Genomic DNA, 57,671 nt, shown 5'->3' with positions numbered 1-57,671 from the left:
CGTGGTGGCCTCGACCTGCGCCATGGCTCTTCCTCCAGCACTCGTGACATCCGGGGGGTGCGCCCGGATTCGGGGTGGGCAAAGCCAATCACCTCGGGTGCGGGCCCCCAAAATCGGGGTTGCCACGATCATGGGAACAGGTGTTCTATTCTGAGGTCAGTGCTACGGACGAGGCCCGAGGAGGCGTGTATGCGCTGGGACAATCTGGCCGAGAACGATCCGGTGCCACCGGGCGCGGGCCGCGCGGCCGCGCTGTTCGACGCGGACGCGGTGGTCACCCGTACCGTCGACACCCCCGAGTTCCGCGGGGTCACCTTTCACGAGGTCCGCGCGCGTTCGATCGTCAACCGGGTGCCCGGGGTGTCCCGGATGCCGTTCGAGTGGACCGTCAACCCCTACCGGGGCTGCACCCACGCGTGCGTGTACTGCTTCGCCCGCAAGACGCACAGCTATCTCGACCTCGACACCGGGCTCGGCTTCGACTCGCAGATCGTCGTCAAGGTCAACGCGCCCGAGCTGCTGCGCCGCCATCTCGCCTCCGGCCGGTGGCAGGGCGCGCACATCGCCATGGGCACCAACGTCGACTGCTACCAGCGCGCCGAGGGCCGCTACCGGCTGATGCCGGGGATCATCGAGGCGCTGCGCGACCACGCCAACCCGTTCTCCATCCTCACCAAGGGCACGCTGATCCTGCGCGACCTGGAGCTGCTCCAGCAGGCCTCCGAAGTGACCCACGTAGGCATCTCCGTCTCCGTGGGGTTCCTGGACGACGCCCTGTGGCGCACGGTCGAGCCGGGCACGCCCGCACCCGAGCGCCGCCTCGACGTCGTACGGACGCTGACCGATCACGGCATCGGCTGCGGGGTCCTGATGGCCCCGGTCATCCCCTTCCTCGGGGACCACCCCGACCAGCTGCGGGCCACCGTCCGCGCGATCGCCGCCTCCGGCGCCACCTCGGTGACGCCACTGGTGCTGCATCTGCGGCCGGGGGCGCGCGAGTGGTTCATGGCCTGGCTCGCCGAGCACCATCCCCATCTGGTGCGGCGGTACGAGCGGCTGTACGCGGAGGGCGCCTACGCCCCGAAGTGGTACCAGCGCCGGATCACCCGCCAAGTACACGACCTGGCCACCGAGTTCGGCATCGGACCGGCGCACCGGGGCGCGGCCCGGCGCATTCCGCAGCGCGTGGAGCCGGAGCCGGTCGGCCCGACCCAGCTCACCCTGCTCTGACCGGACCGGACCCGACCGATCCGACCGGAGCCCTGCGGCCGAACCGCCCTGGCCGAACCGCTCTGACTCAAACCCGGCGGCCCGATTGTCAGTGGCATGGTTCAGGATGGGCACATGACCGCTCTCACACATATCGCCACCCCGGACGGCGTCGCACCCGGCGTCAACTACAGCCATGTCGTATGGGGCACCGGCCGGTTCATCGCGATATCCGGCCAGTGCGCCTTCGACGAGAAGGGGAACGTGGTCGGGGAGGGCGACCCGGTGGCGCAGGCGCGGCAGGTCTTCGAGAACCTGCGCCGCTGCCTTCAGGCCGCCGGGGCGACGTTCGAGGACGTGGTGAAGCTGACCGTCTTCGTCACCGACGTCGCGTATCTGCCCGCCGTCCGCGAGGCGCGCGACGAGCACCTCGACAGCGGCCGGCTCCCCGCCAGCTCGGCGGTGCAGGTCGTGTCGCTGTTCCGCCCCGAACTCCTGATGGAGATCGAGGCGTTCGCGGTGGTCGCCGACCGTTGACGACGGACACCCACGTCCGGGACATGGCCGTGGCCGACTGCGAGGCGGTCGCGGCCGCCCGCATCACCGGCTGGCGCACGGCGTACCGGGGCCTGATGCCGCAGAGGTATCTGGACGCCCTCAGCATGGAGGCGGACGCCGAGCGCCGCCGCGCGTATCTGGCCGACGCCGACCGATCGGTCCTCGACGTGGTCGCGGAGCGGGCCGGCGAGGTGATCGGCTGGGGGTGCTGCGGGCCGTACCGGGAGGACGGCGGCGGCCGGACGGCCGACGGCGAGGTGTACGCCCTGTATGTGCACCCGGACCACTGGTCCACGGGCGCCGGACGGCTGATCCTCGCCGAGCTGACCGCCCGCGCGGCGGCCGACGGGTATCCCCGCCTGCTGCTGTGGGTCCTCAAGGGCAACGACCGGGCCCGGCGGTTCTACGAGCGCGCCGGCTTCGCCCCCGACGGCGCCGAGGAGGACTTCGTCGCGGACGGGGTCGCCGTCCCCGAGGTGAGGTACGCGCTGCGCCTCGCGAGCCCCGTCAGGTGATGCGCCTGAGCGCCACGGCCGCCGCCGAGGCGAGCCGGGGGCGGGCCAGCGCCGTCTCCAGGACCTCGACCGCCCGTTTGTCGCCCAGCTCCCCCAGCCCCTCCACACAGGCCAGCGCCACCCGCCAGTAAGGGGTGTCGGGCGAGAGCAGCGGCCGCAGGGTGGTGATCAGCGCCGGTACGGCCTCGGGGGCGCGCAGCGCGGTGAGCAGCCGCACCGGGTGCAGGGCGTACGCGGTGCGCAGCTGGTTGGTGGCGAGCGCGGCGGCGGCCCGCGCGGTGCGCGGGTCCCCGAGCCGGGCCAGGGCGTGGGCGGCGGAGACACAGCGCTCCGGGTCCCGGTGGTTGAGCAGCAGCACCAGCGACTCGAAGGCGCGCCGGTCGCCCGCGCAGCCGAGCCGGAAGGCCGCGATCTCCCGCGCCCACAGGGGCCGTTCGCGCTCGGTGAGCACGGCCGCGAGCTCGTCGTGGTCCCGGGTCGAGAGCAGCCGCTCGTACGCCGCCACCGCGTCCGACGCCCTGGCCTCGTCCCGCAGCCGGTCCGCCAGGGACCGCAGCTCCTCGTCCATGCGGGCAGCGTAGTGGCCCCTCGCGGGCAGGTGAGGAATCCGGCCGCGGGCAGGGAGGACGTCCGGCCGCGGGCGGAGAAGACGTCCGGCCGTGCGCCGCGTGGGCGCGAGCCAGATCACATCGACTCCTTGGGTCCCCACTATGGCGCGCTCGTTACTCACGAGTTAATCTCAAGTGAGCGGGCACCCCCCGCAGACTCCGGTGGCCTGGTGACGCAGCCACCGAGAGTGTTCGTCGGTTCGGCAGTTTCACGGCGTGGCCCCGGGACCGGGTCCGCCGGCCCTCAGCACCACCACGACACACCTCCGCACGCCGTGCGCCCATGCCGCGCACCCGCGTCTTCGTTGACGCTTCGCGACAGCCGGATGCCGGTCGCGTGCGCCCTCTCCTCAGTCGTCACTCACCCTGGAGTCCCGTGATGGACACCCCCCTGAACACCGTCGCCGTGGTCGGTCTCGGCACCATGGGCACCGGCATCGCCGATGTGCTCACCCGCGCGGGCCGCGAGGTCATCGGCATCGACATCAGCGAGCAGGCCGCCCGCCGGGCCGTGGCCTCCCTGGAGGCGTCCACCGCCCGGGCCGTGACCCGCGAGCGCATCACCGAGGAGGAGCGGCGCGACATCCTCGCCCGGTTCCGCACCTTCACCGACCTCCAGGCGGCGGCCGACGCCGACCTGGTCATCGAGGTCGTGCCCGAGTCGTACGAGCTCAAGCAGCAGGTGTTCGCCGCGCTCGACGCCATCGTCGCGCCCACCGCGATCCTGGCCACCGGCACCAACGCCCTCTCGGTGACCCGGCTCGCCGCCGAGTCCTCGCACCCCGAGCGCGTCCTAGGGCTGCACTTCTTCAACCCGGCACCGGCCATGAAGCTCGTCGAGGTGGTCTCCTCGGTCCTGACCGCGCCGCCCGCCGTGGAGGCGGTCACCCGGCTCGCGCTCGACCTCGGCAAGGAGCCGGTCGCGGTCGGCGACCGCCCGGGCTTCGTCGCGGACGGGCTGCTCTTCGGCTACCTCAACCAGGCCGCGGCGATGTACGAGTCGAAGTACGCGTCCCGCGAGGACATCGACGCCGCGATGAAGCTCGGCTGCGGACTGCCGATGGGCCCGCTCGAACTGCTCGACCTGATCGGCATCGACACCGCCCGCACGGTCCTGGAGGCGATGTACACCGACTCGCACGACCGGCTGCACGCCCCCGCGCCCATCCTCGGCCAGCTCGCCGAGGCGGGCCTGACCGGCCGCAAGGCGGGCCGCGGCTTCTACACGTACGAGGCCCCGGGCAGCACGGCGGTGGTGCCGGACGCGCAGACGCCCGCCGCGGCCACCGGCGCGGGCGCCGGCCGCGAGATCCGCTCGGTCGGGGTGGCCGGGTCCGGCACCATGGCCTCCGGCATCGCGGAGGTCTTCGCCAAGGCCGGGTACGACGTGGTGCTCGCCGCGCGCGGCCTGGAGAAGGCCGAGACCGCCAAGTCCCGTATCGCCAAGTCGCTTTCGCGCTCTGTCGACAAGGGCCGGATGTCCGCCGAGGCCCGTGACGAGACGCTCGCCCGCATCACCCCGGCCGGGGCGCTGGAGGCCTTCGCCGAGGTGGACCTGGCCGTCGAGGCGGTCGCCGAGGACCTGGGGATCAAGCAGCAGCTGTTCGCGACCCTGGACAAGATCTGCAAGCCGGGCGCGGTGCTCGCCACCACGACCTCCTCGCTGCCGGTCGTGGCCTGCGCCCGCGCCACCTCGCGCCCGCAGGACGTCATCGGGATGCACTTCTTCAACCCGGCGCCCGCGATGAAGCTGGTCGAGGTGGTCCGCACGGTCCTGACCTCGGACGAGGTGCACGCCACGGTCCGCGAGGTCACCACGAAGATCCGCAAGCACCCGGTGGACTGCGGGGACCGGGCCGGGTTCATCGTGAACGCGCTGCTCTTCCCGTACCTCAACAACGCGATCAAGATGGTCCAGGAGCACTACGCCTCGCTCGACGACATCGACGCGGCGATGCGGCTCGGCGGCGGCTACCCGATGGGGCCGTTCGAACTCCTCGACGTGGTCGGCCTCGATGTGTCGCTGGCCATCGAGAAGGTGCTGCACGCCGAGTTCCGCGACCCGGGCCTGGCGCCCGCCCCGCTCCTGGAGCACCTGGTCGCGGCCGGCTGCCTGGGCCGCAAGACGGGCCGTGGATTCCGCGAGTATGCCCGGCGCTGAGCCGTGGGGCTCCCCCGTCCAACGGCCGGGGGAGGGCTGGGGCGGGCTGCTCGATCCCTCGGGCGGTCCGCCCCCGCGAGCGCGACTTCCTGCACATATGCAGTACGTTCGGTCCATGCCCCAGCCCGCTGCCTCATCGAAACGGCCGACCCGAACGTCCGCCACGTCCGACGCCCCGGAAAGTGCCGCCGGCAGCCGCGCGGCCGCCCAGCGGCTGAAAATGCGCCGTGAGCTGGCGGCCGCGGCGATGGAGCTCTTCTCGGCCAAGGGGTACGAGGCCACCACGGTCGACGAGATCGCGGCCCGCGCCGGGGTCGCCCGCCGCACCTTCTTCCGCCACTTCCGCTCCAAGGAAGAGGCGATCTTCCCCGACCACGACGACACCCTCGTACGGGCCGAGGCGGTGCTCAACGCCGCTCCCCCGCACGAGCATCCGCTGGACACGGTGTGCCGGGGGATCAAGGAGGTCATGAAGATGTACGCCTCCTCCCCCTCGGTCTCCGTGGCGCGGTACAAGCTGACCCGCGAGGTGCCCACCCTGCGGGAGGCCGAGATCGCCTCGGTGGCCCGCTACGAGCGGCTCTTCACCCGCTATCTGCTCGGCCACTTCGACGAGCACGACCACCACACCGGCAACGACGACCCGCTGCTCGCGGAGGTGGCCGCCTCCGCGGTCGTCACCGCGCACAACCACGTGCTGCGGCGCTGGCTGCGGGCGGGCGGCCAGGGCGATGTGGAGACCCAGCTCGACCACGCCTTCGCGATCGTCCGGGACACCTTCGGCTCCGGGATCGGGGCGGGGCGCACCGCCGAGCCGAAGCCCGCCGCCGCGTCCGTCTCCACGAGCGACGAGGTGCTGGTCGCGGTGGCACGTACGGACGCGCCGCTGGACGAGATCATGCAGTCGATCAAGAAGGCGCTCCGACAGCGCTGAAACAGTACGGAATCTGGTACATCCGGACGAAAGCCGCCCCATCAGGGCGGCTTTCGTCGTTCCCGGACGGCTTCCCGGGGCATTCTGGAAGCGGAATCGATCGATCATCGCTCATCCGTGCAGGTCATTACGCAATTGAGAGAAACTGTTGGCACGCAGTGTCTTGCCGACTGGCACCGCGTGCCATACGTTGATGTTGTCCGGGCGGCCGGCGTGCAGAGACCTCTCGTACGCCGGCTGTCCCCGCAAGCTTCTCCAGCGAGCGCGCCCGGACGCCTGCGTCACAGGCACCCTCCCGCGCCCACCAGGCGCCGCCGATCCCGTAGTACCGCCGAACCGACGGCACACCTCCACAGCAGCAGTCCCCTCAGCGTTCCCAACGCGCTTCGCCGGAGGCAACACCGTGAAGGAAATCCTGGACGCGATTCAGTCGCAGGACAGCACCGCCGCCGACATCGCGGCTCTGCCCATCCCCGAGTCGTACCGCGCGATCACCGTGCACAAGGACGAGGCGGAGATGTTCGCCGGGCTCACCACCCGGGACAAGGACCCCCGCAAGTCGATCCACCTGGACGAGGTGCCGGTCCCCGAACTCGGCCCGGGCGAGGCCCTGGTGGCCGTCATGGCCTCCTCGGTCAACTACAACTCGGTGTGGACCTCGATCTTCGAGCCGGTGTCCACCTTCAACTTCCTGGAGCGCTACGGCCGGCTCAGCGAGCTCACCAAGCGCCACGACCTGCCGTACCACGTGATCGGCTCCGACCTCGCGGGCGTCGTCCTGCGCACCGGGCCGGGCGTGAACGCCTGGAAGCCCGGCGACGAGGTCGTCGCGCACTGCCTGTCCGTCGAGCTGGAGTCCAGCGACGGCCACAACGACACGATGCTCGACCCCGAGCAGCGCATCTGGGGCTTCGAGACGAACTTCGGCGGCCTCGCCGAGATCGCGCTCGTCAAGTCCAACCAGCTGATGCCCAAGCCCGGCCACCTGAGCTGGGAGGAGGCGGCGGCGCCCGGTCTGGTGAACTCCACCGCCTACCGCCAGCTCGTCTCCCGCAACGGCGCCGGGATGAAGCAGGGCGACAACGTCCTGATCTGGGGCGCCAGCGGCGGCCTCGGCTCCTACGCCACCCAGTTCGCCCTCGCCGGCGGCGCCAACCCCATCTGTGTCGTCTCCAGCCCGGAGAAGGCGGAGATCTGCCGGGCCATGGGCGCCGAGGCGGTCATCGACCGCAGCGCCGAGGGGTACAAGTTCTGGAAGGACGAGCACACCCAGGACCCCAAGGAGTGGAAGCGCTTCGGCAAGCGCATCCGCGAGTTCACCGGCGGCGAGGACATCGACATCGTCTTCGAGCACCCGGGCCGCGAGACCTTCGGCGCGTCGGTGTACGTCACCCGCAAGGGCGGCACCATCACCACCTGCGCCTCCACCTCCGGCTACATGCACGAGTACGACAACCGCTACCTGTGGATGTCCCTCAAGCGCATCATCGGCTCCCACTTCGCCAACTACCGCGAAGCCTGGGAGGCCAACCGCCTCATCGCCAAGGGCAAGATCCACCCCACCCTCTCCAAGGTCTACAGCCTGGAGGAGACCGGCCAGGCCGCGTACGACGTCCACCGCAACCTCCACCAGGGCAAGGTCGGCGTCCTCGCCCTCGCCCCCCGCGAAGGCCTCGGCGTCCGCGACCACGAACTCCGTGCCAAGCACCTCGACGCCATCAACCGCTTCCGCAACATCTGAGCACGGAGCGAAAAATGACTGAGCGTCAAAAGGACCGGCCCTGGCTCATGCGGACGTACGCCGGTCACTCGACCGCCGAGGCGTCCAACGAGCTCTACCGGCGCAACCTCGCCAAGGGCCAGACCGGCCTGTCGGTCGCCTTCGACCTGCCGACGCAGACCGGCTACGACCCGGACCACATCCTCGCCCGCGGCGAGGTGGGCCGGGTCGGGGTCCCGGTGTCCCATCTCGGTGACATGCGGCGGCTGTTCCAGGACATTCCCCTGGAGCAGATGAACACCTCGATGACCATCAACGCCACCGCGATGTGGCTGCTGGCCATGTACCAGGTGGTCGCCGAGGAGCAGGGTGCCGACATCACCCGGCTGCAGGGCACGACGCAGAACGACATCGTGAAGGAGTACCTGTCGCGCGGGACGCACGTCTTCCCGCCCGGTCCGTCGCTGCGGCTGACCACCGACATGATCACCTACACGGTCAACCACATCCCCAAGTGGAACCCGATCAACATCTGCAGCTACCACCTCCAGGAGGCGGGGGCCACCCCGGTCCAGGAGATCTCGTACGCGATGTCCACCGCGATCGCCGTGCTCGACGCGGTGTTCGCCTCGGGGCAGGTGCCCGAGGACCGCAAGGGCGAGGTCGTCGCGCGGATCTCGTTCTTCGTGAACGCGGGTGTCCGGTTCATCGAGGAGATGTGCAAGATGCGGGCGTTCGGCCGCATCTGGGACAAGGTCACCCGTGAGCGGTACGGCATCGAGGACGCCAAGCAGCGCCGCTTCCGCTACGGCGTCCAGGTCAACTCCCTCGGTCTGACCGAGGCGCAGCCGGAGAACAACGTCCAGCGGATCGTCCTGGAGATGCTGGCCGTGACGCTGTCGAAGGACGCCCGCGCGCGGGCCGTCCAGCTCCCCGCCTGGAACGAGGCGCTCGGCCTGCCGCGCCCCTGGGACCAGCAGTGGTCGCTGCGGATCCAGCAGGTCCTCGCGCACGAGAGCGACCTCCTGGAGTACGAGGACATCTTCGCCGGGTCGCACGTCATCGAGGCCAAGGTCGACTCGCTGGTCGAGGAGTGCCTGGCCGAGATCGAGCGGATCCAGCAGATGGGCGGCGCGATGGCGGCCGTCGAGTCCGGCTACCTCAAGTCGCAGCTGGTCTCCTCGCACGCCGAGCGCCGTGCGCGCATCGAGGGCGGCGAGGAGAAGATCATCGGCGTCAACTGCTACCAGTCGACCGAGCCCAACCCGCTCACCTCCGACCTGGACACCGCGATCATGACGGTGGACCCGGCGAACGAGGCCCGGGTGGTGGCGAAGCTCCACGAGTGGCGCGACAACCGGGACGAGACCCGGGCCTCGGAGGCACTGGCGGCCCTGAAGAAGGCCGCCGCCGGGTCGGAGAACCTGATGGCCGCGACCCTGGAGTGCGTCCGCGCGGGCGTCACCACGGGCGAGTGGTCATGGGCGCTGCGTGATGTCTTCGGCGAGTTCCGGGCGCCGACCGGTGTCTCGTCCGCCCCCGTGGCGGTCACCGCCGAGGCGGGCACGCCGCTGGCGCTGGTGCGCGAGAAGGTGATCCGCACGGCCGACGAGCTCGGCTCAGGACGGCTGCGCCTGCTGGTGGGAAAGCCGGGCCTGGACGGCCACTCCAACGGGGCCGAGCAGATCGCCGTACGCGCGCGTGACGCCGGTTTCGAGGTGGTCTACCAGGGGATCCGGCTGACCCCCGAGCAGATCGTCAACGCCGCCCTGGCGGAGGATGTGCACTGCGTGGGCCTCTCGATCCTGTCCGGCTCGCACGCCGAGCTGGTCCCGGACGTGCTGGCGCGGCTGCGCGAGGCCGGCGCTCCCGACATCCCGGTGATCGTCGGCGGGATCATCCCGCCGGCCGACGCCGAGGAGCTGTGCAAGGCGGGTGTGGCCGCCGTGTTCACCCCGAAGGACTTCGGTATCACGGAGATCATCGGCCGTATCGTCGACGAGATCCGGAAAGCGAACAAGCTCGACCCTCTGGAGGTCCCCGCATGACCGTCAACCGTCTCCGCCCGCGCCGTTCGTGCCTCGCCGTCCCGGGCTCGAACCCGCGCTTCCTGGAGAAGGCGCAGGGCCTCCCCGCCGACCAGGTCTTCCTGGACCTGGAGGACGCCTGTGCGCCGCTCGCCAAGCCGGAGGCCCGGCACACCATCGTGAAGTTCCTGAACGAGGGCGACTGGACCGGCAAGACCCGGGTCGTGCGGGTCAACGACTGGACGACCGAGTGGACGTACCGCGATGTCGTGACCGTGGTCGAGGGCGCGGGGCACAACCTCGACTGCATCATGCTGCCGAAGGTGCAGAGCGCCGAGCAGATCGTCGCGCTCGACCTGCTGCTCACCCAGATCGAGAAGACGATGGGCTTCGAGGTCGGCAAGATCGGCATCGAGGCGCAGATCGAGAACGCCCAGGGCCTCAACAACGTCAACGCCATCGCGCAGGCCTCCCCGCGCGTGGAGACCATCATCTTCGGCCCGGCCGACTTCATGGCCTCCATCAACATGAAGTCCCTGGTGGTCGGTGAGCAGCCGCCCGGCTACCCGGCGGACGCGTACCACTTCATCCTGATGAAGATCCTGATGGCCGCCCGCGCCAACAACCTCCAGGCGATCGACGGCCCCTACCTCCAGATCAAGAACATCGACGGCTACAAGGCGGTCGCCCAGCGCGCCGCCGCCCTCGGCTTCGACGGCAAGTGGGTGCTGCACCCCGGCCAGGTCGAGGCGGCCAACGAGGTCTTCTCGCCCTCCCAGGAGGACTACGACCACTCCGAGCTCATCCTCGACGCGTACGAGTACTTCACCTCCGAGGCCGGCGGCAAGAAGGGCTCGGCGATGCTCGGCGACGAGATGATCGACGAGGCCAGCCGCAAGATGGCGCTGGTCATCTCGGGCAAGGGCCGGGCGGCCGGTATGCAGCGCACGTCGAAGTTCGAGATCCCGGAGGCGTAACACCATGCAGTTCGGCCGCACCTACGAAGAGTTCACCGTCGGGGACGTGTACAAGCACTGGCCCGGGAAGACGGTCACCGAGTACGACGACCACCTGTTCTGTCTGCTCACCATGAACCACCACCCGCTCCACATGGACAGCAACTACGCGGAGAAGACGACCGACTTCGGCAAGAACGTCGTCGTGGGCAACTACATCTACTCGCTGCTGCTCGGCATGAGCGTGCCGGACGTGTCCGGCAAGGCGATCGCCAACCTGGAGGTGGAGTCGCTCAAGCACGTGGCGCCGACCTTCCACGGCGACACGATCTACGGCGAGACCACGGTCCTCGACAAGACGCCCTCCAGGTCCAAGTCGGACCGCGGGATCGTCTACGTCGAGACCAAGGGCTACAAGCAGGACGGCACGCTGGTGTGCGTGTTCCGCCGCAAGGTGATGGTCCCCACCGAGACGTACATCAAGGAGCGCGGCGGCGAGCAGCCCGGCCGCCCCCAGCCGAAGCAGCAGGAGAAGTAGCCATGGCCCGTCTCGCGCAGACCGCCGGTCTGACCGATGTCCAGCAGGAAATCCTGGCCACCGTCCGGGACTTCGTCGACAAGGAGATCATCCCGGTCGCGACCCAGCTGGAGCACAAGGACGAGTACCCGACGCAGATCGTCGAAGGCCTCAAGGAGCTCGGCCTGTTCGGGCTGATGATCCCCGAGGAGTACGGCGGTCTGGGCGAGTCGCTCCTGACGTACGCGCTCTGCGTCGAGGAGATCGCGCGCGGCTGGATGTCGGTCTCCGGCATCATCAACACGCACTTCATCGTGGCGTACATGCTCAAGCAGCACGGCACCCAGGAGCAGAAGGACACCTTCCTGCCCCGGATGGCGCTCGGCGAGGTGCGCGGCGCGTTCTCGATGTCGGAGCCGGCGCTCGGCTCGGATGTGTCGGCGATCACGTCCAAGGGCGTCAAGGACGGCGACGAGTACGTCCTGAACGGCCAGAAGATGTGGCTGACCAATGGCGGAACGTCATCACTCGTGGCCGTTCTGTGCCGGAGTGACGAAGGACACCCCGAGGGCACCGCCCCCCACAAGTCGATGACGACCTTCCTGGTGGAGAAGGAGCCCGGCTTCGGTGAGGTCCGACCGGGCCTGACCATCCCCGGCAAGATCGACAAGATGGGTTACAAGGGCGTCGACACGACCGAACTCATCATGGACGGACTGCGCATTCCGGCCAATAGGGTCCTCGGCGGGGTCACCGGCCGAGGGTTTTACCAAATGATGGACGGCGTCGAGGTCGGCCGCGTCAACGTCGCCGCGCGTGGCTGCGGTGTCGCTCAGCGTGCATTTGAGCTGGGTGTCTCGTATGCCCAGCAACGTCACACTTTCGGTAAGGCCATCGCCCAGCACCAGGCGATTCAGTTCAAGCTGGCCGAGATGGCTACCAAGGTCGAGGCTGCTCATGCGATGATGGTCAACGCAGCACGCAAAAAGGACTCCGGGGAACGAAACGACCTTGAAGCAGGGATGGCGAAGTACCTCGCCTCCGAATACTGCAAAGAGGTCGTGGAGGACGCCTTCCGTATCCACGGTGGCTACGGCTTCTCGAAGGAGTACGAGATCGAGCGCCTGTACCGCGAGGCGCCGATGCTGCTCATCGGTGAAGGTACCGCCGAGATCCAAAAAATGATCATTGGGCGTCGGCTTCTCGAAGAGTACCGATTCCAGGGTTGATTGTCGCTTTTGAGTCGGTTCGGCCGCGAAGTAGATCACACCCTGTAGGCGTTTTCTGAGGGGTTCCGGCCGACCGACTCGGCTTCTGGCTTTCCCAGTTGCGGCTCGCAACCGATAGCATCGCTGGTAAACCAGCCGCCGTCCCCCACTTGCCAGCGCGGCATCATCCGCTACGAAGGTCATCCATGCCCCACAGCCAAACCTCTGCATCTCGCGACGGTTTCCTCCAGGGACGTCTTGCTCGCGGAGCATCGCCGTGGCTTCTGCCGACCGTCGCCACCGCAGCCCTCAGCCTCGCCCGCGCGCGCCGCTCCGGCGCCGCCAAGGCCGTGGCCGTGCCCGCCACCGCGCTCGCGGCGGGCATGCTGTGGTTCTTCCGCGACCCTGAGCGCGAGATCGCTACCGGGCGGGTCATCTCCCCCGCCGACGGTGTGGTGCAGAGCATCATGCCGTGGAAGGACGGACGCACCCGCGTCGCGATCTTCATGAGCCCGCTGAACGTCCACGTCAACCGCGCGCCCCTGGCGGGCACGGTGACGTCCGTCGAGCACGTGCCCGGCGGATTCGTTCCGGCGTTCAACAAGGAGAGCGAGAACAACGAGCGCGTTGTCTGGCACTTCGACACCGAGCTCGGCGACATCGAGATGGTGCAGATCGCGGGTGCGGTGGCGCGGCGGATCGTCCCCTACATCCCCCAGGGCACCAAGGTGGAGCAGGGCGAGCGCATCGGTCTCATCCGGTTCGGCTCCCGCGTCGACATCTATCTGCCGGAGGGGGTCGAGGTCGCTGTCGAGGTCGGGCAGAAGACCACTGCGGGGGTGACTCGAATTGACCGTGATTGATCCGGATACCCAGACCGACTGGGTGCCGGGCGCGGACGCCGACGACGACGCGGAGGAGATGCCCCTCTCCCTGCGGCTGTCGATAGCGGACACCCTGACGCTCGGCAACGCGACCTGCGGGTTCATGGCGGTGTACTTCACCACCACCGGAATCCTCATCCCGCACCTGTCGGGCAGCGCCGAGACCGGCATGGCGCGGCACTCCGCCGCGACCGCCGTGATCCTGATGCTGCTCGCGGCGATCTTCGACCTCTGCGACGGCCTGGTCGCGCGGAAGCTGCGGAGCTCGCCGATGGGCGCCGAGCTGGACAACCTCTCGGACCTGATCAGCTTCGGGCTCGCCCCGGCGTACTTCGTCCTCGTGTACGGCATGGTCGCCGACGACGCCCACCAGCGCGTCGCGGCCGTGGCGGCGATCACGGTGCTGCTCGCGGTGGTGCTCAGACTCGCGCGGTTCTCGTGCGTGACGATGAAGGACGGCATGTTCCAGGGCATGCCGAGCCCCTTCGGCGCGCTGACCGTCGTCTCGATCGTGCTGCTTGAGCTGCCGTTCGTGCCGACGCTGCTCGCCGTCATAGGGGTGGCGTGGCTGATGGTCAGCCGGGTCGAGTACCCGAAGCCGCGGGGCATCCTCGCGGTGGCCATGCTCAGCTGGATCGTGGGCGCGATGGGGCTGCTGGCGGCGTGGGCGTTCGACGCGCCGGGCGGTCAGCTGCTGCTCCAGACGGGCTGTGTACTGCAGGTCGTGCTGGGTGCGGTGATTCCGCTGTTCGCCACGGCTCGCCGGGTGAACTCGATTCGCGACAACCGCCGTGAGGCGCGGGCGGCGCAGCCGTAGCGCCTGGCGGCGCGGTGTGAGGGCCCTGGACCGTTTCGGTCCGGGGCCCTTTCGCTTGCGCGGGGTGGGGTGCGATTTCGCTTGCGCGCGGCGGTCACCTGCGGGCCGTCTGTGGCTGGTCGCGCGGTTCCCCGCGCCCCTCTTGCCCTGTAGGTGCGAGCAACCCAGCACGGTCCGCAGGCGAGCGACAACCCCTCTGCGACCGCGGACCGTGCGTGGCTGAGCGCGCGGTTCCCTGCGCCCCCAGGTAGTCCGGGGCGCGGGGAACCGTGCGAGCGGGCCGCAGGCGGAAGGTCAGGCCAGGAAGTCTCGGGCGATCTGTTCCGCGCTGCGCTCCAGCAGCGGGCCCGCCTCGGTCATACAGCGGGACGGGTCCGGCTCCAGTGTCGTCAGGGCGTACGCGCGGCTGATTCCGGCTGATCCCAGCGCCTGAGGCGTCAGCGCCAGGCGGCCGCAGACCGCGACGACCTCGATGCCGGCCGCCCGGGCCGCCGCCGCCACACCCGCCGGAGCCTTCCCGTGCAGGGTCTGCTCGTCGAGCGAGCCCTCACCGGTGATCACCAGCGTGGCCCGGGCCAGGGCGGGGGCGAAGCCCAGGACGTCCAGCATGACCTCGATACCGGGACGGAAGGTCGCCCCCAGGGCCACCAGCGCCCCGTAGCCGATGCCGCCCGCCGCGCCCGCACCCGGGGCGAGGGCCGCCTCGGCGGCCGAGGCGCCCAGGGACGTCTCCAGGACCTTGGCGAAGTGGCCGAGCGCCCCGTCCAGGGTCGCCACATCCTCGGGCGTCGCGCCCTTCTGCGGGCCGTACACCGCGGGCGCGCCCTTGGGCCCCGTCAGCGGGTTGTCCACGTCGCTGGCCAGTACCAGGCCGACCGAGGCGAAACGGGGGTCGAGGCCGGAGAGGTCCGCCGTCGCCAGGCTCGCCAGGGGGCCGCCGCCCGGTGCCACGGGCTCGCCCGCCGCGTCCAGGAAGCGCGCGCCGAGCGCGGAGAGCATGCCCGCGCCGCCGTCCGTGGTGGCGCTGCCGCCCACCCCGAACACGATGGTCCGCGCCCCCGCGTCCAGCGCGGCCAGCAGCAGCTCGCCCGAGCCGTACGTGGTGGCGGTCAGCGGGGCGAAGACGCCCGGGGGGAGGTGCTGGAGGCCGGACGCCTCCGCCATCTCCACCACGGCGACCCCGTCCCGTACCGCGAAGGCCGCGGTGACCGGGGTGCCGAGCGGGCCGGTGACCCGGGCCTCGCGGCGGTCGAACCCGGCCGCGATCGCCGCCGCGACCGTGCCGTCACCGCCGTCGGCGACCGGCAGGGTCTCCACCGCCAGACCGGGGACGACCCGCCGCAGCCCGGCCGTCACCCGCTCCGCGACCTGTACGGCCGTGAGCGAGCCCTTGAACTTGTCCGCCGCCACCAGCACGCGGGCGGTTTCCAAAACTGCTCCGTCCGTCACCTTGCTAATCCCTTGCTATCGAACAGGCAGTCGCGCCGCTCCGACCCTATCCGCCGCGCGCGCCCCTGCCCATAGGTGTCATGCACGGCGGGACGGCGTGCCACCCCACGAAACCTCCATATCGCGGACCATAGTGGGGCGCCATGAGCACGGATTCGATCGATCATTCGGCCCCAGGTGCCCCGCCCGACGCCCCGGAGAACCCGGCCCCCGACCTCACCGTCGTCGCGATCGGGGTGGCCGCCGTAGTGGCCGTGGTCGCCTGGGCCGCGCTCGGCAAGCACTCCTTCGACAGCGCCTCCTCCACCGCGCTGGCCTGGGTGCTCGCCAACTTCGCGTGGCTGTTCGTGATCGCCGCCGACGCCTTCCTCGTCCTGTGCGTGGTGCTCGCGATCAGCCGGTACGGGCGGATCCGGCTCGGCGCCGACGACTCCGAGCCCGAGTTCACCAACCTCGCGTGGATCGCGATGATGTTCAGCGCGGGCATGGGCATCGGCCTGATGTTCTACGGGGTCGGCGAGCCGCTCACGCACTACCTCGCCCCGCCGCCGGCGAGCGGCGCCGCGCCGCGGACCGGCGACGCGGCGCGCACCGCCCTGGAGTACTCGTTCTTCCACTGGACGCTCACCCCCTGGGCGATCTACGGCATGGCCGGCCTCGCCCTGGCGTACGCCGGTTTCCGCAAGGCGCGCGGCAACCGGCTCTCCGCCGCGTTCGTCCCGCTGATCGGCGCCCGGCGCGCCGACGGCTGGCCCGGCCGGTGCATCGACCTGCTGGCGGTCTTCGCGACCGTCTTCGGCACCGCGACCAGCCTCGGCCTGGGCGCGCTCCAGGTCGCCAAGGGCCTGAACATCACGGCGGACGTCGAGGACTCCACGACCACCCAGCTGATCATCATCGCCTCGCTCTCGGCGGCGTTCGTCCTGTCGGCGTTCTCCGGGCTGCACAAGGGCGTGAAGTGGCTGTCCACGATCAACATCGTGCTGGCCGCCGCCCTGATGCTCTTCGTCTTCCTGCTCGGGCCGACCGTCTACGTCCTGGACACCGTCCCGGCGTCCATCGGCGGCTATCTGCACCAGCTGCTGCCCATGGCCAGCCGCACCGGCGCGTTCACGGACCGGACCTGGCTGGGGGCCTGGACGATCTTCTACTGGGCGTGGTGGCTGTCCTGGGCGCCGTTCGTCGGCACCTTCATCGCACGGATCTCGCGCGGCCGGACCGTCCGCGAGTTCCTGGTGGGCGTACTGCTGGTGCCGAGCGGGGCGACCGTGCTCTGGTTCTGTGTGATGGGCGGGACCGCGATCCGCCTCGACTCCACGGGCACGGCCGATCTGGCCGCCAAGGTGAAGGACGGCGCCGAGGCCTCGCTCTTCGCGATGCTGGACGCGCTGCCGATCGGCACGGTCACCTCGTATCTCGCGATGGTCCTGGTCATGACGTACTTCATCACCAGCGCCGACTCGGCCTCGCTGGTGATGGGCTCGCTGACCAGCCGGGGCTCCCTGCATCCGCCGACCTGGCTGGTGGTGCTCTGGGGCGTCCTGATGGCGGCGGTCGCGGCGGTGCTGCTCGTCGCGGGCGGCCTCAAGTCGCTCCAGACGGCGACGATCCTGGTGGCGCTGCCGTTCGTCCTGGTGATGCTCGGGCTGTGCTGGGCGCTCCTGAAGGAGCTGCGCGAGGACCCGGGCGCCGGTCCCGCGCGCGGCCACGCGCTGCACGGGGTGCGGGACGCGGTGCGGGCCATGGTGGGCGACGCGCTCACCGAGCAGGGTCCCGCCCGCCACCACCGGCTGCGCCGCGCCGCCAAGTCCCGTACGGGCGACGACGGTTCCGGTACACCGGAGGGATGAGAGGGCCGACGGACCGGATTTTCGGCGGACGCCGGGGCCCTGTGCGGCGGTGCGGCTCCGCCGCGTGGGCGCGACCGGCCCCACGACGGCCGCGGCCGAAGAGCGGGCGCCCTACGCTTCACGCGTGACCACCCTTGACTACGCCACGTACATCGCGGGGCTCCCCCGCGTCCTCGCCGGCGCCGCCCAACTCCTGCGCGACGCCGAAGGCCACGTACTCCTCGTGGAGCCGAACTACCGGAACGGCTGGGCGCTGCCCGGCGGCACGATCGAGTCCGCTCAGGGCGAGACCCCCCGCCAGGCCGCCCACCGCGAGACCCTGGAGGAGATCGGCCTGGACGTGAGCCCCGGGCGGCTGCTCGCCGTCGACTGGGTGCCGGGCACGGACCGGCCGCCGATCGTCGCGTACGTGTACGACGGCGGTGTCCTCAGCGAGGAGCGGCTGAAGGCGATCCGCCTCCAGGAGGAGGAGCTGCTCGGCTGGCGGCTGGTCCCGTGCGAGGAGATCACCGCGTATCTGCCGGGCGGGCTCGGCCACCGCGTGCTCGCCGCGCTCGACGTGCTCACCGCGGGTGCGGGCGCGGTGGAGCTGGAGAACGGCCGGGTGGTGGGCTGACGGCTGCGGGAGACCATCGCATTCCGTCAACTGGGCTGCCCTCCACGCCTGTTGGCCGCACAATGTCCCCGTGCCGCATGACGATTACGACGACTACACGGAACTCATCCTCGACGACGGGGCCCGGGTCAGAGTCGAGCTCACACCCGTAGGCGGGCCACGGGCCGCCCCGGCGGTGGACGACGACCTGCCGGGCGGGGTCGGCGGGGGAACGCCCGTCGGCCGCGGCGAGCGGGTCGCCGCGCTCGCCACGGACACGCTCGCGGCCGTACTGCGGCCACTGGGTCCCGTCCTCCAGCAGGTGCACGACTCCGTACGGGGCATCCCGGACCCGCCCGACTCCCTCTCCGTCGGCTTCGGGCTGCAGATCGGCCAGGACCTCAAGCTCGGGATCGTGGGCACCAACGGCCAGGCCAGCATGACCGTCTCGGCCACCTGGCAGCTGCGGCCCGACGGCACCGGCACCCCCACCGGCCCCGGCGGCGCCTGACCCGTGGGCTGGTTCAAGGCGCCGGGCGCCGACCCGTCGGCCGACGCGCGCGGCGCGCTGGTGCGGGTGCTCTCGGCCGACCAGGGGCGGACCGCGGGCGCGGGCGTCTATCTCGCCGGCCGCAGACTGCTGACCTGCGCCCACGTCGTCAACGCCGCGCTGGGTCTGCGGATGCTCAGCCCCCGGGACCCGGGCGCGGTCACCCTCGATGTCTCCTTCCCCGCGCTGGCGACGGGCGCCGCGGGCGCCCGGCAGGCGCGGCTGGTGGCCTGGGTGCCGCCGCGCGCCGCGCACCACCAGGGCCCGGTGGCCGACGGCTCCCTGGAGTGGGGCGGCGACCTGGCCGTACTGGAGCTGGACGAGGAGCCGCCGCCGCCGGTGGGGCCGGTGCGCTGGCTGGACATGCGGGCCGGACAGCTGGTGCGGGCCTGGTACGGCGGCGGTCAGCCCTTCTCGTACGCGGACGTCCAGGTCGGCTCGTGCGACGGGCGGATCGGCTATCTCGACGGGCAGCTCTCCGGCGCGGCCGTCGACGAGGGGTACAGCGGCGGGCCCCTGTGGTCGCCCGCCGACGGCGCCGCGGTGGGGCTGGTGATGGGCAGGATCACCCCGCCGGACGGGGCGTTCGACACGCAGCACACCGTGCGCCGCAGCTGGGGTCTGACCTGGCAGTCGGTCCGGCAGGAGCTGTCGCGGGTCGGGGCGGCCCCGGACCCGGCGCCGCCCGCCGCGCGCGAGTCCGCCGGGGCGGCGGGCGACGAGTCGGTGCGGGACATGATGGTCGGCCCGCTGCACGCGCTGCTGGGCGATCCCACCGTACGGGCGGCGCACGCCACCGCGCTCGGGGCGGCGCTCGGGCTGCGCACCCGGACGGACGGGACGGCGCCGTCGGTGGAGGAGCTGGCGGTGGTGCTGTGCACGGTCGAGCGCGCGCTGCCCACGCTGGCCGAGTCGCTCGCCCCGTCGCTCGGCGGCGCACGGGGCCGCTCCGAACTGGACCGGCTGCTGGCGCTCGGCCGGCTCACCGACGCGGCCGGGCTGCTCTCCGTCGCCGAACACCGGGCGCTGCTGGTGAAGTGGGACCATCTGACCCGCCAGGACCCCGGGCTGCTCCCCCGGGCGGCGACGGCGGCGCTGCCGTACGTGGACCTGCCCCGGTCGCTGACGGCCGCGCGGCTCGCCCCCGAGGACGTGCCCGGCGCGGTGCGCGAGCTGGAGGAGTGGCCCGGCGACGGCTCGCCGGTGCCGGATGAGACGCCCCGGCTGCCCGCGCTGCTGCGGGTCGTGGAGTACGCGGCCGCGGAGACCGGCGGCATCGCCTGCCAGGCGCTCCAGGACTGGAGCGGCCGGGTCGCGACCCGGCTCGGCATCCACCCCTCGGCGCTGGGCGAGCGCCGGGCGGACGCGGCGCGCTGGTCGGACCGGTCGGCCGGCGCCGGGGTCCGCGTCCTGGTGGAGCTCAGCCGCCACACCGAGGACCCGGCCGGCCGCTACCGGTGCGCGGTGTGGCGGATGCGCGCCGACGGCACGGCCGCCCGTACCGCCACCGGCGCCGAACGGCCGCGCACCGGACGGGAGATCGCCCGGCTGGTGCGCGAGGTCGCCGGGGGCGCGGAGGGCGCGGGGCGGAACGTGGCGCTGGTCGCGGTGTCCGTCGCCCCGGACGCGCTGCATCTGCCGGTGGACGAGTGGGACGGGGCGAGCGCCGAGGAGTTCTTCCCGGCGCCGCTGGGCGAGGACTTCCACCTGGTGCTGCGCTGCCCGCAGATCAGACGCCGCTCGCGCACCGGTGCGGGCGACCTGAAGCGCCGCTGGGGCGCCCGCCACCAGAGCGAGCCGCTCGTCGCGGACCACCACATCTCCGACGAGATGGAGCTCATCCGGCTGCTCAAGACAACCCACTACGACGCCGCCCGCGTCATAGTGCACGGGCACCCCGGCAGCCGGACGCGGCTGCTGCACTTCTGTCTGGCGATGGGGGTGCCGATCGTCCTGTGGGACCGCGCGGCCGTCGAAGGGGCCGACGCGGCCCGGCTCGACGGGGCGGGCCCGTACGGCCCCGTCGACGAACTCCCCGAAAGAGTCCGGCACTTCAGGGTTCGCGCCTATATGGACCCCGAAGTGCCCGCACGCCCGGCGCTGGTGTGGGAGGACGCCGAGCTGCCGCTCCCCGACGAGCTGCAGCTCGCCGACCCCTCGCAGGGACCGGAAGGAATCGTCCGCCCCTCACAAGGAACGGATCAGGCGACATGACGGAGAACGACGGGTGGCGGCTCTTCCGCGGCGACCGCACGGCCCGGGAGGTGGACTTCCCCGAGGCGCCGCCGTGGCGGCAGTTCGCCAACGGCGCCCCGGGAACACGGGTGCGCCACCGCCCGTATCTGATCGGCCGCACCGAGGCCGACGTGGTGAGCGCCGCGCTGCATCTGCGCCGCCCGCTGCTGGTCACCGGGCACCCCGGCACCGGCAAGTCCTCGTTGGCGCACGCCGTCGCGCACGAGCTGTCGCTGGGGCCGGTGCTCCAGTGGCCGGTCAACAGCCGGTCCGTGCTCAAGGACGCGCTGTACGGGTACGACGCCATCGGGCGGCTGCGCGAGACCCATCTGCGCCAGGAGCACGGCGCCTCCGAGCCCGACATCGGCACCTTCGTCCGGCTGGGGCCGCTGGGCACCGCGCTCGTCCCGCGCGAGCGGCCCCGGGTCCTTCTGGTGGACGAGCTCGACAAGGGCGACGTCGACCTTCCCAACGACCTGCTGACGGTGTTCGAGGAGGGCGAGTTCGAGATCCCCGAGCTGTCGCGGCTGCCGGAGGCGCAGTCCGAGGTGCCGGTGCTCACCCATGACCCCGACGGCGGACGGGTCACGGTCACCCGGGGCGTGGTGCGCTGCCGCGAGTTCCCGGTGGTGGTGATCACCAGCAACGGCGAACGGGACTTCCCGCCCGCGTTCCTGCGCCGCTGTGTCCGCCTCGACCTGCCGGATCCGGACGAGGAGCGGCTGCGGGACATCGTGGCCGCGCACCTGGGCGAGCACGCCCTGGAAGGCGTGGACGACCTGCTGCACGCCTTCCTGAACCGCCGGGCGCCGGGCGAGCTCGCCACGGACCAGCTGCTCAACGCCGTGTTCCTGCGCAAGGGCGGGGTGAATCTGAACGCCGAGGGCCTGCTGGACGCGGTGCTCCACCGGCTGGGCGGATCGGTCTAGCCGTGCCGCGCGCCGAGCCCTCGGACGCCTTGGCGAAGCTCGCCGCCCTGGTGGGCCACGAGCTGTCCACGCACGAGCTCCTGGACACCCTGTGGCTGGCCTCCCGGCTGCCCAGCACCGCCGCCGCCCCGCTGGCGAGCGCCCTGGCCCCCGACCGGGCGCGCCGGCCGGGCCCGGGGCCGCGGGAGGGCACGCGGACGCCGCCCGAGGGCACGGTGGCGCCGCCGGACGGGCCGGGGGACGACGAGGACAAGGAGGGGACGGGCTCCCAGCCTCCGCTCCCCACCCAGCTGTTGGGCGCCCTGCACGCGGCCGCGGCCGCCCGCAGCGCCCCCGAGTTCGCCGACGCGACCGCCTCCCCGCGCCGCCCGCCGCGCGGCGCCGGGGCACTGCCCGTACGGGTGCCCGAGGAGAAGGCGCTCGGCGACGGGGAGCTGCGGCTGAGCCGGTCCCTGCGGCTGCTGAAGCAGCCCCGGCCGGGCTCGCACTTCTGGGAGTTCGACGAGGAGGCGACCGCCACCGCGATGGCCGAGAGCGGCCTGCCCGACGTGGTGCTGCGGCCCGCGCGCCGGCGCTGGCTGGATCTCACCCTGCTCATCGACGACGGCCTCTCGATGCTGCTGTGGCGCAGGCTCGCCACCGAACTGCGGTCCGTCTTCGAGCGGCTCGGCGCCTTCCGGGACATCCGGGTGCACGGTCTGGACGCCCGCTCGGCCGACGCGCCCGGTCTGCGGGTGCGCCCCTTCGACCCCGGCGGGCCGCTGCTCTCGCCCGCCTCCGCCGCCGACCCCTCGGGCCGCACCCTGGTCCTGGTGATCAGCGACGGCGTGGGTGCCTGCTGGCGGGACGGGCGGATGCACTCGGCCCTGGAGCGCTGGGCCCGGCAGGGCCCGACGGCCGTGGTGCACGCGCTGCCCTCCCATATGTGGGACGCCTCGGGCATCCGCTCGGAGCAGTGGTCGGTGACCACCCGGCGGCGCGGCGCGGCCAACCACACCTGGGAGGTGACCGACCCGCTGCTGCCGCCCGGCCTCGGCGACCGCTTCCCCGGGGTGCCCGTCCCCGTACTGGAGCCGTACCCCCCGGCCGTCGCCGCCTGGGCGCGTCTGGTGGCCTCGCCCGGGGCCGGTGCGGAGCTGCCGCTGCTCGCGCCGCCGGGCGCCCGCAGCCCCCGGGGCGAGGCGGCCACCCGGGGCACCGACCCGGCCGACGCGGTGCTGCGGTTCCGGGACGCGGCGTCCCCGCAGGCGTACCGGCTCGCCGCGCACCTCGCCGCCATCTCGCCCCTGACGGTGCCGGTGATGCGCCTCGTGCAGACGGCCGTGCCGTGGCGCTCCGACACCGCGCACCTGGCCGAGGTGTTCCTCGGCGGGCTGATGCGCCAGGCCGACCCGCCCGGCGCCGGACTCCCCGCCCAGCACCGCCGGTTCGGCTTCCTCGACGGCGTCCAGGAGATCCTGCTCGACACCGCCTCCCCCATCGACCTGCTGCGCACCACGCGCGCGGTGACCGACCGCCTGGCCACGCTGGTGGGCCGCTCCCCCGACTTCCCGGCCTGGCTCGCCCATCCGTCGGGGACGGGCGAACTCCTGCCGGGGACCCGGCCGTTCGCCTGGCTGGAGGACCGGCTGCTCACGCATCTGGGGGCTCGGCCGATGACACCGGTACCGCCGGCGCCGGTGACGGAGTACGAGGAGGTGCGGCTGCCGTCGGGGCTGGACACGGCGCCCTGCTGGCTGCCGCTGCGGCTCCAGGACCTGCACGCGCTCGGCCCGTACACCCTGCTGATGCGCCAGGACACCGGCGGCAAGCCCGTCGCGTACATCGGCGAGGACCCGGAGGGCCAGAAGGTGTTGCTGCGGGTCGCCCACACCTCCGACCCGTCGGTTGCCCGCGAGCTGCTCGCCACCGAGTACCGGGCGCTGCGGCGGATGGACGGGGTGTACGCGCCGGGGGTACTGGGCAGCGAGCTCAGCAGCCTCGGCTGGGCCACTCCCTGGATCGCGCTGCGGCTGGACAGCCTCAGCTCCGGGCTGCCCGCACCGACCCTGCGTGCGGTGCTCCGGGCCGCCGGGCCGCTGCGCGACTCCTCGCTCCTGGCCTGGCTGGGCTGGAGCCTGGCGCGGGCGATCAACCGCTGTCACCGCAGAGGACTCGTACACGGCTCGCTCACTCCCGGGACGGTCCTCGTCACCGAGCGGACGCTGCACATCATCAGCTGGGCGTCCGCCCGGATCGACGGCGCCTCCAGCGCGTCCTCGCTGGCCATGCCCACCAACTCGCCCTACCGGGCGCCCGAGGTGACATCGTGGAGCGAGTCCCGGATCGCGGCGGGCGACGTGTACGCGGTGGGCACCATCCTGCTCGAAGCGGTGACCGGGCGGCACTGGCGCTGGTACGAGCACGATGTGCTGCGCCACCACCCGGAGTTCCGCCGCCTCGACGAGAGCCTGCGCGATCTGCTGCTGCGCTCGGTGGACGAGGAGCCCGAGGCCCGGCCGACCGCGCGGGAGATGGCCGAGGCGTTCGGCGCGCGCCTGGTGGTTCCGGTGGAGTGGGACGACGAGGACGACGACCAGGTCGCGGCCGACGCCGAGGAGGAACCGGAGGACGAGTCGGAGCGCGAGGAGTGGATCCGTACGATCCGCGCGCCGCTGCACCGCCCGCTGCGGATCGCGGTCCTCGGGGTCAAGGACCGGGCCGGCTGCACCACGACCACCACCGTGCTCGGCGCGGTCCTGGCCGAGCAGCGTCAGGAGCGGGTCCTGGCCATCGACACCGACCGGCACGCGGGCAGCCACATCCACATGGCGCGCCGGGTGTACCGGGCCACGGCGGCCCGGCTGACCGAGCTGGCCCGCTCCGCCCACGAGGTCACGGGCTTCGAGGTGCTGCGCCTGTTCCTCTCCCAGCACCGCTCCGGTCTGATGGTGCTCGCCAACGACTCGGTCTCGCATCCGCCGACGGTCGGCCAGTTCTCGGACCAGGAGTACCGCAGGGTCGCGGAGGTGGCGGCCCCGTACTTCGACATCATGCTCGCCGACACCGACAAGTTCCCGCAGGCGGTGCTTGAGCTCGCCAACCGCGTGGTGATCGTCTCCCGGGCCGACCCGGCCGGGGTGACCCAGGCCCAGCAGGCCGTCGACCGGCTGGTGGCGCTGGGCCGCCCCGATCTGGTGGCGGACGCCGTCGTCGTCCTCAACCACAGCCGCCCGGCGGCCGGCTGGACCTTGGACGCGGCCACCATCCGCAGCCTCAGCTCCCGCTGTCGGGGCGTCTTCACGGTCCCCCGCGACGGCCATCTCACGACCGGCAGCACCGTGGAGCTGTCGTGGCTGGCGCCGGAGACGTACAAGGCGTTCCTGCGCCTGGGCGCACTCCTGGTGGCCGACCGGAGGGGGTAGCGGGCCCTCAGAACAGCGCGTCCTCCGCCGCCCCCTTCTCGAACGCCAGCAGCCGCTGCTTGCGGTCGAGGCCGCCGCCGTACCCCGTCAGGCTCCCGCCCGAGCCGATCACGCGGTGGCAGGGGACGATGATGCTCACCGGGTTCTTGCCGTTGGCCAGGCCCACGGCGCGGGAGGCACCGGGGTTGCCGAGGAGCTGGGCGAGCTCGCCGTACGAGCGGGTCTCGCCGTACGGGATGTGGCACAGCCGATCCCACACCGCGCGCTGGAAGTCGGTGCCGCGCAGGTCCAACTCCACGTCGAACTCGGTGAGTTCGCCCGCGAAGTACGCGTCGAGCTGGCGGATCACCTCGGGGAACGGGCCGCCGTCGTCGGGCTCGCCGAACGTCTCCTCGGCCGGGCGGTGGCGCTGGCCCTCCATGTGGAGGCGGCTGAGGACGCCGTCCTCGGCGACGAGGGTGAGCGAGCCGTACGGGCTGTCGGTGACGGTGTGTGTGGTGGTCATCGTGAACGTCCTCATACGGGGAGGGTGTTGATGGGGTGGTCGTCGGTGGCCCAGAGGTACTGGACGGCATAGGCCCGCCACGGGCGCCAGGCCGCGGCGCTCGCGGTGAGGGCGGCGGGCGAGGAGGACAGGCCGAGCGACCGGGCCGCGCGGCGCACGCCGAGGTCGGAGGCAAGGAAGGCGTCCGGGTCCCCGAGCGCCCGCATCGCGATCACCTCGACGGTCCAGGGTCCGAAGCCCGGCAGCTCCAGGAGCTGGGCCCGCGCCCGTTCCCAGTCGGTGTCGATGCCCAGGGGGAGGCTGCCGTCGGCCAGGCCCGCGACCAGGGTGGTCAGGGTGGTGCGGCGGCTGCGCGGCAGGGCCAGGGACTCCGGGTCGAGACCGGCCAGCGCCTGCGAGGTCGGGAACAGATGGGTCAGACCGCCCGCCGGATCCTCGACCGGCTCGCCGTGCGCGGCCACCAGGCGGGCCGCGTGGGTGCGGGCGGCGGCGGTGGAGACCTGCTGGCCGAGCACCGCCCGTACCGCGAACTCCGCCGCGTCGACGGTCCTCGGCACCCGGCGGCCGGGCGCCTTGTCGACGAGCGGGGCGAGCAGCGGATCGGCGCGCAGCCGGTCGTCGACGGCGACCGGGTCGGCGTCGAGGTCGAGCATCCAGCGGCAGCGGCTGATGGCGATGGTCAGGTCGCGCAGATCGGTGAGCGAGAGCAGACAGCCGATGTGGTCGGGCCCGGGGGTGAGTTCGACGATGCCGTGCCCGTACGGCAGGGAGAGCGTGCGGCGGTACGCGCCGGCCCGCCACTCCTCCACGCCCGGGACCGCCGTCGCCGCCAGATGCCCGAACAGGTTGTCCGGGTTGAGCGGGGCGCGGTAGGGCAGCCGCAGGGCGATCGTGCCGGGGGCCTGGCGGGCGATGCCCCGCGCGGCGCGGGCGCGCAGCTCGGTGGGGGCGAGGGCGAAGACCTCGCGCACGGTGTCGTTGAAGGTGCGCACCGAGGCGAAGCCCGCCGCGAAGGCGACGTCGGCCATCGGGAGCGCGGTGGTCTCGATGAGGATCCGGGCGGTCTGGGCGCGCTGGGCGCGGGCCAGGGCGAGGGGTCCGGCGCCGAGCTCGGCGCGCAGCTGGCGCTCGATCTGGCGGGCGCTGTAGCCGAGCCGCACGGCGAGCCCGGACACGCCCTCGCGGTCGACGACGCCGTCCCGGATCAGGCGCATGGCGCGGGCGACGGAGTCGGCGCGGGCGTTCCACTCGGGCGAGCCGGGCGTGGTGTCCGGCCGGCACCGCTTGCAGGCCCGGAACCCGGCCTGCTGGCAGGCGGCGGCGCTCGGATAGAAGGTCATGTTCGCGACCTTCGGCGGCACGGCCGGGCAGCTGGGCCGGCAGTAGATACGGGTGGTGAGTACGGCAGTGAAGAACCAGCCGTCGAAACGGGCGTCCTTGGACTGGACGGCCCGCACACAACGCTGGGTGTCGGTGTGCATGGCGGCCGGGGCCGCGGTGGCGCTGTCGGCTGGGTTCATGGGCCCAGGATCGTTCACGACGGGGGTGTGCCGCTGGCAGGAATCCGACATCAACGTTCGTTTGTGCCCGGACTTCGCCCGCGGGCCGGTGGTGGGTTGCACGCGCTCCTCTGGGCCCGGACTTCGCCCGCGGGCCGGTGGGTGGCTGGTCGCGCCCCTCTCTGGCCCGGACTTCGCCCGCGGGCCGGTGGGTGGCTGGTCGCGCCCCTCTCTGGCCCGGACTTCGGCTGCGGGCCGGTGGGGGCTGGTCGCGCGGTTCCCCGCGCCCCTGGGGAGTCCGCCGCAGCCGGGGAAGTTTGGCTCCGCCATGCGGCGGGTTTTTTGTCCGCGGACCGTGGTGGGTTGCTCGCGCAGTTCCCCGCGCCCCTGGGTAGTCGGCCGCAGCCGGAGAGCTCGGCTCAGCCACAGGCTGCCTTTTAGGGGCGCGGGGAACTGCGCGAGCAACCCACCACGGTCCGCAGACGACCGAGGCTTTTGGGGGCGCGGGGAACTGCGCGATCAGCCACCCACCGGCCCGAGCTCGTTGCGGTCGATCTTGGCGGAGAGCGCGGCGAGCGGGTCGACGCCGAGGACCTGGCAGAGCTGGAGGAGATAGGCGAGGACGTCGGCGACCTCGTCGGTCACCCGGTGGGCGCGGTCGGGGTCGTCCATGACGCGGTGGGACTGTTCGGGGGTCAGCCACTGGAAGATCTCAAGGAGTTCGGAGGCCTCGACGCTGAGGGCGGAGACAAGGTTCTTGGGGGTGTGGAAGGGCTGCCAGTGGCGCGCGGCCGCGAAGTCGGCCAGTCGGCGCTGGAGTCCAGCTACGTCGGGTTCGGTCACGGCTCCAGGTCTACCACTGCCGCCCCCTGCACTCCTCGGGCGCATGCGGCGTCGGTGACGGTGCTGGTGAGGCGGATGTGGCCGCGTCGGCACATCTCGGCGGCGAGGGAGGCCAGTTCGCGCGACTGTCGCCGGTCGAGGCCCCGGTCGAAGCCGTCGGTGAGGACGGTGAGGGTCTGCAGGGCGGACGGGATCTCGGCGACGGTGTCGACGGCGAGCACTCCGGGGCCGGTGAGCAGGACCAGGGCGAGCGCGAGGTAGCGCAGTTCGCCTTCTCCCAGGCGGGCCACGGGCGTGGGTGTGCGCTCGCCCCGGCCCACCACGGCCCTTAATGTGCCGTCGACCAGTTCTTCTGCGGCGAGCGCGGTGACCGGGCCGGCGCAGCCCGCGCGGGCCGCGGTGACCAGCCGGGCGTGGCGGATGGTGCACTCCTCGGCGGTGCGGGAGAGGATCTCGGCGAGGTTGTCGCACCCGCGCCGGAGCCTTCCCTGGCCGGGCGGGACGGGTTCGCGCATACGCTGCGGCTGGGGGTCGCAGACGAACACGGACCGCAGGGCGACCACCACTTGTTCGGCGGCGGCGAGGACCCGCAGCTGTCCTTCGGTCGTCCCGGCGACGCGCAGCGGAAGCAGTGCGGTGCCGAGCCGGTCGTCGGGGAGCGGGGCGCGGGTGACCGGGACGGCGCCCGCGGTGTGCCAGGCCGCCTGCACGGTGGAGCGGCCGGGGTCGCGCAGGGCGGTGGACAGGAGGGTGTCGCCGTCGCTGGTCAAACGTTCGCCGACGACGCGGAGTTCCGGCTCGGCCTGGACGGCGAGGTCGAGGCGGACGGGGCCGGCAGGTCCGTCGACGGTGCAGCCGATGCGGAAGCCCCGCCGGCCCTGGGCGTCCGCCTCGGCGCGTTCGGGTACGCACCCCGCGGGGTCGGGGAACGCCGAGGCGAGGGTGGCGCCGGCGCCGAGCCGGGCCAGTGCCTCGTACGCCTGGAGGACGCTGGACTTGCCGCTGCCGCTCGGTCCCGCCAGGAAGGTGAGCGGGCCGAGCGGGAAGACCGCGCCGCGGTGCGACTTGAAGGCGGAGAGCCGCAGTTCGGTGACGGTGGGCCGGTCACAGGTTCCGTTCATGAACGGACCGTATGAGGGCGAAAACCGACGAACCGTTACGCCTCGATCACCTTCCTACGAACGAGGGACGGTTCCCCGTACGGGAGGGCAGCCGCCCCTACGCATGGGGGACGACGGCCTCGGCGATGCCCTCCACCTCCGTGCCGACGGGGGCGAGGAGGAAGACGTTGCGGTCGACGCGGTGCATTCCGCTGCCCAGGCCGAAGACCACTCCGCTGCTGAAGTCGAGGATGCGCTTGGCGACTTCGGTGTCCGCGCTCGTGAGGTCGAGCAGGACCGGGGTCTGCGCCATCATGTATTCGGCGACCTCGCGCGCGTCGGCGAAGACCTGGACGCGCAGGACCACGAAGCGGCGCTGTGCGGCTGCCGCGTACTCGTTGGCGATGGTGCGGTGGTCGACTCGCGAGGGCCACTCGTTGCGACTGCGCAGCGGAACGACCTGGGCGAGCCCCTCCCACTGCTCATCGGTGACGTCGTACCTGCTCACCGGACCACCTCGCCCCTGTGCTGTATCTGCATCCCGCCATGATGAGGCCGCTCACCCGTTCAGCCCAACTCCGACACGGCTCTGAGCTGTGAAGTTGTCCGCACCGAGGCGTACTAGCGTGCGGTGCGGGAGTCCACGGCGTCGGCCACCTGGGCGAAGAACCGGGCGTGGGCCCGGGCGCTGCACGGTGCCTCCGGGTTCCACGGCAGCACGCGCGTGCGGTCCTCGATCGTCTGCCAGTGCGCGTCGGCGCGCAGTTGCTCCACGGGGGTGGCGTTCACGCGTACGTCGCACAGGACGATCTCGGCGGACAGCGCGGCCGCCGCCTCCCAGGTCAGCGTGGTCCAGTTCGCACCGGCCGCGGCGGGCGGCTCCACCAGGCGCACGCCGTGCTCGGCCAGTGCGCGCAGCTCCGGCCAGGCGTCCGGGCGCGCCACGTGGACCTGCTCGGGCCCGGCGGGCGAGAGGGCGAGTACGCGGGGCCCCTCGGGCGGATCCGTCTGCGCGTGCGCGCGCGTGGCGGCCGTCACGGTACGCAGACGGCGCTGGGCGGCGTCGAGGAGGCGGGCGGCGTCCTCGTGGTGGCGGTCGCCGCCCAGGGCGCGTGCGAGGTCCGTGAAGCGGTTCCTGATCTCGGCCAGGGAGCGCGAGTGCCCGATGTCGATGACGACCACCGGAACGTGTTCCTCCAGGTGTTTGGCCGTCTCGGGGTCGAGGCCGTAGACCTGGCCGCCTCCGTAGCTGACGGCCACGACGAGGTCGGGCGTGCCCCGGAGCAGCGCGTCGAGGTCCAGGGCGGTGCCCGCGCCGAGGTAGCGCAGGCGGTCCAGGGGCAGTCCGCCGGCCTTGGCGCGGTCGGGGGCGGCCCCGTCGTGGAAGGAGCCGAAGACGGCTCCGGGGCCCACTCCGTGGTCCCAGAGCGTGGCTCCGGCCTGGATGTAGGCGGTCACCCGGGTGGGTACCTGCCCCGCCGTCGCCATCTGCCCGCGGTCGTCCGAGAACTGCCAGACCGGCTTGTCCATGAGGTCACACGCCCCCTGTAGGTCGCTGTGCGCGCCAGCGCCGGGTCACGCTACGCCCGAGTCGTCCCGCCCCGCCAGGATCCGTACCCGATTACCTGCCCGCCGTCCCGGCGCGTCACCCCTTTCGGCGCGCTCCGGTCGTCCGCGCCCCCGGCGCCCGGAAGCGCTCGACGCGCGGGGTCGCGGACGGCTGGCTAGCGTGGCAGGCCGGACCGTCTGTCACACAGGAGAGAGCACAGTCATGGCCGCAGAACCAGAGGGCACTCCGTGCTGGGCCGATGCGATGTTCACCGATGTCGAGGGAGCGAAGAGCTTCTACGGTGGCGTGCTGGGCTGGACGTTCGGTGAGGCGTCGTCGGAGTACGGCAACTACACACAGGCGTACGCGGACGGCAAGGCGGTGGCGGCCGTCGTGCCTCCGATGCCGGGGCAGGAGGGCCAGTCGGCGTGGTGCCTCTACCTCGCCTCGCCCGATGTCGCCGCCACCGCGAAGAAGGTCAAGGACAACGGTGGCGAGGTGCTGATGGAGCCGATGAAGGTCGGCGACTTCGGCTCCATGGCGATCGTGCGCGAGCCCAGCGGCGCCGTTTTCGGCGTGTGGCAGGCGGGCAGCCACGAGGGCTTCGAGGCCAAGGCGGTGCCCGGCGCGTACTGCTGGGCCGAGTTCTTCACCCGCGACCCGGCGAAGGTCGACGCGTTCCTGCCCGCGGTGTTCCCGTACCGCGCCAAGCAGATGCAGGACGCCGCGGCGGACTTCCGGGTCTTCAGCGTGGGTGACGAGATGGCCCTGGGCCGCATGAAGATGACGGAGGAGTTCCCGCCCGAGGTCCCGTCGTACGTGAACGTGTACTTCACGGTCGCCGACTGCGACGACGCGGTGGCGAAGGCGACCAAGCGGGGCGGGGTGCTGCGGTTCGGGCCGATGGACACGCCCTTCGGCCGGTTCGCGGCGCTCAGCGACCCGCAGGGCGCGTCGTTCTCGGTGATCGATCTGCAGACGACGCAGGGCGAGATGCCGCAGATGGCCGACGTGTAGCAGGCTCCGGCGGGTCCCGGGGTGTGCGGGCACGCGCGCGTGCCCGCACACCCCGGCCGTGTCAAGACCCCTGCCGCACCTGTGCCCTGACCGTCCGGGCGGCCTCGACGAGGTTCTCCAGGGACTGCCTCGTCTCGGTCCAGCCGCGGGTCTTCAGACCGCAGTCGGGGTTGACCCAGAGCCGCTCCGGAGCGATGGCCGCGAGCCCCTTGCGCAGCAGTGCTGCCGCCTCCTCGGCGCTGGGTACGCGCGGCGAGTGGATGTCGTAGACGCCGGGCCCCACCTCGCGCGGATAGCCCGCGGCGGCGAGTTCGTCGGCCACCCGCATATGTGAGCGGGCCGCCTCCAGGCTGATGACGTCGGCGTCGAGGTCGTCGATGGCCTGGAGGATGTCACCGAACTCGGCATAGCACATGTGGGTGTGGATCTGGGTGTCGGGACGTACGCCGCCGGTGGTCAGGCGGAACGATTCCGTGGCCCAGTCGAGGTAGGCCGCGCGGTCCGCGGCGCGCAGCGGCAGCGTCTCGCGCAGGGCGGGCTCGTCGACCTGGATGACCGAGGTCCCTGCCGCCTCCAGGTCCTCGACCTCGTCGCGCAGGGCGAGTGCCACCTGGCGGGCGGTCTCGACGAGCGGCTGGTCGTCGCGGACGAACGACCAGGCCAGCATGGTGACCGGCCCGGTGAGCATGCCCTTGACGGGACGGTCGGTGAGCGACTGGGCGTAGCCGGTCCAGCGCACCGTCATCGGCCGCGGCCGGGAGATGTCGCCGGCCAGGACCGGCGGGCGGACATAGCGCGTGCCGTACGACTGGACCCAGCCGTGCTGGGTGGCGAGGTAGCCGGTCAGCTGCTCGGCGAAGTACTGCACCATGTCGTTGCGTTCGGCCTCGCCGTGGACGAGGACGTCGATGCCTGCCTTCTCCTGGAAGGCGACGACCTCGCGGATCTCGGCCTGGATGCGCTCCTCGTAACCCGCGGTGTCGACGCGTCCGGCGCGCAGGTCGGCGCGGGCGGTGCGCACCTCGGTGGTCTGCGGGAACGAGCCGATGGTGGTCGTGGGCAGCAGCGGGAGCCGCAGGCGTGCGCGCTGGGCCGGGGCGCGTTCGCCGTACGGCTGGGAGCGGCGGCCGTCCGCCTCGGTGACCGCCGACGTACGCGCGCGTACCGCCGGGTCGTGGGTGAGGGCGGATCCGGCGCGCGAGGCGAGGTCGGCGCGGTTGGCGGCGAGCTCGGCGGCGATGGCGCCGGTGCCGCGGGCGAGGCCGCGGGCGAGCGTCACGGTCTCGGCGGTCTTCTGGTGGGCGAAGGCGAGCCAGCGGGCGATCTGCGGGTCGATGTCGCGTTCGGCCGCCGCGTCGAGCGGGACGTGCAGCAGCGAGCAGGAGGGGGCCACGTCGACCCGGTCGGCGAGTCCGAGGAGCGTGCCGAGGGTGGCGAGGGACTTCTCGTAGTCGTTGATCCAGATGTTGCGGCCGTCGACGACGCCCGCGACCAGCCGCTTGCCGGGCAGCCCGCCGACGGCCGCGAGGCCGTCGAGGTGGGCGGCGGCCGGTCCCGTGAAGTCGAGGCCGAGGCCTTCCACGGGCGCCTTGGCAAGGACGGGCAGCGCCTCGCCGAGGCGGTCGAAGTAGGAGGCGACCAGCAGCTTGGGGCGGTCGGTGAGACCTCCCAGTGCCCGGTAGGCGCGGGCGGCGGCGTCCAGTTCTGCGGGGGTGCGGTCCTGGACCAGGGCGGGCTCGTCGAGCTGCACCCACTGTGCGCCGGCCGCCCGCAGATCGGCGAGCACCTCGGCGTAGACGGGCAGCAGCCGCTCCAGCAGCGCCAGTGGCTCGAAAGCGGCGTCGACGCCGGGCGCGGGCTTGGCCAGCAGGAGGTAGGTGACCGGTCCGACCAGGACGGGCCGGGCCGCGAGACCGAGCGCCAAGGCCTCGGCGAGCTCGGTGACCTGCTTGCCGGAGTCGGCGGTGAAGACGGTGTCCGGGCCGAGTTCGGGGACCAGGTAGTGGTAGTTGGTGTCGAACCACTTGGTCATCTCCAGCGGCGCCACGTCCTGGGTGCCGCGGGCCATGGCGAAGTAGCCGTCCAGCGTGTCGGTCTCGACGGCGGTGCGGTGCCGGTCGGGGACCGCCCCCACCATCACGCTGGTGTCGAGGACGTGGTCGTAGTAGGAGAAGTCGCCGGTGGGGACCTCGTCGACGCCCGCCTCCGCGAGACGGCGCCAGTTGGCGCGGCGCAGGTCGCGGGCGGTGTCACGGAGGCCGTCGGCGCTGACGCGGCCCTTCCAGTACCCCTCGACGGCCTTCTTGAGCTCCCGGTCGGGGCCCTGGCGGGGGTAGCCGTACACGGTGGCCCGTGCTGCCGCGGCTGCGGGCTTGATGGTCACGAAACTCTCCTTCGCGAGAATGTCCCGAAATCGACCCCGGTACGGGTCGTGGGCGCGAAGGAATGACGGACAGGGCGGCCCACGCGGAGCAGTGCCCGCGGTCGAACCCGCCACTCGTCTCGCCGACCCGCCCACGAGGTCACCAAGGTCTCCGCGCGCGATCGGTCGCGCACGGGCAACGGGCAGGTCTTCGGACTCGCGGGCACGCCTGCCGGTTTCCCGGCGGACACCTAGTGGCCGTCGCTTCCCGGGCCCTCGCGGGCCCAGTGCGTATGACGGCGGTCGTTCCCGCTCACCGCTGCGGGGCAGTCCCGGATTCCCACCGGGTTCCCTCTTGCGACGCATCCCGCCTGGCGGACGGGGCGAACCAGCTGCGATCGCCACCCTACAGAGTCGCAGTGCCGGGCCCACGGATCCCGGCTCGATCCACACCCCTCACACCGGGCCCGGACGCCTCGTGATGTCCGACATCGGAGGCGTGCCGCAGTCGCACACAGGTGCTCACAGCATCGGGGCGCGATTAGTGTGGCCGACGTAACCACTCGTGATCGCCGCACGTGACATCGAAGTAACGGGCATTTCGTACGGTCGGAGCCCAAGGGATCCCGGCCGAGACGAGAGGGGACACCCGTTGACCGCACAGGGCACGCGGGCCGCCACCGAACAGGTGCGCACGGTCTGCTCGTACTGCGGTGTGGGCTGCGGGATGGTCCTCGACATCACCGTCGGGCCGGACGGCCGGCGCACGGTGCTGAAGGCCTCCGGCGACAAGGCGCACCCCGCCAATTCCGGACGGCTGTGCACCAAGGGGGCGACGACGGCCGACATGCTGAGCGCTCCGGGACGTCTGTCCACCGCGCTGGTACGGGGTGAGCGGGGCGCCGAGCCGGTGCCCGCGGGGGTCGACGCGATGATCGCCGAGACGGCCGGCAGGCTGCGGGCCATCGTCGACGAGCACGGGCCGGACGCCGTCGCGCTGTATGTGTCGGGCCAGATGAGCCTGGAGGCGCAGTATCTGGCCAACAAGCTGACCAAGGGGTTCATCGGCACCAACCAGATCGAGTCCAACTCCCGGCTGTGCATGGCCAGTGCGGGCAGCGGCTACAAGCTGTCGCTCGGCGCGGACGGGCCGCCCGGCTCGTACCAGGACTTCGAGAAGGCCGACGTCTTCCTGGTCATCGGCTCCAACATGGCCGACTGCCATCCCATCCTCTTCCTAAGGATGATGGAACGCGTCAAGGCGGGGGCGAAGCTGATCGTCGTCGATCCGCGCCGTACCGCGACCGCCGCCAAGGCCGACCTCTTCCTCCAGATCAAGCCGGGCACCGATCTCGCGCTGCTCAACGGGCTGCTGCATCTGCTCCAGGAGAACGGGGACACCGACCCCGCCTTCATCGCCGAGCACACCGAGGGCTGGGAGGCGATGGGCGAGTTCCTGGCCGACTACCCGCCCGCCTGTGTCGCGGAGACCACCGGGATCCCCGAGGACGACATCCGTACGGCGGCGCGGTGGATCGGCGCGGCCGGGGAGTGGATGACCTGCTGGACCATGGGGCTCAACCAGTCCACGCACGGCACCTGGAACACCAACGCCCTGGTCAACCTGCATCTGGCGACCGGCGCGATATGCCGACCCGGCAGCGGACCGTTCTCGCTGACCGGCCAGCCGAACGCCATGGGCGGCCGCGAGATGGGCTATATGGGTCCCGGGCTGCCCGGCCAGCGCTCGGTGCTCGTGGACGAGGAGCGGGCCTTCACCGAGGAGCTGTGGGGGCTGGAGCAGGGCACGCTGCGCACCGACGGGGCGGGGCTCGGGACCGTCGAGATGTTCCGGCGGATGGCCGACGGCGACATCAAGGCGTGCTGGGTGATCTGCACCAACCCGGTCGCCTCGGTCGCCAACCGCCGGACCGTCGTCGAGGGCCTGCGGGCGGCCGAGTTCGTCGTCGTCCAGGACGTGTTCGCCGAGACCGAGACCACCGCGTACGCGGACGTGGTGCTGCCGGGCGCCCTGTGGACGGAGGCCGAGGGCGTCCTCGTCAACAGCGAGCGCAACCTCACCCTCGCCCGGCAGGCCGTCGACGCGCCCGGCGAAGCACTGCCCGACTGGCAGATCATCGCGCGCGTGGCGTGTGCGATGGGGTACGAGGAGGCGTTCACCTACGCCGGTCCCGAGGACGTCTTCGAGGAGATCAAGCGCGCCTGGAACCCGAAGACCGGCTATGACCTGCGCGGGGTGAGCTACGAGCGGCTGCGCGCCACACCGGTGCAGTGGCCCGCCCCGACCGCCGAGGGCCCCGACCGCAACCCGATCCGGTACGTCGCCGAGGACGGCTCCGGCCCGGTGTTCCCGACGGCGAGCGGGCGGGCCGTCTTCCACGCGCGCCCGCACCTGCCGGCCGCCGAGATGCCCGACGACGACTTCCCGTTCGTGCTCAACACCGGACGGCTGCAGCACCAGTGGCACACGCTCACCAAGACGGGGAAGGTGGCCAAGCTCAACAAGCTCAACCCGGCGCCGTTCGTGGAGCTGCATCCGCAGGACGCCGAGCGCCTCGGCATCCGCGAAGGCGACGGGGTGGAGATCGCCTCCCGTCGTGGACGGGCGGTGCTGCCCGCCGTGGTGACCGACCGGGTGCGGCCTGGGTGCTGCTTCGCGCCGTTCCACTGGAACGACCTGTTCGGCGCGGATCTGAGCATCAACGACGTGACGAGCGACGCGGTCGACCCGATCTCGCTGCAGCCCGAGTTCAAGGTGTGCGCGGTGTCGCTGACGAAGACGGCGGCCGAGGTGGTACGGCCGGTCATGCCGGGGACGGCGGCGGCCGCGGACGGGGTGGCGGCACGCGCCGGTGGCTCCACCGAGGCCACGGCAGGCGTGTCCGGAGCGCTCGTCACCGGCGGCGCGATAGCGGTGGCGGCAGGTGCGAGCGGCACGGTGGGGGCGCCCGTCACGGGTACCGCGCTCCTCAATGCCCCCGCGCCCCTCACCCACGCCGTTCCCGCCCAGCGCACGGCTCCCGACGCGCAGCTGTCGGCGGGCCAAAGCGCCGCCCCCGCAGCCGTGTTCGGGCTCGGCACGCCGCCACCGGTCCTCACCGAGCGGGAACGCCAGTACCTCGCCGGGTTCCTGGCGGGACTGGAGTCGGGCGCGCCCGGCATCCCCGTACTGCCGCCGACGGCGCCGTTCAGCGAGGAGCACGCGCTGTGGGTGAACGGCGTGCTGGCCGGGATGTACTCCAGGACGACCCCGCGGGGCTCGCCGTCGCGGGCCACCGGATCCGGCTCGTAGCCATGGACGACGCCGCTCCGGACACACTGCCCACCGACGCCGAGGTGCTGCTGATCACCAGCACCACCGGGGACGGCGAGGCGCCCGACAACGGCGCCGCGTTCTGGGACGCACTGGCGGAGGACGAGGCCCCGCGCCTGGAAGGGCGCCGCTACGCGGTCCTGGCCTTCGGGGACTCGTCGTACGACGAGTTCTGCGGGCACGGCCGACGCCTGGACCGGCGCCTGGCCGAGCTGGGCGCGGTACGACTGCTCCCCCGCACCGACTGCGAGCCGGACTTCGAGAACGGGGCGCAGGAGTGGCTCGACGGCGTGCTGGCCAAGCTGGAGGAGCTGTCCGCCGCCGGAGGCGGGACTGCCGACGGGACCAAGTCTGCGGGTGCGCCCGCCGGTCTCCCGGGAGATACGGCCCTCGGTGCCCCCGCCACGGACGCCTCCGGGGCGCCCGGAAATCTCCCCGGCGAATTCGCGGACGGGCGGGAACTCGCGGCACACGGCGTCCGTTCACCGGGTACAGCAACAGCCTCGGTCCCCAACACGGCACCCATCCCTACGAGTTCCACGACGGCCCGCTCCCGGGTCGTCCCCGCCTCCACCGTTCCTCTCCCCAGCTCCCGGGCCGCCGCCATCACGGCCCGGCTGACGGGGAACTCGCTGCTCAGCCTCCCCGGTTCGAGCAAGGAGGTGCGGCGGTTCACCTTCGACACCCGCGCGAGCGACGTCCCGCTCACCTACGCGGCCGGGGACTCGCTCGGCGTGCACCCGGTCAACTCACCCGACCTGGTGGCCGAGTGGCTGGCCGTCACCGGTCTGGACTCCACGGTCCCCGTCGAGATCGGCGGGGTCGGCGAAGTCCCGTTCGGTACGGCGCTGCACGAACACCTCGACATCACGCGGGTCGGCCCCGACCTGCTCAAGTTCGTCGCCGAGCGGACCCATGACCGCCGTCTGAAGCACTTGCTGCGCCCCGACAACAAGTGGCAGCTGGCGCAGTGGTCGTGGGGCCGCCAGGCGGTGGACGTGGTGGCCGAGCACGGGGTGCGCGCGAGCGCGTCCGAGTGGGCGGGCGTCCTGCGAGGCCTGCGGCCCCGGCAGTACTCGATATCGTCCAGCCCGCTGACCGACCCGCACGAGGTGTCCCTGACGGTCTCGGTCGTCCGGTACGAGAACCGCCTCGGCCACCCGCGTGCGGGCGTGTGCTCGGCGCTGCTCGCGGACTCGCCGCCGGACGCGCCGGTGCCGGTGTACGTCCAGCGCACCCGGCACTTCCGGCCACCCACCGACCCGGGGACGCCGATGGTGATGGTCGGCCCCGGTACCGGAGTCGCCCCGTTCATCGGCTTCCTCTACGAACGCCGAGCCCTCGGCCATACCGCCCCGAACTGGCTGTTCTTCGGCGAACAGCACCGTGCCACCGACTTCTACTACGAGGACGAGCTGACGAAACTGACTGCGGAGGGCACCCTCACACGCCTGGACACCGCGTTCTCCCGCGACCAGCGCGCCAAGGTGTATGTGCAGGACCGGATGCGCGAGCACGGCCCGCTGCTGTGGTCCTGGCTCCAGGACGGGGCGCACTTCTATGTGTGCGGCGACGCGTCCCGTATGGCCAAGGACGTCGACCGGGCGCTGCGCGACATCGCGATAGCGCACGGCGGGCTCGACGAGGAGTCGGCGGCGGCGTACCTGAAGCAGCTGACGGCGGGGAAGCGGTACGTCCGGGATGTCTACTGAGTGGGTCGCGAAGTGCGCTTCTCAGTGAGCACGCAGTGAGCCACGGGCTGGGCTGCCGAGCGGCCGCGGGCTCATAGGCATCCACGCGCCTACGGCATCTGCGCCGCCGGGGGAAAGCCGCCGATCCAGATGCTGGTGATCGCGCTGACGTAGCGCGCCCCGCACCGGTCGGGCGGGACCACCAACTGACTGCCCTCGGCGTCGAGTTCACGGCCGTCCATACGGGTGGCGAGCAGGATCGGTTTGTCACCGAAGTCGGCGTCGATCTCGGCCCAGGCCAGGACCGCGTGGTGGCCGTCGCCCCCGCTGACGGCCAGCAGAAACCGGGACCGGTCCTTGCGGCGGCGCACGTCGAAGGCAGGCCCGGCCGCGGCGACCACGTCGCGCAGCAGCGGCCCTTCGAAGCGGTGGCGCTGGGGTCCGTTGGTGGCGCAGTCGAAGACGACGTCGGCCCGGTGGGACTCCCAGCCCTGCCGAAGATCCACGACGGTGAGCGTGGCGGGACGGAGCACATCACCGCACAGGGCAAAGGACCTCACCTGCGAGCTTGGATCACTGTTCCGCCTCGCCTCTGTGAATCCAGTACGCGTCATGGTCTTGCATATGCCCATTCGGGACCGACGCCACACGGCGCCGCTTCCGGCAACCCCGCCGACCCCGGGACGCTGCCCGGGGTGGCCGGAAATGACCAGTGCGCCCAGCGCGGAACATCCCAGCACCGCGACCAACAGCTGGAGGATCAGCCAAGAACCATTCCTTCCCATCCACCTGGCATTTACGATGGCCCAACTCGCACTCACCTGGTGAATGTGAGAAGCCGGGCACCTGCCCGCCCGGCGGCCGCGCAAGGAGCCAGAGCATGCACGTCGGACACCTCCTCCAGCTCGACAGCCTGGACCTCACCCTCCTGTGGGGCGAGGCACCGCTCCTCGGCCGCGAGATCAGCGGTGTGACCGCCACCGATCTGGAGGACCCGGCACGCTTCCTCCAGGAGGGCGAGGTCGTGCTCAGCGGTCTGGTGTGGTGGAGCCCCGGCCAGGACCGCGCGAAGACCGACCGTTTCGTCTCGGCACTGCGCACATCGGGGGCGATCGCGCTCCTGGCGGGCGAGGAGACCCACGGCACGATCCCCGACGAGCTGATCGACTCCTGCCGCGCGCACCGGGTGCCGCTGCTCGCCGTCCCCGCGCGAACGAGTTTCCGCGCCATCACCGAGGCGGTGTATCTGCGCCAGTGGGGCGACCTGAGCCGCCTTCCGGCGCCGCACTATGTGCTGCCCGAGAACGTACGCACCGAGCTCAGCCGGCTCCTCGACCGCGGTGCGGACCCCGACGAGCTCCTCGACCGCGCACTCGCCCCGCTCGGCGGCCCGCCCTGCTACCTGCTGACCAGCAGCGGCCGCACGGTGGCCCGCACCCCTTCGGCGCCCGCGCTGTCCGCGGACCGCGCCTCGCTCGACATACGCGGAGCGGCGGGCACGACGCTGCGCATCCAGACGGAGGGCGGCTCGCCCACCCCATACGGCCCGTTCACCCCGTACACCCCGTACACCCCATGCAACCCATGCAACCCATACGACGCCTGGCATCTGCACCTGCCGCCGGGCACCGCCGAGGTCCCGCCGCGCGTGCTGCACGAGATAGCCGAGGTCCTCGCCCAGTCCCGGCACGACCACGACCGTCGCAGGGCGGCGGAACGGCAGGCGGCGGACGAGCTGGTCACGGCGATAGCGGCGGGCGCAGCAACGCGGACGGGAGGCGGATCGGACGCCAAGGCCATGGAGGGCGCGCTGCGCGCGTGCGGGCTGCCGACCGAGGGCCCGTACCGCGTACTGGTCGCGACCCTCGGCGGTACGGAGGGCCAGAGCGGCGCCGCCGACGCCCTGACGGAGGCGCTGAGCCACACGGCTGCGACGACCTTCGCCGTGGGTATCAGCACGGGAGTTCGTGGCGCGGGCACGGGTGGGGGCGAGGCGGTGGCGATCGTCCAGGAGCCGGAAGGCATGGAGGATTCCGGGCACCAACTCACGGACGCATGGCCCCTGTTGGCCGTATGCCTGCCGGGTGCCCCGCTCCACGCCGGAGCGAGCGCACCCACTGACGCGGCCGGGCTCGGCGCCGCTCTCGTACAGGCGCGGTACGCACTCGCAGCAGCCCGGACCACGTCACCGGGCACCGCCCGGGTGACGGCGGTCGAGGATCTGTCGACGCTGGAATCACTGCTCGCGGGCGTACCGACGGATGTGCGGGCCGCATACTGCGCACGCACGCTCGGTCCGCTTACACGAACCGACAGCGCGTCACATGCCACACTCCTGGAGACACTTGAGGTCTTCCTGGCGCACAACTGCTCGTGGGCGCGTACCGCCGAGGCGCTTCATCTTCATGTCAACACGGTCCACTACCGCATCGAGCGCGTGGAGGTTCTGACCGGCCGCGACCTGTCCCGGCTCGACCACAAACTGGACCTACGGGCGGCGCTGCTGTGCCGCTGAGCATGACGGCCCGCGGCTCACCGCCGACCGCTCACCCCAGGTCGACATGGACATTCGTCGACTTGACCCGGGCGGTCACGGTCACCCCGACGTCGATGCCGAGCTCCTCGACGGACTCGCGCGTCACCAGCGAGACCACCCGGTGCGGTCCGCACTGGATCTCCACCTGCGCGGCCACGTCGTCGAGCGTCACCGCCGTCACGATCCCCACGAAGGAGTTCCGCACGGAGGTGGCCACCGCGCCCGGCACCTCGTACGCCCCGGCGGCCCTCTCCCGCGCGAACGCGGCGAGCCCGACCCCGTCGATCACCCGGTTGCCCGTGCCGTCCCGCTCCATCCGCAGCCGCCCGGCGTCGGCCCACCGCCGGACGGTCTCGGAACTCACGCCGAGCAGCGCCGCTGCCCGGCCAATGCTGTACGTCGGCACGACAGCACTCTAGGCCCGAGGGCGCCGGACAGGGGCGGCGACCTCACGCGATGGACACGATGGCCGCCATGGACGCGATAGACGCGATGGGCACGATGGACTTACTAGGACGTCCAACTATATGTTCGGGGAGATCGTCTCGAAGATCCGCAAGGATCTGCACGGATCCGAAAGGAACCGCCAGCCCATGGGCCGCAGCAGCACACCCCCGGACACCGCCCCCGACGCCGAGGACGTCCTGCTGGCGCGCCATGGCCGCGCCGCCCACCTCACCCTGAACCGGCCGAGGGCGCTCAACGCGCTCACCCACGCCATGGTCCGCCGGATCGACGAGGCACTGACGGCGTGGGAGCACGACCCGGAGGTGGAGACGGTCGTCCTGACGGGCGCCGGCGAGCGCGGGCTCTGCGCGGGCGGCGACATCCGCGCGATCTACGAGGACGCCCGCGCGGGCGGCACGGCGTCGGCGGACTTCTGGCGCGACGAATACCGCCTCAACGCCCGCATCGCACGCTGGCCCAAGCCGTACGTGGCCGTGATGGACGGCATCGTGATGGGCGGCGGGGTGGGGATCTCGGCCCACGGCAACGTGCGTGTGGTCACCGAGCGCTCCCGCATCGCCATGCCCGAGACGGGCATCGGCTTCGTCCCGGACGTGGGCGGTACGTACCTGCTCAGCCGCGCGCCCGGCGAACTGGGCACCCACCTGGCCCTCACGGGAGCGCCGGTGGGCGCGGCGGACGCCCTACTGTGCGGCCTGGCGGACCACTACGTCCCGTCCCCCCAACTCCCGCACTTCCTTGAGGCGTTGTCGACCAAGCCCGTACGGCAGGCTCTCCCCCACCACACCCACCAGACCCACCAGCCCCCACCGCCCGGCGAACTCACCGCACACCGCGAGTGGATCGACCACTGCTACGCGGCGGACACGGTGGAGGAGATCGTGGACCGCCTCCTGACCTCCGGCGTCCAGGAGGCGAAGCAAACGGCGGAGACGATCCTGACGAAGTCCCCCACCTCGCTCAAGGTCACCCTGCGGGCGATGCGCCGAGCCCGCGAACTCCCCACCCTGGAGGAGGTCCTGGCCCAGGAGTACCGCATCTCCTGCGCGGCCCTGACCTCCCCGGACCTGGTCGAGGGAATCCGAGCCCAGGTGATCGACAAGGACCGGGAGCCCCGGTGGCGTCCGGGGACGCTGGGGCAGGTGGGGGATGTGGAGGTGGAGAGGTTCTTCGGGACGCGGCCCTAGGGCAAGGGTCAGGGGCAATTCCGTCCTCGCCCGTCCATCGCGGCGCCGACCCGTATCGAATGATCGCCGATGTGGAACATCTGCCAGTCCGCGTCACTGTGCCAGAGCCGGGCGGCCTTCTCGCCCCGGCGCTGTGCGAAGACGAGCTCCTCCCCGTACTCGTTCAGGAAGTAGCCGACGTAGTCGTCGCTGGTGATGGCGCCACCGCACAGGCGGGCCAGAAGCGGCTCGATCGCAGCAGGGACATCACTCATGCCGCAGGCTCCTCTGCAGAGTCGGTGTCCTGTAGTGCGGAGGAGAGGGCCAGCATCCGCGCCGCCGACTCCAGCAGGGTCCCGTACGTGATCACTTCTATGCGTGTCGAATGCGTGTTGTAGGTGCGTAGCGTCTCCGCGAGCTCCTGGGGTGTGATGCTCGCGCCTACGTACTTCGGGTGCCCGATCACGACGGTAGCCGACGCTCTGCGGGTGTCTACGCCGTAGTCCGCGAGGATGGTCGGGCGGTTCTCGTCCAGGGTCCGGAGGTAGTTCTGCGCCTGGGACACGGCGTGATGCACCGGGGCGCCGAGCATGAGGTGGCCGCTGGGCCGAATGACCAGGTGCTCGACGTTGGCACGCTTGAGTTCCACCACATGCAAGGAGCCGTCACCACGGAGCAGCGGGATGTCGAGAATCGCGTCGGGGGTGTACTGCCGCCGCGCCAGTTCGGCCACGTAGGCCCCGCCGAAGATCCACTCCTGGTTCTTCAGGCAGGCGTGGAGCGTGCTTTCGGAACTGGCCGAGTCCTCCACTGCGGTACGCAGGGCCTCCAAACCGACTCGCCTGGCCTTCAATTCGAGCAGTTGGGCCAGCATTCCCGCGTCGGCCTCCTCCAGCGCGTCACTCATCATCCGCGACGCCGCCTCGACCGATGCCGGTCTCGGAAGATTTCGCAGGAGTAACTCCATGTGGCCGTACTTCTGGAGCCACTTCATCTCTTTGCTGGAAAGCTGAATGCCGCCGTCGCCGGTCCCGAGGCCCAGGTGGCCGACGGACAGAGCGATGCCAAGGAAGAGGTCGCGGGCATCGGCGGCGGTGGCGTCGGGTCTGTCGCGGCACATGACGTCCAGGGCGGCCACCGCGCGGTCCGCACCCATGGCGGTCATCCTCCGCATGTGTTCCTCGCTGCGCCGCCGTGCCCTCTCGTCGTAGTACATCTCCAAGATGTCGAGGAACAGCTCACCCCCGGCATAGGCGGCGAAGCGCTGGAATCGCTGCGCAAGCTCGAAGTCCTCGTGAAGTAGAGCGTCTTGGGCTACATCCTCCAGGGCATTCACCAGCGGTCTGCCTTTGCCGTACGTCCCGCCGAAGCCGCCCATGACGCGCAGTACCGCGTCGATGCGCTCCAGGACGCTCGCCTGTTCGGTGAGCTCCCGCGCGGCCTTGACCATGTTCCAGAGCGTGAACCCGGCTCGGAATGTCGTCATGTGGGTCACTGTAGGAAGGGGGACTGACAATCGCGGCCGGTGCATGTGCACGACGCCTGCATGGGCACGAAGCGCGTCGACTCCCGTCAGACGCCGAACGGTTCTGAGCCACGTGGCCCAACACATCAGGGCCGACTCGACCAGCAACGCCACCACACCTGGCGCCCCTCAGAACACGCCCCACGTGGGCGCTGTCCCGACGCCAATCCAGCACCTGCAGCACCCAGGCGGCACGTCGCCTGCGGGACCGTCAGCGCACCTCCGGCATCCGTTGCCTCTCCTCGGTAGAAGAGCCCGTCGCGATCGACCACAGCCTGCGCCGTCGTCGGACCTGATGGCCGGACAAGCCGCCCCTGCCCGGCGCGGCAACCCGAAGGGCTGCGCACAGCTCCAACTCTCCAGGCTCGTGATCCACTTTCTGTTCTAGAATGGCGGGCACCATCTCAGCGGCCCGCCGGGCTTCCGCTCCACATCTGTGGATGTCGAAGGACATGCCCCCACCCGCACGAGCGACTTCGTGCTGCCTGGGGGCACTTTCTTGCTGTTCCGTGAGTCTGCGGCATCGCTGGCCAACCGCACCCGTGTCGAAGGACGGCTGGCAGCGCTCCTGACCGAGAACTTCCTGCACAAGCACCGCCACCGGCCCCAGCCGTCGGAGGTGCGCTCCTGGGAACGCAGCATCCCGGCGCTCACCAACGCACTGGTCGAAGCCGGGCTCGGCGAAGTCGAGATGCTGCTGGAGTACGGACTGCCGCTGACCAGCAAGCGCGCGGACGTGATACTCGCCGGCGTCCACCCCGCCACGGGGGAGCCGTCGTACGTGGTCGTGGAACTCAAGCAGTGGAGCAACGCCTTCCCCGAAGAAGACGATCCGCTGAGATGCCGCATCGACGCGTACCCCGTGCCGGTTCTCAACCCGATCGAGCAGGTGCGGGGCTACTGCGACTACCTGGTGTCCTTCAACGGGGCACTGGAGCGGGTCCCCGAGTCGGTCACCGGGGTGGCGTACCTGCACAATGCCACCGAGTTCGGCGTCGCAGGGCTACGCGCGGTTCCGGAGGATGATCGGGGCCGTATGTTCACCGGTGAGCAGCGCGGCGCATTCCTGGCCTACCTGCGTTCGAGGCTGGCCCCGAAGCCCGGTGTCGACCCGGCCGACGCCCTGCTCCAGGGGAAGGTTCGGCCGTCGAAGCAGCTGATGGCCGCCGCTGCCGAAGAGGTCCGCCACCGGGAGCAGTTCGTGCTGCTTGACGAGCAACGACTCGCCTACGAGACGGTGATGTCCGCAGTCAGGAAGGCTCGGCGGTCCGACCACAAGCAGGTGATCGTGGTGGCCGGCGGGCCTGGTTCCGGCAAGAGCGTGATCGCCCTGTCCCTGTTGGGAGAGTTGTACCGGCGCGGAGTGCCCGCACTGCACGCCACCGGATCGCAGTCGTTCACCAAGACCATGCGCAAGGTCGCGGGCGCCCGCAAGCCCGAGGTCCAGCGGCTCTTCCGTTATTTCAACAGCTTCATGGATGCCGAGCCCAACGATCTGGACGTGCTCGTCTGTGACGAGGCGCACCGGCTGCGCAAGACCTCCGCCAACCGGTATACCAAGGCCGACCTTCGCACGGGCCGTCCGCAGGTGGCGGAGCTGATGGACGCCGCCCGGGTTCCCGTGTTCCTGCTGGACCAGCACCAGGTGGTGCGCCCGGGTGAGATGGGCACGGTGCAGGAGATCCGGGATGCCGCAGCCGGGCAGGGGCTGGAGTGCACGGTGGTGGAGCTGGACAGCCAGTTCCGGTGCGGTGGCAGCGACGCGTACCTGCGCTGGGTGACGGGCTTGCTCGGGCTGGAAGGCGACGGTCCTGCCGTCTGGGAGCCTGACGGCAAGGTGGAGTTGCTGACTGCGGACAGCCCTCAGGAGCTCGAGGACTTTCTGGTCGCACAGCACGCCCAGGGCTACGGGGCTCGCATGTCCGCAGGCTACTGCTGGAAGTGGACGACGAAGATCACGCCGGACATGAACGCCCTGCCGACGGACGTCATCATCGGCGAATGGGCACGGCCGTGGAACCTGTACGGGGACCGCTCCCGCTTCGGCGCACCTCCTGCCCCACTGTGGGCCACCGATCCTGCGGGCTTCGGCCAGGTTGGGTGTGTCTACACCGCGCAGGGTTTCGAGTACGACTGGTCGGGCGTCATCCTTGGCCCTGACCTCGTCTGGCGGACCGATCGCTGGATCGTGGACCGTACGGCGTCCAAGGATCCGTCCTTCACCAAAGCGACCCCGGACGACGACGTCGACCGCCTGGTCCGTAACACCTACAAGGTGCTGCTGACCCGGGGCATGATCGGCACGATCGTCTACTCGACGGATCCCGAGACCCGCGAGAAGCTCCGCTCGCTCGTCCCCGCAACACACTGATTCTGCCCACGGGTTAGCATGAGGCGTGCTGCGCACCTTCCCGGAGGGTACGAGGCAGTAGTTCATGCGCCTGCCCCAACGGGCGGTGAAGGATGGATGGTTGTGCCCGTCATGTGGCGACACCTGACGTGAGCGTGGATGCCCGGTAGGGCGTCCCCCTGCCATTCCGTTTCTCACTGCTCTGGAGTGGCCATGGTCTCGGTCGAGTACAAGTCTGCGCGTCGTGAGCGGATCCGCGAGATCCTGATCGACATCGCTGCGGGAGTCGTCTCCAATCTTCTGGTGGCGGCACTGGCGACGATGGCACGCCTGCTCTTCTGAAGCAGGCAGGTGGCGGGGCCGGTGAGCCCGCCACCTCCACTCCCCGACGTCCTCCGTCAGAACAGCCGCAGACCGGGCTCCTTCGTCTTCCGCCTCCCTCGGCCTCCCGCTCCCCTGCGAGGGCGGGGCAGATGTGGCGTCCGGGCCTCCGGGGGCAGGTTCGCCCAGGTAGGCCGCAAATCGTGGAGTTCGACCTCTCCGACGAGTTCCTTGAGGTACGCCCGCGTTTCGGGATCCGTGGAGTACAGCACCGTCGCGCGGCTGGCCCGGGTCATCAGCACGTGGTAGGCGTGGCGGATGAGCCGGGCGAATTCATCGTCGTCGACGCTGCCCGGTCGCACCTTCGGGTCGAAGGAGCCGGGCCTGTCGACCCTCTTGATGTTCGAGCCCTCCTCCTTGCGTTCCTTACCCCGGCGAAAAATCCATTCATCACCCCGACGCACCATGTCCTCGCCCATGATCACGCCGCACCAGTCCCACTCGAGACCCTGCGCCGTGTACACGCAGCCGATCTGCCCGAGACCATTCGCGTCTACGGACCAGGTTTTCGCAGGCGGCACCTGGCCGCCCTCGCAGTAGCTGTCGCTGTCCGCGTTCCACGGCCGGTGCCAGTCGCCGATACGGACATCGGGCTCCAGCCGCCTCTCCTTACCGAGTGGCTTCGTCCAGGGCCAGCAGTAGCCCGCGACCATGCGCCCGGAGGCGCCGGCCAGCGCTTCGGTGCGGATGATCCGTTCGAGCTCCTCCGGTGTGTCCACCACCTCGATGTGCATCAGCCCATCCGGTCGCCACTCCTCGACGGGCTCGCCCGACACCCCGAGCACAGCCCGTACCCACCGGATGTAGGCGTCGCTGCCGCCACAGCGGTACTGCTGCCGAAGATTGCTCGGGACGATTCGGGCGTCGTGTCTCCTGGCCGCGTCCTCGATGAGAGCTACGGTGCCGACCTCGTTCGGCCGGACCGACTGGCCCTCGTCCATGAAGAAGACAGTGAGGCGCGAAGCCGCGAGAAGCTCGTCGACCTGCGGGCCCGTACCCCAATCCTCCGGCTTCCAGAACCTGTTGGTGGACCGGTCACGAAGGCGGTGCGCCTCGTCGCAGATCAACACGTCAAGTGGTGGGTCCGGCGGGGTGACGAAGTTGCTGAAGTAGGTGAAGGATTCTCTGAACTCCCGGTCTCCATAACCGACGTGCTCCTGAAGCGCTCCGTTGAAGGCCCTGCTGCCGCTGGCGTACTTGACCGTCCGTCCCTGCGCCTCCAGCTCCGCCTTGATCTGAAGGCCGATCGCACTCTTCCCCGTGCCGGCTCCGCCCGTAACCAGGAAGATCACTCGCTGTTCGTTCGGGACGAGGGCAGGACGCTCGGGGTCCGGCAGCACCTTGGCAGCGGCTTCCAGGACTTGATCAGCAACCTCCTTCTGTTCTCGTCGCAGGGTGAAGACGGTGTCCTCGCCGCGGGACCGGATCATTGCGTCGAGCAGGGGTGTGTTGCGCAGACCCATGCGCTGCAACAACCTCTCGGCCTCGGACACGGCGCCGTCATCCGCGAAGTTCTTTCGGAGGTCGGACAGCAACTGGCCGCGACCGTCACCCGTGTACACACGTGCGTAGGCCCCCGTCGGCGCATCCACGTCCATCAGGGGGCGCACCGAATCGTCCGTGGCATTGTGCAGGTAGGCGAAGCCTCCGCACGCGAAGTCGATGCTCCCGAGAGGACCACATTCACTCGTGAACGCCTGGTAGTACTCGCGCAGTTGAAGAGCCGGGTGCTTCTTCTCCCCCATACCTGGCACGTGGACCAGATCCGCGGTGGCCCGTTCCACCCGGGTCACCATCGACCACCGCTTCAACTCGACCAACTGGACGGATGGCCCGCTCCCGTCCGGATGCCGGCCCACCAGGACGACATCGATGAGCCGGGGGGCACCGGGCCGGTCGCTCTCGTCGATCGTCGCGGCGCATTCAACGATCATCTCCACATTTCCACGCCCTGCGGCGACGAGGTCATTCGCGAGACTGACGAGGCTCTCCGCCCATGCGGACCGCTCCGACAGCGAAGCGTCCGCCCCCCGGAAGTGCCGCCATCGGGCGGCGAGGTGCGGGACCATACGGCGCCGGGCGTTCAGGGTGAGCAGGTCTTGCGCCGACAACTTCAGCAGGAGCATGGACACGAGGTGGTTCCCCCAGGGCACGAGTGACTCGTGCGGGTGGGGGCATGTCCTCATCGGAAGCCCGTCGGGCCGCATTCGGTTCCGGTGATCTTAAGGAATGGCCCCACGCTGAGGAACACCGCCACGACCGTCGGCCGGAACCGTGAACATCGTGGCTGAATCACGCGGCGGAATCGCGGGCCGACTACGCAAGGCGGCCTGCCCGGACCCGCCTCGACCGCCCGCCTCCGGCAGACATCGACCCACGTGACCTACCGAGGATGCGTGCTGCCTGCACAGCGGGGCGGCCAGCGGCCTCGAGAGAAGCCCTGGTCCTTCCCGTGCTCGTTCCTCACGGCTGCCCCTGATGTCAGACTCCGCCATACGGGGCGCTGCGAAGGCACATCTGATGTACAGAGCAGGGGCAGCACGTCCGGGGAGGCCGGTGAACCACGGCCACGGGATCCGAGTTCGATCAGCGTCGTCAGATGGAGACACGTTCGGCATTCGGGATGCCGAAGAGCTACGCCCTCGCGGATGGGCGCCCAGAGCCATCGGCCCAGTCGCGTCCGTGAACTCGACCGGGCCGAGGTGATGGGACTTCAGAACGGGCGTCATCAGCCGGAGGAGCTCCCTGACGCCTCTCCCTGCGATTCCTACGGCCCCTGCCAAACGGCAGGTCGAGCAGTTCTTAGCAGTCGCCGCACGCATTCACCCGCTGGAGGAACGGAAACAGGTCGAGCCCCCGTGGTCAGCCATGAAACAGCACGTAAGGAGCCCTTCGCGGCAGGCTCCAGAATCGCCACACACTCCACATGGTGAGTCATCGGGAAGAGGTAGAGATCCGGGCCGTTTCAAGAAACCGCAGGTCAGAGCCACATTCGAGCCTCTGGATGGGCCCGTTTGGAGCTCCGCGCGTAAAACGAGCGTCACGGTTGCTGGCCAGCGTCAGGCGTGCGTCACCGCCTCCCCACTCGGGGGTCACCCGTCCACATGCTGGCCCGCACCTATGACGATAGCGGAAACGGGTTCGGCGCTGGTGCCCGTACCCAAGTTGGGTACGGGCACCAGCGCCGAACAGAGCTGTGGCGGTGAGGACGTCGTCGTTGTCAGGGTGACTCTTGGTCACCGTCCTGCGGACCCGGCGAGTACTACGCCCGAGGCTGCCGAATCGGGAACGATCAGCTGAGAATCCAGCCGAGTCCAGGCGCCGAGGACTGCCTGGTGCGCATCGGGGGCGAGGTGCGCGTACCGCTGTGTCGTCTGGTAGCTCTCGTGGCCGAGGAGGTGCTGCACCTCGTACAGGGACACGCCCTTCTGCACCAGCCAGGAGGCGCAGGTGTGACGCATGGAGTGCGGAGGGTAGTGCGGCACGGGCTGAATGGTGCCGTCGGCATCGGCAAACCGAGCCTGGTGCACCGCGGGCCACCAGGCGTGCTTCCGCCAGTTGCCGTCATCGAGCAGACGACCCGACCGGCCCTTGGTGACCGTGGTGAAGACGACAGCGTTTCGATCTTGACCGTGCACGTGGCGGGCCAGCGCGTCGAGGACGTGCTCGGGGATCGGGACCTCGCGACGGCTCTTCGAACTCTTCGGGTATTCCTTGATGCCCGACTGCGTGTTGACCTCGACGACGAACAGCCGGCCCCGCTGCCAGTCGATGCGATGCCCGTGCAGGCCGGAGAGCTCGCCCCACCGCAGGCCGGTGTAAAAGGCCAGGAGCGCCATCGTCTGCCATGGCTGAGCCAGCTCATCAAGGATGGACTGCGCTTGCGCCAACGTGAACCACTGCGGAGGCTTCACCGCCTCTTCTGGCAGACCAATACTCCGGCAGGGCGTGACCGCGATGAGGTCCTCGTCAACGGCAGAACGCATGAGCGAGGACAGGAGGTTGTACGCGCGCCAGATGGCCGAAGCACCCTTATCGTCCAGGATGAGCTTTCGGACCCACGACTGGACGTCGATGCGGCCTATGGCCCCTATCTCGGGTCTGCTGCAGATGTAGGTGACAGGTGTGGTCACGCCCGATACCCCTCGTACGCCCGCCCCAGCCCCGCGATCCGGGCCAGCGCCGTCGGTGAGGTGTCGAAGACATACGCACGGGCGGGCGGCAGGTCGTCGAGCCGCTTCACCTCGAAGCCGGTGTGGACCGAGCCCCCCAGGTCGCGCAGGTACGCGGCGAGCGCGTCCGAGATCGACTGCGAGCCGCCGCGCGGCAGCGGCCAGCCGTTCTCGTGCGCGGCCAGCGCGAAGACCAGGCCGACGGCGGAGGTCGCGAGCCCGCTCAGCGGGGCGATGACATGGCCGACCAGCCCCGCCATCAGGGCGCGCGCCCGGTCGTCCTTGAAGCGGCGCATCGTCCACTCGTACGGCGGGAGGCCGTCGAGGCCGAAGCGGGCGAGGCCGATCGGGTCGCGGGGCAGGGCGCTCAGGGGCAGCGACATGAAGTCGCGCACCAGGACGTCCCACTTGCCGCGGTAGGGCGCCATCATCCTGCGGTACGTGCCCGCGTCGCGCGGGCCGAACGAGGCGGCGGTCTCGGCGACCGAGCGGGCGAGCACGGCCGCGGTGCCGTCGTCGAAGGGGTGCGCCATGGGCAGTTCGGGGTGCAGCCACTCCAGCCCGTACCGGTCGAGCGGCATCCGGCGGAAGGCCGGGGAGCCGATGCCCAGCGGGTGCACGGCGGAGCACGGGTCGTGGCGGAAGCCGGGGAGGGTGAGCTCCTCGGTCCTGGCGCCGCCTCCGATGGTGTCCTTGGCCTCGAAGACCTCAACGGACAGACCGCGCCTGGCCAGTTCGACCGCGGCGGTCAGTCCATTGGGTCCCGCCCCCACGACGACGGCATCGAGCATCGACGGCACCTTCGGACTCCTCACGCCCTTGTGGCCAAGACACCCAGCATATTCCGGGCCGGTGACAATCAGGCCCGGGGTGGGTGCGGTTGCGGCCAGGGCCGCGCGGCGCCCGACGGGCGCCGCGCCCGCTCACTCCCCGGCCAGCAGCCTCCGCACCCGCTCCGCCGTCGCCGCGTCCCGGGCGGCCGTGAACGGCAGTGCGTTGCCGCCGGTTATCCGGAACGGCTCACCCGTCAGGGTCGTGTGGGCCCCGCCCGCCTCGGTCACCAGGAGCAGGCCCGCCGCGTGGTCCCAGGCGAGCTCCCAGGAGAACGCGGTCGCGTCCAGTTCGCCGCGCGCGACCGCCAGGTATTCGAGTCCCGCCGAGCCGCAGGGGCGCGGGCTGACGCCTTCGGTGCGCAGCCCGAGCAGCGCGCGCTTCTGGTCGTCGGTCGTGTAGTCCGGGTGGGAGGTGGCGACCTCGATCACCGCGCCGGGCGCGGGCGCCCCGGACCGGATCACCTGGCCGTTGAGCGTCGCGCCCCGGCCACGGACGGCGACCGCCATGAGGTCGAGCGCCGCCCCGTACGTCCACGACGCCAGCACCTCGCCGTGGTGCGCGAGCGCCACCAGGGTGCAGAAGCCCTCCTCGCCGCGGACGAACTGGCGGGTCCCGTCGACGGGGTCCACGATCCACACCGGCGCGTCGCCGTCCAGCGCGTCGTACGACGACGGGTCGGCGGCGACCGCCTCCTCGCCGACGACGACCGAGCCGGGCAGCAGCGCGGGCAGCGCCTCGGTCAGGAACTCCTCGGCGCGCCGGTCGGCGACCGTCACCAGGTCGTGCGGGCCGCTCTTCTCCAGGACTTCGTGTGTGGCGAGCTGGCGGAAGCGCGGCATGATCTCGACGGCCGCCGCCTTGCGGACCGCCTCTTCGACGTGGGACGACCGGTCTTCCAGAAACTCTGCGAGCAACCCTTCGATCATGCGTCCAGCAAAACACGCCCCACTGACAATCGGCGAACGTGGCCCCAACCCCGGGCGTCATCGAGGTGACGTCACCGGACGCCCGTGGTCACCGCCCCACCGCGTACCCCTGCATCCCGCGCGGATTCGCGGCGGCGGACAGGATCCCGGTCGCCGGGTCGCGGGCGACCGCGCACAGCCGCCCCTCCGTCCAGGCGCCGCCGACCGTGACCCGGTGTCCGCGCCGCCGCAGCCCCGCCACCACCTCCTCGGGGGTCCGGGCCTCGACCGTGACCGCGCCCGGCCGGGTCACCCGGGGATGGAAAGAGCTCGGGAAGGACTCGTTGTGCCAGTTCGGGGCGTCGATCGCGCCCTGGAGGCCGAGACCGCCGCGCTCCTGCGCTCCCAGGGCGACGGCGAGGAAGAAGTGCAGCTGCCACTGGTCCTGCTGGTCCCCGCCGGGCGTGCCGAACGCCAGCACCGGGAGGCCATCGCGCAGCGCCAGGGTGGGCGACAGCGTCGTACGGGGGCGGCGCCCCGGGGTCAGCGTGTTCGGCAGTCCCTCCTCCAGCCAGGTCATCTGGAGCCGGGTGCCGAGCGGGAAGCCGAGCTCGGGGACGACCGGGTTGGCCTGGAGCCAGCCGCCGCTCGGGGTCGCGGCCACCATGTTCCCCCAGCGGTCGGCCACGTCCAGGTGGCAGGTGTCGCCCCGGGTGGTGCCGTCCGGGCCCACGGTCGGCTCCCCCGCACCCGCCGCCGGCGTGCCGGAGCCACGCGCGCGCAGTGCCTCGCGGGCGATCCGGGGCGGGCGCCCGCCCGGGCTGCCGGGCCGCAGCTCGTACGAGGCCTTCGCCCCCACCAGCGCGCGCCGGGCCGCGTTGTAGCCGTCCGAGAGCAGCTCGGCCAGGGGCACCCCGGCCGCGTCCCCGTACCAGGCCTCCCGGTCGGCCATGGCGAGCTTGCACCCCTCGACGAGGAGGTGGACGTACTCGTCGGAGCCGTGCGGCGGCAACTCGTCCGGAAGAAGCGCCAGTTGTTGGAGGAAGGCCGGGCCCTGGCTCCAGCCGCCCGCCTTGCAGAGGGTCCAGCCGTTCCAGTCGTAGGTGACCGGGTCCTCGTACGTCGCGGACCACTCGGCGAGGTCGGCCGCCGTCAGGGTGCCGCTGTGGCGTTCGCCGCTGGTGTCCAGGGTGGGGCGGGCGGCCTGCGCCACCAGCGCCTCGGCGACGAACCCCTCGCGCCATATCCGCCGGGCCGCCTCTATCTGCCGCACCCGGGCGTCTCCGGTCGCGGACGCGCGCGTGGGGGCGGACTCCGCGAGGAGGCGGCGCCAGGTGCGCGCCAGGGCGGGGTTGCGCAGCAGCCGCCCCGGGCGCGGGGCGCGGCCGTCCGGCAGATACACCTCGGCCGAGGAGGGCCACTCGCTCTCGAAGAGCGCGCGCACCCTCTCCACGGTCTCCCCGACCTGCTCGACGGGCGGGTGGCCGTCCTCGGCGTAGCCGATGGCGTACTTGAGGACGTCGGCGAGCGGCTTGGTGCCGTGGTCGCGCAGCAGGAGCATCCAGGCGTCGAACGCGCCGGGCACGGCGGCGGCCAGCGGCCCGGTGCCGGGCACCAGGTCGAGGCCGAGGGCGCGGTAGTGGGCGACGGTGGCCCCGGCGGGCGCGGTCCCCTGACCGCACAGCACCCGCACCGGGTCCCCGGAAGGGGCGAGCAGGATCGGTACTTCTCCCGCTGGGCCGTTCAGATGCGGCTCGACGACATGCAGGACGAAGCCCGCCGCGACGGCGGCGTCGAAGGCGTTGCCGCCGTCTTCCAGAACGGCCATCGCGGATTGCGAGGCGAGCCAGTGGGTGGAGGACACCATGCCGAAGGTGCCCTGGAGGGTGGGCCGGGTGGTGAACATCCCCGCAGGCTAGACCGGCCCGTCCTGGAATGTCAGACCCCGCCCGTAACGTTGATGGGGCTCGGAACGGATGGAGGAGCAGCGGTGCACGGTGAGTACAAGGTCCCCGGCGGCAAGCTCGTGGTGGTGGACCTGGACGTCGAGGGCGGGGTCCTGAGCGGTGTGCGGGTGGCGGGCGACTTCTTCCTGGAACCGGACGAGGCGATCCTCTCCATCAACAGCGCCCTTGAGGGCGCCCCGGCCGACACCGACGCCGCCGGGCTCGCCGCCCGTATCGACGCGGCGCTGCCGCCGGGCACGACGATGTACGGACTGACGTCGGAGGGCGTCGGCGTCGCGGTCCGCCGTGCGCTGGCACACGCGACGGACTGGACGGACTACGACTGGCAGCTGATCCACGACGGCCCCCAGTCCCCCGCCCTGCACATGGCGCTGGACGAGGTGATCACCGCCGAGGTGGCGGCCGGCCGCCGGCCGCCGACCCTGCGGGTCTGGGAGTGGGGTGCGCCGGCAGTGGTGATCGGCAGCTTCCAGTCGCTGCGCAACGAGGTCGACCCGGAGGGCGCCGAGCGCCACGGGATCACGGTGGTGCGCCGGGTGTCGGGCGGCGGCGCCATGTTCATCGAGCCGGGCAACACGATCACGTACTCGCTCTCGGTCCCCGACGCCCTGGTCCAGGGCCTCTCCTTCGCGGACAGCTACGCGTATCTGGACGACTGGGTCCTGGGCGCGCTCGGCGACATGGGGGTGAAGGCCTGGTACCAGCCCCTGAACGACATCGCCACGGACGCGGGCAAGATCGCGGGCGCCGCGCAGAAGCGGGTGGTCGCGGACGAGGGGGCGGTGCTGCACCACGTGACGATGGCGTACGACATCGACGCGGACAAGATGCTGGAGGTGCTCCGCATCGGCCGCGAGAAGCTCTCGGACAAGGGCACCAAGAGCGCGAAGAAGCGTGTCGATCCCCTGCGCCGCCAGACCGGCCTGCCCCGCGAGGCGGTCATCGAGCGGATGATCGCCTCGTTCCGGGGGCGGTACGGGCTGGCCGAGGGTCAGGTCACCGACGAGGAGATGTCCCGCGCCCGCGAACTGGCGAAGACGAAGTTCTCGAACGAGGAGTGGACGGCGAGGGTGCCCTGAGCGCTCCGCCGGGGAGGCGGATGTTCGTCTGCGGGCCGGTGGGGGCCGGTCGCGCGGTTCCCCCGCGCCCCTAGGGGGACTGTCGCGCAGGACCTGGCAGAGGGCTTCGAGTAGGTCCGCGAGCGAGGTCCGCGCCAGCCGGTCCTCGTGCTGGTACGCCTCGAACTCCCGCACCAGGTCGGCGGGCGCGAGCGTGGCCAGCCGCTCCGACAGCGCCTCCACACCACCGCGCCGAAGCCTCCTCTCGCGCTCCATCTCCCAGATCCAGAGCGCCAGTTGCCCGGGCGTGCCGATGGCACGGGCCTCGTGCTCCGGGATGGCCAGACCGGCGGCCCGGCAGCAGGACTCGATCCGGTCGCGCAGACCGCTCCGCGAGTCGCTCAGAGCCCCCTGCGGCGCGAAGACCCGCCGCGCCACGTCCGCGAGCTCACTCCCCGAGAATCGGTAGAGCCCGGACGTCTCCGTCCGCAGCGCCGGAAGCCGGAAGCCGCCACCCGGCGTGGCCGACAGCCTCCACGAATCCGCCCCGACGCCGTCCCGCTCGTACACCTCGCGCATCAGCCGCACATCGTGCTGGAGATCACGCGTCCGCTCAAGCCGCACAGCCCGCACACGCTCCCGGTAGTGGTCGCCGAGCTGCCCCGGAAGCCGGGCGAACGCCTCCTCGCACCGCTGAAGCCACGGCAGTTCGGTGTACGCGGGCCCCCGGGCCGCCTCCAGCGCCGCGAGGACGGCGTCCAGCAACCGCGGATCCGGGTCATCGGCCGCGAGCGACTCCGCATGCGCGGCCAGCGCCACCCCGCCGTCGCCGGGCGTGCCGACCAGGACCTGGGCCGCGAGCTCCAGGGCGTCGTGGCCCGGGCGGGCGAGCAGCAGCCGGGCCTCCTCGGCGGCCACCTCCGGGGGCAGCCGCAGCAGGGTGCGGCGCGCCGATGCCCGTACCGTCGCGTTGCCGTCCCACAGCAGGCGGTTGAGGGCGCGAAGCATCTGCGGGCCGCCGGTGACCGCGAGGCGGTCCATCTGCTCGGCGACGATGCGGCGGACGAAGTCGGACTGCCGCGAGGACAGCTCGTCCACGAAGTCCCAGAACCGGGCCCCGTGCGGGTCCAGCTGGAAGACCAGCTGGGTGCCGATCCCCCGCCACTTCCAGTCGCGCTCCAGCATCGCCCGGATCACCGCGAGGTGTGCCTCGTCGGCCGCCCTGCGGTCCTCCAGGCGCAGCACCAGGAACTCCAGCGCGCCGCGCAGGGTGGCGAATCCGG

Annotated in this window: 42 protein-coding genes, 2 pseudogenes and 1 riboswitch (1 of these 45 cut by a window edge); of the genes and pseudogenes, 25 read left to right on the top strand and 19 right to left on the bottom strand. The window is 71.4% G+C overall.

The window, feature by feature from the left end; all coding sequences use genetic code 11:
- On the bottom strand, positions 1-24 hold the 5' portion of the coding sequence (locus A8W25_RS27425; RefSeq protein ID WP_067166235.1) for an SRPBCC family protein. 420 nt of this gene lie to the left of the window's left edge; the window shows 24 of its 444 coding nt (coding positions 1-24); the start codon lies at positions 22-24; its stop codon lies beyond the left edge, outside the window.
- 165 nt (positions 25-189) lie between these two features.
- Here A8W25_RS27425 and A8W25_RS27420 point away from each other — a divergent pair, with 165 nt between their 5' ends.
- The 3 genes from A8W25_RS27420 to A8W25_RS27410 all read left to right on the top strand — a co-directional run bounded on the left by A8W25_RS27420 (position 190) and on the right by A8W25_RS27410 (position 2,282).
- Positions 190-1,230 (top strand): Rv2578c family radical SAM protein, encoded by a 1,041-nt coding sequence (locus A8W25_RS27420; protein ID WP_067166233.1) that lies wholly within the window; start codon positions 190-192, stop codon positions 1,228-1,230.
- Between the two features lie 114 nt (positions 1,231-1,344).
- Entirely contained in the window at positions 1,345-1,746 is a 402-nt protein-coding gene (locus A8W25_RS27415) for a RidA family protein (protein WP_067166231.1), read from the top strand.
- A 23-nt stretch (positions 1,747-1,769) separates the two neighbouring features.
- A complete protein-coding gene (locus A8W25_RS27410; protein WP_067167309.1) occupies positions 1,770-2,282 on the top strand; it encodes a GNAT family N-acetyltransferase in 513 nt (170 codons plus the stop codon).
- On the opposite strand, the gene A8W25_RS27405 is transcribed toward A8W25_RS27410, so the two are convergent.
- Complete coding sequence (locus A8W25_RS27405; protein WP_067166228.1) at positions 2,275-2,850, bottom strand: adenylosuccinate lyase; 576 nt, start codon at positions 2,848-2,850, stop codon at positions 2,275-2,277. The genes A8W25_RS27410 and A8W25_RS27405 overlap by 8 nt on opposite strands.
- A 419-nt stretch (positions 2,851-3,269) precedes the next feature.
- Here A8W25_RS27405 and A8W25_RS27400 point away from each other — a divergent pair, with 419 nt between their 5' ends.
- From A8W25_RS27400 to pssA, 9 genes are all read left to right on the top strand, one after another.
- Positions 3,270-5,051: a 3-hydroxyacyl-CoA dehydrogenase family protein gene (locus A8W25_RS27400; RefSeq protein WP_067166225.1), complete on the top strand. Its 1,782-nt coding sequence runs from the start codon at positions 3,270-3,272 to the stop codon at positions 5,049-5,051.
- Between the two features lie 115 nt (positions 5,052-5,166).
- Positions 5,167-5,985, top strand: a complete 819-nt coding sequence (locus tag A8W25_RS27395; protein WP_199831841.1) for a TetR family transcriptional regulator — start codon at positions 5,167-5,169, stop codon at positions 5,983-5,985.
- A gap of 403 nt (positions 5,986-6,388) precedes the next feature.
- A complete protein-coding gene (gene ccrA / locus A8W25_RS27390; RefSeq protein WP_067166220.1) occupies positions 6,389-7,726 on the top strand; it encodes a crotonyl-CoA carboxylase/reductase in 1,338 nt (445 codons plus the stop codon).
- Positions 7,727-7,740: 14 nt separating this feature from the next.
- Complete coding sequence (locus A8W25_RS27385; RefSeq protein ID WP_067166217.1) at positions 7,741-9,753, top strand: protein meaA; 2,013 nt, start codon at positions 7,741-7,743, stop codon at positions 9,751-9,753.
- A complete protein-coding gene (locus A8W25_RS27380; protein WP_067166214.1) occupies positions 9,750-10,709 on the top strand; it encodes an HpcH/HpaI aldolase/citrate lyase family protein in 960 nt (319 codons plus the stop codon). Before A8W25_RS27385 ends, A8W25_RS27380 begins: the two co-directional genes overlap by 4 nt.
- Positions 10,710-10,713: 4 nt before the next feature.
- On the top strand, positions 10,714-11,226 hold the full coding sequence (locus A8W25_RS27375; RefSeq protein ID WP_067166212.1) for a MaoC family dehydratase: 513 nt from the start codon (positions 10,714-10,716) through the stop codon (positions 11,224-11,226).
- Between the two features lie 2 nt (positions 11,227-11,228).
- The gene (locus A8W25_RS27370; protein ID WP_067166208.1) at positions 11,229-12,434 is read left to right on the top strand and encodes an acyl-CoA dehydrogenase family protein; all 1,206 of its coding nucleotides are present in this window, start codon (positions 11,229-11,231) and stop codon (positions 12,432-12,434) included.
- A gap of 185 nt (positions 12,435-12,619) precedes the next feature.
- Positions 12,620-13,276, top strand: a complete 657-nt coding sequence (locus A8W25_RS27365) for a phosphatidylserine decarboxylase (protein ID WP_067166206.1) — start codon at positions 12,620-12,622, stop codon at positions 13,274-13,276.
- A complete protein-coding gene (pssA, locus tag A8W25_RS27360) occupies positions 13,263-14,114 on the top strand; it encodes a CDP-diacylglycerol--serine O-phosphatidyltransferase (RefSeq protein WP_180357302.1) in 852 nt (283 codons plus the stop codon). The genes A8W25_RS27365 and pssA overlap by 14 nt, the downstream gene beginning before the upstream one ends.
- A gap of 294 nt (positions 14,115-14,408) precedes the next feature.
- On the opposite strand, the gene A8W25_RS27355 is transcribed toward pssA, so the two are convergent.
- Positions 14,409-15,545 carry a glycerate kinase gene (locus tag A8W25_RS27355; protein WP_067166200.1) on the bottom strand — a complete coding sequence of 379 codons (1,137 nt, stop codon included), beginning with the start codon at positions 15,543-15,545 and terminating at the stop codon, positions 14,409-14,411.
- A 161-nt stretch (positions 15,546-15,706) separates the two neighbouring features.
- Here A8W25_RS27355 and A8W25_RS27350 point away from each other — a divergent pair, with 161 nt between their 5' ends.
- The 6 genes from A8W25_RS27350 (at position 15,707) to A8W25_RS27325 (ending at position 25,126) form a co-directional block, all read left to right on the top strand.
- Entirely contained in the window at positions 15,707-17,413 is a 1,707-nt protein-coding gene (locus A8W25_RS27350) for a BCCT family transporter (protein WP_067166197.1), read from the top strand.
- Positions 17,414-17,537: 124 nt separating this feature from the next.
- Positions 17,538-18,029 (top strand): NUDIX domain-containing protein, encoded by a 492-nt coding sequence (locus A8W25_RS27345; protein ID WP_067167307.1) that lies wholly within the window; start codon positions 17,538-17,540, stop codon positions 18,027-18,029.
- A gap of 70 nt (positions 18,030-18,099) precedes the next feature.
- Positions 18,100-18,519, top strand: coding sequence for a CU044_2847 family protein (locus tag A8W25_RS27340; protein ID WP_067166194.1), 420 nt, complete (start codon positions 18,100-18,102; stop codon positions 18,517-18,519).
- 3 nt (positions 18,520-18,522) lie between these two features.
- The gene (locus A8W25_RS27335) at positions 18,523-20,772 is read left to right on the top strand and encodes a trypsin-like peptidase domain-containing protein (protein ID WP_067166192.1); all 2,250 of its coding nucleotides are present in this window, start codon (positions 18,523-18,525) and stop codon (positions 20,770-20,772) included.
- Entirely contained in the window at positions 20,769-21,722 is a 954-nt protein-coding gene (locus A8W25_RS27330) for an AAA family ATPase (protein WP_067166189.1), read from the top strand. The genes A8W25_RS27335 and A8W25_RS27330 overlap by 4 nt, the downstream gene beginning before the upstream one ends.
- A 2-nt stretch (positions 21,723-21,724) precedes the next feature.
- Positions 21,725-25,126 carry an SAV_2336 N-terminal domain-related protein gene (locus A8W25_RS27325; protein WP_067166187.1) on the top strand — a complete coding sequence of 1,134 codons (3,402 nt, stop codon included), beginning with the start codon at positions 21,725-21,727 and terminating at the stop codon, positions 25,124-25,126.
- 7 nt (positions 25,127-25,133) lie between these two features.
- On the opposite strand, the gene A8W25_RS27320 is transcribed toward A8W25_RS27325, so the two are convergent.
- From A8W25_RS27320 to A8W25_RS27295, 6 genes are all read right to left on the bottom strand, one after another.
- The gene (locus A8W25_RS27320; protein ID WP_067166184.1) at positions 25,134-25,631 is read right to left on the bottom strand and encodes a methylated-DNA--[protein]-cysteine S-methyltransferase; all 498 of its coding nucleotides are present in this window, start codon (positions 25,629-25,631) and stop codon (positions 25,134-25,136) included.
- A gap of 11 nt (positions 25,632-25,642) precedes the next feature.
- A complete protein-coding gene (locus A8W25_RS27315; RefSeq protein WP_067167305.1) occupies positions 25,643-27,112 on the bottom strand; it encodes an AlkA N-terminal domain-containing protein in 1,470 nt (489 codons plus the stop codon).
- A 537-nt stretch (positions 27,113-27,649) separates the two neighbouring features.
- Positions 27,650-27,973, bottom strand: coding sequence for a nucleotide pyrophosphohydrolase (locus A8W25_RS27310; protein ID WP_067166181.1), 324 nt, complete (start codon positions 27,971-27,973; stop codon positions 27,650-27,652).
- Positions 27,970-29,094 carry an AAA family ATPase gene (locus tag A8W25_RS27305; RefSeq protein ID WP_067166179.1) on the bottom strand — a complete coding sequence of 375 codons (1,125 nt, stop codon included), beginning with the start codon at positions 29,092-29,094 and terminating at the stop codon, positions 27,970-27,972. Before A8W25_RS27305 ends, A8W25_RS27310 begins: the two co-directional genes overlap by 4 nt.
- 97 nt (positions 29,095-29,191) lie before the next feature.
- A complete protein-coding gene (locus A8W25_RS27300) occupies positions 29,192-29,581 on the bottom strand; it encodes a cell division protein SepF (RefSeq protein WP_067166174.1) in 390 nt (129 codons plus the stop codon).
- Positions 29,582-29,694: 113 nt separating this feature from the next.
- Positions 29,695-30,603, bottom strand: a complete 909-nt coding sequence (locus A8W25_RS27295) for an ABC transporter substrate-binding protein (RefSeq protein ID WP_067166172.1) — start codon at positions 30,601-30,603, stop codon at positions 29,695-29,697.
- A gap of 241 nt (positions 30,604-30,844) precedes the next feature.
- Between A8W25_RS27295 and A8W25_RS27290 the strand changes: the two genes are divergently transcribed.
- Complete coding sequence (locus tag A8W25_RS27290) at positions 30,845-31,639, top strand: VOC family protein (RefSeq protein ID WP_067166169.1); 795 nt, start codon at positions 30,845-30,847, stop codon at positions 31,637-31,639.
- A gap of 61 nt (positions 31,640-31,700) precedes the next feature.
- Here the strand turns inward: A8W25_RS27290 and metE are convergent, their stop codons facing one another.
- Positions 31,701-34,022: a 5-methyltetrahydropteroyltriglutamate--homocysteine S-methyltransferase gene (metE, locus tag A8W25_RS27285; RefSeq protein WP_067166166.1), complete on the bottom strand. Its 2,322-nt coding sequence runs from the start codon at positions 34,020-34,022 to the stop codon at positions 31,701-31,703.
- Positions 34,023-34,185: 163 nt separating this feature from the next.
- A riboswitch (cobalamin riboswitch) is annotated at positions 34,186-34,409 on the bottom strand.
- Positions 34,410-34,728: 319 nt separating this feature from the next.
- Between metE and A8W25_RS35645 the strand changes: the two are divergent.
- Positions 34,729-39,047, top strand: a pseudogene (locus tag A8W25_RS35645) (molybdopterin-dependent oxidoreductase).
- An 89-nt stretch (positions 39,048-39,136) separates the two neighbouring features.
- Here the strand turns inward: A8W25_RS35645 and A8W25_RS27275 are convergent.
- Entirely contained in the window at positions 39,137-39,640 is a 504-nt protein-coding gene (locus A8W25_RS27275; protein WP_067167304.1) for a molybdopterin-dependent oxidoreductase, read from the bottom strand.
- A 266-nt stretch (positions 39,641-39,906) separates the two neighbouring features.
- Between A8W25_RS27275 and A8W25_RS27270 the strand changes: the two genes are divergently transcribed.
- A complete protein-coding gene (locus tag A8W25_RS27270; protein ID WP_067166164.1) occupies positions 39,907-41,541 on the top strand; it encodes a PucR family transcriptional regulator in 1,635 nt (544 codons plus the stop codon).
- Between the two features lie 31 nt (positions 41,542-41,572).
- Here the strand turns inward: A8W25_RS27270 and A8W25_RS27265 are convergent, their stop codons facing one another.
- The gene (locus A8W25_RS27265; RefSeq protein ID WP_067166161.1) at positions 41,573-41,968 is read right to left on the bottom strand and encodes a TOBE domain-containing protein; all 396 of its coding nucleotides are present in this window, start codon (positions 41,966-41,968) and stop codon (positions 41,573-41,575) included.
- Between the two features lie 187 nt (positions 41,969-42,155).
- Between A8W25_RS27265 and A8W25_RS27260 the strand changes: the two genes are divergently transcribed.
- Positions 42,156-43,217, top strand: a complete 1,062-nt coding sequence (locus tag A8W25_RS27260; protein WP_067167303.1) for an enoyl-CoA hydratase/isomerase family protein — start codon at positions 42,156-42,158, stop codon at positions 43,215-43,217.
- Between the two features lie 8 nt (positions 43,218-43,225).
- Here A8W25_RS27260 and A8W25_RS27255 read toward each other — a convergent pair whose 3' ends face one another.
- Both A8W25_RS27255 and A8W25_RS27250 read right to left on the bottom strand, forming a co-directional pair.
- Positions 43,226-43,471: a hypothetical protein gene (locus tag A8W25_RS27255; protein WP_234386597.1), complete on the bottom strand. Its 246-nt coding sequence runs from the start codon at positions 43,469-43,471 to the stop codon at positions 43,226-43,228.
- Positions 43,468-44,682, bottom strand: a complete 1,215-nt coding sequence (locus A8W25_RS27250; RefSeq protein ID WP_067166158.1) for a Shedu anti-phage system protein SduA domain-containing protein — start codon at positions 44,680-44,682, stop codon at positions 43,468-43,470. Before A8W25_RS27250 ends, A8W25_RS27255 begins: the two co-directional genes overlap by 4 nt.
- A 538-nt stretch (positions 44,683-45,220) precedes the next feature.
- Between A8W25_RS27250 and A8W25_RS27245 the strand changes: the two genes are divergently transcribed.
- Positions 45,221-47,092 (top strand): DUF2075 domain-containing protein, encoded by a 1,872-nt coding sequence (locus A8W25_RS27245; protein ID WP_067166156.1) that lies wholly within the window; start codon positions 45,221-45,223, stop codon positions 47,090-47,092.
- Between the two features lie 192 nt (positions 47,093-47,284).
- A complete protein-coding gene (locus A8W25_RS35205) occupies positions 47,285-47,413 on the top strand; it encodes a DUF6408 family protein (protein ID WP_234386596.1) in 129 nt (42 codons plus the stop codon).
- A gap of 56 nt (positions 47,414-47,469) precedes the next feature.
- On the opposite strand, the gene A8W25_RS27240 is transcribed toward A8W25_RS35205, so the two are convergent.
- The 5 genes and pseudogenes from A8W25_RS27240 to A8W25_RS27220 all read right to left on the bottom strand — a co-directional run bounded on the left by A8W25_RS27240 (position 47,470) and on the right by A8W25_RS27220 (position 55,269).
- Entirely contained in the window at positions 47,470-49,578 is a 2,109-nt protein-coding gene (locus A8W25_RS27240) for a DUF2075 domain-containing protein (protein ID WP_079126495.1), read from the bottom strand.
- A 1,110-nt stretch (positions 49,579-50,688) separates the two neighbouring features.
- The gene (locus A8W25_RS27235) at positions 50,689-51,585 is read right to left on the bottom strand and encodes a tyrosine-type recombinase/integrase (RefSeq protein WP_079126424.1); all 897 of its coding nucleotides are present in this window, start codon (positions 51,583-51,585) and stop codon (positions 50,689-50,691) included.
- 2 nt (positions 51,586-51,587) lie between these two features.
- A pseudogene (locus A8W25_RS27230) lies at positions 51,588-52,415 on the bottom strand (phytoene desaturase family protein); the annotation flags it as partial.
- A gap of 132 nt (positions 52,416-52,547) precedes the next feature.
- Complete coding sequence (locus A8W25_RS27225; protein WP_067166149.1) at positions 52,548-53,384, bottom strand: inositol monophosphatase family protein; 837 nt, start codon at positions 53,382-53,384, stop codon at positions 52,548-52,550.
- An 88-nt stretch (positions 53,385-53,472) separates the two neighbouring features.
- Entirely contained in the window at positions 53,473-55,269 is a 1,797-nt protein-coding gene (locus A8W25_RS27220) for a gamma-glutamyltransferase family protein (RefSeq protein ID WP_067166146.1), read from the bottom strand.
- 84 nt (positions 55,270-55,353) lie between these two features.
- Here A8W25_RS27220 and A8W25_RS33030 point away from each other — a divergent pair, with 84 nt between their 5' ends.
- Positions 55,354-56,409 (top strand): lipoate--protein ligase family protein, encoded by a 1,056-nt coding sequence (locus tag A8W25_RS33030; RefSeq protein ID WP_079126494.1) that lies wholly within the window; start codon positions 55,354-55,356, stop codon positions 56,407-56,409.
- The last annotated feature ends 1,262 nt before the right edge of the window (positions 56,410-57,671 follow it).

It is taken from the genome of Streptomyces sp. ERV7, from assembly GCF_001653515.1.
Classification (GTDB): Bacteria; Actinomycetota; Actinomycetes; order Streptomycetales; family Streptomycetaceae; genus Streptomyces.
This window is presented reverse-complemented; position numbering and strand designations above follow the sequence as displayed.

Coding starts and splice junctions, on each gene's coding strand:
- A8W25_RS27420 (WP_067166233.1), top strand. CDS start 190: ATGCGCTGGGACAATCTGGCCGAGAACGATCCGGTGCCACCGGGCGCG.
- A8W25_RS27415 (WP_067166231.1), top strand. CDS start 1,345: ATGACCGCTCTCACACATATCGCCACCCCGGACGGCGTCGCACCCGGC.
- A8W25_RS27410 (WP_067167309.1), top strand. CDS start 1,770: ATGGCCGTGGCCGACTGCGAGGCGGTCGCGGCCGCCCGCATCACCGGC.
- A8W25_RS27405 (WP_067166228.1), bottom strand. CDS start 2,850: ATGGACGAGGAGCTGCGGTCCCTGGCGGACCGGCTGCGGGACGAGGCC.
- A8W25_RS27400 (WP_067166225.1), top strand. CDS start 3,270: ATGGACACCCCCCTGAACACCGTCGCCGTGGTCGGTCTCGGCACCATG.
- A8W25_RS27395 (WP_199831841.1), top strand. CDS start 5,167: ATGCCCCAGCCCGCTGCCTCATCGAAACGGCCGACCCGAACGTCCGCC.
- A8W25_RS27385 (WP_067166217.1), top strand. CDS start 7,741: ATGACTGAGCGTCAAAAGGACCGGCCCTGGCTCATGCGGACGTACGCC.
- A8W25_RS27380 (WP_067166214.1), top strand. CDS start 9,750: ATGACCGTCAACCGTCTCCGCCCGCGCCGTTCGTGCCTCGCCGTCCCG.
- A8W25_RS27375 (WP_067166212.1), top strand. CDS start 10,714: ATGCAGTTCGGCCGCACCTACGAAGAGTTCACCGTCGGGGACGTGTAC.
- A8W25_RS27370 (WP_067166208.1), top strand. CDS start 11,229: ATGGCCCGTCTCGCGCAGACCGCCGGTCTGACCGATGTCCAGCAGGAA.
- A8W25_RS27365 (WP_067166206.1), top strand. CDS start 12,620: ATGCCCCACAGCCAAACCTCTGCATCTCGCGACGGTTTCCTCCAGGGA.
- A8W25_RS27350 (WP_067166197.1), top strand. CDS start 15,707: ATGAGCACGGATTCGATCGATCATTCGGCCCCAGGTGCCCCGCCCGAC.
- A8W25_RS27330 (WP_067166189.1), top strand. CDS start 20,769: ATGACGGAGAACGACGGGTGGCGGCTCTTCCGCGGCGACCGCACGGCC.
- A8W25_RS27320 (WP_067166184.1), bottom strand. CDS start 25,631: ATGACCACCACACACACCGTCACCGACAGCCCGTACGGCTCGCTCACC.
- A8W25_RS27315 (WP_067167305.1), bottom strand. CDS start 27,112: ATGCACACCGACACCCAGCGTTGTGTGCGGGCCGTCCAGTCCAAGGAC.
- A8W25_RS27305 (WP_067166179.1), bottom strand. CDS start 29,094: ATGAACGGAACCTGTGACCGGCCCACCGTCACCGAACTGCGGCTCTCC.
- A8W25_RS27295 (WP_067166172.1), bottom strand. CDS start 30,603: ATGGACAAGCCGGTCTGGCAGTTCTCGGACGACCGCGGGCAGATGGCG.
- A8W25_RS27290 (WP_067166169.1), top strand. CDS start 30,845: ATGGCCGCAGAACCAGAGGGCACTCCGTGCTGGGCCGATGCGATGTTC.
- A8W25_RS27275 (WP_067167304.1), bottom strand. CDS start 39,640: ATGACGCGTACTGGATTCACAGAGGCGAGGCGGAACAGTGATCCAAGC.
- A8W25_RS27270 (WP_067166164.1), top strand. CDS start 39,907: ATGCACGTCGGACACCTCCTCCAGCTCGACAGCCTGGACCTCACCCTC.
- A8W25_RS27260 (WP_067167303.1), top strand. CDS start 42,156: ATGGGCCGCAGCAGCACACCCCCGGACACCGCCCCCGACGCCGAGGAC.
- A8W25_RS27255 (WP_234386597.1), bottom strand. CDS start 43,471: ATGAGTGATGTCCCTGCTGCGATCGAGCCGCTTCTGGCCCGCCTGTGC.
- A8W25_RS27250 (WP_067166158.1), bottom strand. CDS start 44,682: ATGACGACATTCCGAGCCGGGTTCACGCTCTGGAACATGGTCAAGGCC.
- A8W25_RS35205 (WP_234386596.1), top strand. CDS start 47,285: ATGGTCTCGGTCGAGTACAAGTCTGCGCGTCGTGAGCGGATCCGCGAG.
- A8W25_RS27240 (WP_079126495.1), bottom strand. CDS start 49,578: ATGCTCCTGCTGAAGTTGTCGGCGCAAGACCTGCTCACCCTGAACGCC.
- A8W25_RS27225 (WP_067166149.1), bottom strand. CDS start 53,384: ATGATCGAAGGGTTGCTCGCAGAGTTTCTGGAAGACCGGTCGTCCCAC.
- A8W25_RS27220 (WP_067166146.1), bottom strand. CDS start 55,269: ATGTTCACCACCCGGCCCACCCTCCAGGGCACCTTCGGCATGGTGTCC.